The 57671-nt window shown below is 63.4% G+C and carries 46 protein-coding genes (1 of these 46 running past the window's edge); 19 read left to right on the top strand and 27 right to left on the bottom strand.

The features are described from left to right. On the bottom strand, window positions 1-455 hold the 5' portion of the coding sequence (locus ACR9Y2_RS36740; protein ID WP_435046884.1) for a peptidase domain-containing ABC transporter. The gene continues 1120 nt to the left of window position 1, outside the view; the window shows 455 of its 1575 coding nt (coding positions 1-455); the start codon lies at window positions 453-455; its stop codon lies beyond the left edge, outside the window. A gap of 169 nt (window positions 456-624) precedes the next feature. On the opposite strand from ACR9Y2_RS36740, the gene ACR9Y2_RS36735 reads away from it, so the two are divergent. Further along, entirely contained in the window at window positions 625-987 is a 363-nt protein-coding gene (locus ACR9Y2_RS36735) for an ArsR/SmtB family transcription factor (protein WP_435046883.1), read from the top strand. A 103-nt stretch (window positions 988-1090) separates the two neighbouring features. Then, on the top strand, window positions 1091-2149 hold the full coding sequence (locus ACR9Y2_RS36730) for a tetratricopeptide repeat protein (protein ID WP_435046882.1): 1059 nt from the start codon (window positions 1091-1093) through the stop codon (window positions 2147-2149). Window positions 2150-2155: 6 nt separating this feature from the next. On the opposite strand, the gene ACR9Y2_RS36725 is transcribed toward ACR9Y2_RS36730, so the two are convergent. Beyond that, the gene (locus tag ACR9Y2_RS36725) at window positions 2156-3991 is read right to left on the bottom strand and encodes a CocE/NonD family hydrolase (protein WP_435046881.1); all 1836 of its coding nucleotides are present in this window, start codon (window positions 3989-3991) and stop codon (window positions 2156-2158) included. Between the two features lie 244 nt (window positions 3992-4235). Between ACR9Y2_RS36725 and ACR9Y2_RS36720 the strand changes: the two genes are divergently transcribed. Next, entirely contained in the window at window positions 4236-5645 is a 1410-nt protein-coding gene (locus tag ACR9Y2_RS36720; RefSeq protein ID WP_435046880.1) for a tryptophanase, read from the top strand. On the opposite strand, the gene ACR9Y2_RS36715 is transcribed toward ACR9Y2_RS36720, so the two are convergent. The 9 genes from ACR9Y2_RS36715 to ACR9Y2_RS36675 all read right to left on the bottom strand — a co-directional run bounded on the left by ACR9Y2_RS36715 (window position 5582) and on the right by ACR9Y2_RS36675 (window position 17562). Continuing rightward, window positions 5582-6514 (bottom strand): VOC family protein, encoded by a 933-nt coding sequence (locus ACR9Y2_RS36715; RefSeq protein WP_435046879.1) that lies wholly within the window; start codon window positions 6512-6514, stop codon window positions 5582-5584. The genes ACR9Y2_RS36720 and ACR9Y2_RS36715 overlap by 64 nt on opposite strands. A gap of 123 nt (window positions 6515-6637) precedes the next feature. Then, on the bottom strand, window positions 6638-9283 hold the full coding sequence (locus ACR9Y2_RS36710; RefSeq protein ID WP_435046878.1) for an ADOP family duplicated permease: 2646 nt from the start codon (window positions 9281-9283) through the stop codon (window positions 6638-6640). A gap of 9 nt (window positions 9284-9292) precedes the next feature. Further along, window positions 9293-9622 (bottom strand): PadR family transcriptional regulator, encoded by a 330-nt coding sequence (locus tag ACR9Y2_RS36705; protein ID WP_435046877.1) that lies wholly within the window; start codon window positions 9620-9622, stop codon window positions 9293-9295. Window positions 9623-9729: 107 nt separating this feature from the next. Further along, window positions 9730-10332 carry a DNA-3-methyladenine glycosylase I gene (locus tag ACR9Y2_RS36700; protein ID WP_435046876.1) on the bottom strand — a complete coding sequence of 201 codons (603 nt, stop codon included), beginning with the start codon at window positions 10330-10332 and terminating at the stop codon, window positions 9730-9732. 24 nt (window positions 10333-10356) lie between these two features. Then, window positions 10357-13032, bottom strand: a complete 2676-nt coding sequence (locus ACR9Y2_RS36695) for an ADOP family duplicated permease (RefSeq protein ID WP_435046875.1) — start codon at window positions 13030-13032, stop codon at window positions 10357-10359. Continuing rightward, on the bottom strand, window positions 13032-13388 hold the full coding sequence (locus ACR9Y2_RS36690) for a PadR family transcriptional regulator (RefSeq protein WP_435046874.1): 357 nt from the start codon (window positions 13386-13388) through the stop codon (window positions 13032-13034). Before ACR9Y2_RS36690 ends, ACR9Y2_RS36695 begins: the two co-directional genes overlap by 1 nt. An 81-nt stretch (window positions 13389-13469) precedes the next feature. Continuing rightward, entirely contained in the window at window positions 13470-13856 is a 387-nt protein-coding gene (locus ACR9Y2_RS36685) for an ester cyclase (RefSeq protein WP_435046873.1), read from the bottom strand. Window positions 13857-14076: 220 nt separating this feature from the next. After that, window positions 14077-16818: a protein kinase domain-containing protein gene (locus ACR9Y2_RS36680; protein WP_435046872.1), complete on the bottom strand. Its 2742-nt coding sequence runs from the start codon at window positions 16816-16818 to the stop codon at window positions 14077-14079. Window positions 16819-16983: 165 nt separating this feature from the next. Then, on the bottom strand, window positions 16984-17562 hold the full coding sequence (locus ACR9Y2_RS36675) for a sigma-70 family RNA polymerase sigma factor (RefSeq protein ID WP_435046871.1): 579 nt from the start codon (window positions 17560-17562) through the stop codon (window positions 16984-16986). 147 nt (window positions 17563-17709) lie between these two features. On the opposite strand from ACR9Y2_RS36675, the gene ACR9Y2_RS36670 reads away from it, so the two are divergent. Next, window positions 17710-19845, top strand: coding sequence for a hypothetical protein (locus ACR9Y2_RS36670; protein ID WP_435046870.1), 2136 nt, complete (start codon window positions 17710-17712; stop codon window positions 19843-19845). A gap of 6 nt (window positions 19846-19851) precedes the next feature. Next, on the top strand, window positions 19852-20661 hold the full coding sequence (locus ACR9Y2_RS36665; RefSeq protein ID WP_435046869.1) for a tetratricopeptide repeat protein: 810 nt from the start codon (window positions 19852-19854) through the stop codon (window positions 20659-20661). Between the two features lie 46 nt (window positions 20662-20707). Here the strand turns inward: ACR9Y2_RS36665 and ACR9Y2_RS36660 are convergent, their stop codons facing one another. The 3 genes from ACR9Y2_RS36660 to ACR9Y2_RS36650 form a co-directional block, all read right to left on the bottom strand. Next, window positions 20708-21478, bottom strand: coding sequence for an SGNH/GDSL hydrolase family protein (locus ACR9Y2_RS36660; RefSeq protein ID WP_435046868.1), 771 nt, complete (start codon window positions 21476-21478; stop codon window positions 20708-20710). 105 nt (window positions 21479-21583) lie between these two features. After that, window positions 21584-22576 carry an NAD-dependent epimerase/dehydratase family protein gene (locus ACR9Y2_RS36655; protein ID WP_435046867.1) on the bottom strand — a complete coding sequence of 331 codons (993 nt, stop codon included), beginning with the start codon at window positions 22574-22576 and terminating at the stop codon, window positions 21584-21586. A gap of 21 nt (window positions 22577-22597) precedes the next feature. Beyond that, window positions 22598-23920, bottom strand: a complete 1323-nt coding sequence (locus ACR9Y2_RS36650) for an inositol-3-phosphate synthase (protein ID WP_435046910.1) — start codon at window positions 23918-23920, stop codon at window positions 22598-22600. Window positions 23921-24022: 102 nt separating this feature from the next. On the opposite strand from ACR9Y2_RS36650, the gene ACR9Y2_RS36645 reads away from it, so the two are divergent. Then, on the top strand, window positions 24023-25936 hold the full coding sequence (locus ACR9Y2_RS36645; protein WP_435046866.1) for a hypothetical protein: 1914 nt from the start codon (window positions 24023-24025) through the stop codon (window positions 25934-25936). A gap of 7 nt (window positions 25937-25943) precedes the next feature. Further along, entirely contained in the window at window positions 25944-26762 is an 819-nt protein-coding gene (locus tag ACR9Y2_RS36640) for a LytR/AlgR family response regulator transcription factor (RefSeq protein WP_435046865.1), read from the top strand. Between the two features lie 69 nt (window positions 26763-26831). On the opposite strand, the gene dgoD is transcribed toward ACR9Y2_RS36640, so the two are convergent. Further along, window positions 26832-28058 carry a galactonate dehydratase gene (dgoD, locus tag ACR9Y2_RS36635; protein WP_435046864.1) on the bottom strand — a complete coding sequence of 409 codons (1227 nt, stop codon included), beginning with the start codon at window positions 28056-28058 and terminating at the stop codon, window positions 26832-26834. A 100-nt stretch (window positions 28059-28158) separates the two neighbouring features. Here dgoD and ACR9Y2_RS36630 point away from each other — a divergent pair, with 100 nt between their 5' ends. After that, entirely contained in the window at window positions 28159-30540 is a 2382-nt protein-coding gene (locus ACR9Y2_RS36630; protein ID WP_435046863.1) for an ABC transporter permease, read from the top strand. A 146-nt stretch (window positions 30541-30686) separates the two neighbouring features. Here the strand turns inward: ACR9Y2_RS36630 and ACR9Y2_RS36625 are convergent, their stop codons facing one another. After that, window positions 30687-34214, bottom strand: coding sequence for an AAA family ATPase (locus tag ACR9Y2_RS36625; protein ID WP_435046862.1), 3528 nt, complete (start codon window positions 34212-34214; stop codon window positions 30687-30689). Continuing rightward, window positions 34211-35464, bottom strand: a complete 1254-nt coding sequence (locus ACR9Y2_RS36620; RefSeq protein WP_435046861.1) for a metallophosphoesterase family protein — start codon at window positions 35462-35464, stop codon at window positions 34211-34213. The genes ACR9Y2_RS36625 and ACR9Y2_RS36620 overlap by 4 nt, the downstream gene beginning before the upstream one ends. A gap of 105 nt (window positions 35465-35569) precedes the next feature. Here ACR9Y2_RS36620 and ACR9Y2_RS36615 point away from each other — a divergent pair, with 105 nt between their 5' ends. Next, complete coding sequence (locus tag ACR9Y2_RS36615; protein WP_435046860.1) at window positions 35570-36712, top strand: uroporphyrinogen decarboxylase family protein; 1143 nt, start codon at window positions 35570-35572, stop codon at window positions 36710-36712. 21 nt (window positions 36713-36733) lie between these two features. Here ACR9Y2_RS36615 and ACR9Y2_RS36610 read toward each other — a convergent pair whose 3' ends face one another. Both ACR9Y2_RS36610 and ACR9Y2_RS36605 read right to left on the bottom strand, forming a co-directional pair. Then, entirely contained in the window at window positions 36734-37837 is a 1104-nt protein-coding gene (locus ACR9Y2_RS36610; protein ID WP_435046859.1) for a mechanosensitive ion channel family protein, read from the bottom strand. Window positions 37838-38016: 179 nt separating this feature from the next. After that, window positions 38017-39366, bottom strand: coding sequence for a hypothetical protein (locus ACR9Y2_RS36605; protein ID WP_435046858.1), 1350 nt, complete (start codon window positions 39364-39366; stop codon window positions 38017-38019). 97 nt (window positions 39367-39463) lie between these two features. Here ACR9Y2_RS36605 and ACR9Y2_RS36600 point away from each other — a divergent pair, with 97 nt between their 5' ends. The 6 genes from ACR9Y2_RS36600 to ACR9Y2_RS36575 all read left to right on the top strand — a co-directional run bounded on the left by ACR9Y2_RS36600 (window position 39464) and on the right by ACR9Y2_RS36575 (window position 44971). Then, the gene (locus ACR9Y2_RS36600; RefSeq protein ID WP_435046857.1) at window positions 39464-39841 is read left to right on the top strand and encodes an MmcQ/YjbR family DNA-binding protein; all 378 of its coding nucleotides are present in this window, start codon (window positions 39464-39466) and stop codon (window positions 39839-39841) included. 100 nt (window positions 39842-39941) lie between these two features. Further along, window positions 39942-41561 carry a thiamine pyrophosphate-dependent enzyme gene (locus ACR9Y2_RS36595; RefSeq protein WP_435046856.1) on the top strand — a complete coding sequence of 540 codons (1620 nt, stop codon included), beginning with the start codon at window positions 39942-39944 and terminating at the stop codon, window positions 41559-41561. Then, window positions 41551-42024 carry a 2-oxoacid:acceptor oxidoreductase family protein gene (locus ACR9Y2_RS36590; RefSeq protein ID WP_435046855.1) on the top strand — a complete coding sequence of 158 codons (474 nt, stop codon included), beginning with the start codon at window positions 41551-41553 and terminating at the stop codon, window positions 42022-42024. Before ACR9Y2_RS36595 ends, ACR9Y2_RS36590 begins: the two co-directional genes overlap by 11 nt. After that, window positions 42021-43352, top strand: coding sequence for a phenylacetate--CoA ligase family protein (locus tag ACR9Y2_RS36585; RefSeq protein ID WP_435046854.1), 1332 nt, complete (start codon window positions 42021-42023; stop codon window positions 43350-43352). Before ACR9Y2_RS36590 ends, ACR9Y2_RS36585 begins: the two co-directional genes overlap by 4 nt. After that, entirely contained in the window at window positions 43349-43780 is a 432-nt protein-coding gene (locus ACR9Y2_RS36580) for an amino acid-binding protein (protein WP_435046853.1), read from the top strand. The genes ACR9Y2_RS36585 and ACR9Y2_RS36580 overlap by 4 nt, the downstream gene beginning before the upstream one ends. A gap of 9 nt (window positions 43781-43789) precedes the next feature. After that, a complete protein-coding gene (locus tag ACR9Y2_RS36575) occupies window positions 43790-44971 on the top strand; it encodes a pyridoxal phosphate-dependent aminotransferase (protein ID WP_435046852.1) in 1182 nt (393 codons plus the stop codon). Here the strand turns inward: ACR9Y2_RS36575 and ACR9Y2_RS36570 are convergent. Both ACR9Y2_RS36570 and ACR9Y2_RS36565 read right to left on the bottom strand, forming a co-directional pair. Beyond that, window positions 44968-46275, bottom strand: a complete 1308-nt coding sequence (locus tag ACR9Y2_RS36570; protein WP_435046851.1) for an alginate export family protein — start codon at window positions 46273-46275, stop codon at window positions 44968-44970. The genes ACR9Y2_RS36575 and ACR9Y2_RS36570 overlap by 4 nt on opposite strands. A gap of 194 nt (window positions 46276-46469) precedes the next feature. Beyond that, window positions 46470-47324 carry an SDR family oxidoreductase gene (locus tag ACR9Y2_RS36565; RefSeq protein ID WP_435046850.1) on the bottom strand — a complete coding sequence of 285 codons (855 nt, stop codon included), beginning with the start codon at window positions 47322-47324 and terminating at the stop codon, window positions 46470-46472. Window positions 47325-47403: 79 nt separating this feature from the next. Between ACR9Y2_RS36565 and ACR9Y2_RS36560 the strand changes: the two genes are divergently transcribed. Next, window positions 47404-48627, top strand: coding sequence for a uroporphyrinogen decarboxylase family protein (locus ACR9Y2_RS36560; protein WP_435046849.1), 1224 nt, complete (start codon window positions 47404-47406; stop codon window positions 48625-48627). On the opposite strand, the gene ACR9Y2_RS36555 is transcribed toward ACR9Y2_RS36560, so the two are convergent. The 5 genes from ACR9Y2_RS36555 to ACR9Y2_RS36535 form a co-directional block, all read right to left on the bottom strand. Then, on the bottom strand, window positions 48618-49286 hold the full coding sequence (locus ACR9Y2_RS36555) for an RraA family protein (protein WP_194452293.1): 669 nt from the start codon (window positions 49284-49286) through the stop codon (window positions 48618-48620). The genes ACR9Y2_RS36560 and ACR9Y2_RS36555 overlap by 10 nt on opposite strands. Window positions 49287-49300: 14 nt before the next feature. Beyond that, a complete protein-coding gene (locus tag ACR9Y2_RS36550) occupies window positions 49301-50926 on the bottom strand; it encodes a hypothetical protein (RefSeq protein ID WP_435046848.1) in 1626 nt (541 codons plus the stop codon). A 39-nt stretch (window positions 50927-50965) separates the two neighbouring features. After that, complete coding sequence (locus tag ACR9Y2_RS36545; protein ID WP_435046847.1) at window positions 50966-51490, bottom strand: carboxymuconolactone decarboxylase family protein; 525 nt, start codon at window positions 51488-51490, stop codon at window positions 50966-50968. A 71-nt stretch (window positions 51491-51561) separates the two neighbouring features. Further along, complete coding sequence (locus tag ACR9Y2_RS36540; RefSeq protein WP_321472073.1) at window positions 51562-52098, bottom strand: peroxiredoxin; 537 nt, start codon at window positions 52096-52098, stop codon at window positions 51562-51564. Window positions 52099-52122: 24 nt separating this feature from the next. Then, window positions 52123-52572: a Fur family transcriptional regulator gene (locus ACR9Y2_RS36535; RefSeq protein ID WP_435046846.1), complete on the bottom strand. Its 450-nt coding sequence runs from the start codon at window positions 52570-52572 to the stop codon at window positions 52123-52125. A 143-nt stretch (window positions 52573-52715) separates the two neighbouring features. Between ACR9Y2_RS36535 and ACR9Y2_RS36530 the strand changes: the two genes are divergently transcribed. Both ACR9Y2_RS36530 and ACR9Y2_RS36525 read left to right on the top strand, forming a co-directional pair. Further along, window positions 52716-53741, top strand: a complete 1026-nt coding sequence (locus ACR9Y2_RS36530; protein ID WP_435046909.1) for an alpha/beta hydrolase — start codon at window positions 52716-52718, stop codon at window positions 53739-53741. Between the two features lie 13 nt (window positions 53742-53754). Continuing rightward, entirely contained in the window at window positions 53755-54507 is a 753-nt protein-coding gene (locus ACR9Y2_RS36525) for an SDR family NAD(P)-dependent oxidoreductase (RefSeq protein WP_435046845.1), read from the top strand. Window positions 54508-54535: 28 nt separating this feature from the next. Here the strand turns inward: ACR9Y2_RS36525 and ACR9Y2_RS36520 are convergent, their stop codons facing one another. Next, window positions 54536-56389, bottom strand: coding sequence for a pyrroloquinoline quinone-dependent dehydrogenase (locus ACR9Y2_RS36520; protein ID WP_435046844.1), 1854 nt, complete (start codon window positions 56387-56389; stop codon window positions 54536-54538). 659 nt (window positions 56390-57048) lie between these two features. Here ACR9Y2_RS36520 and ACR9Y2_RS36515 point away from each other — a divergent pair. Beyond that, window positions 57049-57201, top strand: coding sequence for a hypothetical protein (locus ACR9Y2_RS36515; protein ID WP_435046843.1), 153 nt, complete (start codon window positions 57049-57051; stop codon window positions 57199-57201). The last annotated feature ends 470 nt before the right edge of the window (window positions 57202-57671 follow it).

Genomic DNA, 57671 nt, shown 5'->3' with positions numbered 1-57671 from the left:
TCAAAGGCGAGCAGCCAGGGATGATAGACCGCAAGCAGCACCATGCCGATGACGGACTGCATCAGGACGGACAGACCGTCGATGAGGAGGCTGGCGCCGGCCTTTTGTACCGTGACTACATCGAGGAAGCGGTTGACCAGTTCCGGACCGTGGTGGGTCTGGAGCGTGGCTGGAGCTACGTGGACGAGCTTGCTGGTGACCTCTCCGGCCAGGCGCACAAAGACGCGCCGTTGAATCAACTCCACCACCCACATCCTTCCGGCATGCAGCACTACCGAGAAGCAGAGGGCGGCGAAGGCCAGCAGGGTGAGCACGACCAGGGGTTGGAGCAGGGTTCCGAAGGCGACGGTGTTGACGACCGCCTGGACAGCGATAGGCACGGCGAGCGAAATCAGACCAATCGAGGCGGAGTAGACGACCGTGACCCAGAGTTCCCGGGATTCCAGGCGAAGCATGGAGCGAAGCCGCTGAAAGGGCGGGGTTGCGGTTTGCAGTTGGTGCATGGGGTTACGACAGAAAGATGCCTGTCGAAAGATCCCAGTTTCAAAATGTTTGCATGTTTGAATATATGGATCTATTGGAACTGTAGTACATCTGAAGAGGTAGCTGGAGGGACCGATCACAATGCCGGCAAGGTCGATGATCGCCAAAGAGATGGCTGAGTTCCTGGGTGTGCTGTCCCATCCACAACGTGTGCGGATCGTGGTGGAACTCCGTGAAAAGGAACTGGATGTGAACTCGCTCCAGACGATTCTGGGGACCAGCCACTCGGCCGTTTCGCAGCATCTGGCGTTGCTGAGGGCGCACCGGATCGTGAAGGAGCGCAGAGACGGGCGGCATGTGAACTACAGCCTCCAGGACCCTGACCTGGCGGCCTGGCTGCTGCAGGGGTTGCGGTTTCTGGAAGAGAGCGCCCGGGTTGGTGACGAAGTGCTGGATGCGCTGGTCTCGGCCCGGCAGAGCTGGACGGAGACGGACGAGAAATAGCCGGCCATCCGAAGCAGCTCCACCCCGGAGCGGCACGTGGTGGTGAAGGCCGGAGTCCGCGATACAATAATCTACGGTGGGGTTAAATTTCCGTTCAATCACCGTGCTCCTCGTGTGCCTGAGTGCGCTGCCCGCATGGGCTGAAACGCCGGCGCAGGTGGAATCGCTTCTGGAACTGGGCCATTTCAAGCGCGCGAAGGCCATTGTCGACGCGCAGCTGAAGGCCAATGCCAGCGACGCCCAGGCACATGCCTGGATGGCGAAGATCCTGATCAACTTCAACGACATGGAAGGCGCCCTGGCAGCGGCCGAACGGGCCGTGGCGCTGAATCCAAGGAGCGCTGCGTTCCAGGGACAACTGGCGGAAGCGTGCGCCATGATGGCCGACAAATCGAACCCGCTGAAGGGTTACGGCTATGTCCGGCGCATGAAGAAAGCGATTGAGACCTCGTTGTCGCTGGACCCGAAGAACACCGACACCATGCTGGTGGAGATGATGTTCAGCTGGAAAGCGCCGAGCATCGCGGGCGGGGACAGGAAGCTGGCGGTGCGGATTGCGGATCAGATCACGGCGATTTCACCTGTTTGGGGCTATCTTGCCCATGCCCGCCTGCTGCAGGACCAGGGCCAGGATGCGGTGACGGAAGGCTGGCTGCGCAAGGCGGTCCAGGCGGATCCGGCATTCTACCGGGCGCGTGTGTCGCTGGCACGATTCTATTGCTGCACCGCGACGAACAAGAAACTGGACTTGGCCGAAAAGGCGGCAAACGAAGCGATTGCGGTGGACGCTTCGGCGTCTGGCGCGTATGAACTGCTGGCGCATGTGTATGCCACGCAGCAGCGCTGGGCCGACCTGGAGAACGTGCTGGCGCGGGCCGAGCGGGCCGTACCGGACGATCTTGGGGCGTACGAATCCGCAGCCCGGGCGCTGATGGAGATTGGACAGGACTTCCGGCGGGCTGAGCGGTATCTCGCCAAGTACCTGAGCCAGCCGGCCGAGGGACGCCAGCCGTCGCACGCCGAGGCGCGCTGGGTGCTGGCGAACCTGTACATCAAAGAGGGCCGCAAGGCCGACGCGATCAGGGAATTGCGGGCCGCGCTCAGGATCCAGACCGATTATGAGCCGGCCAAGGCAGACCTGAAGCGCATGTTGAACTCCTAGGGGAGCTCAGCGAATCACCATCACATCCAACCCGCTGGCCATGCCTGCCTGACGGGCGATGCGCTGCGTCGCCTTGATGAAATCCTCGGCGCGTGCGTCCGGGATGCTGGGCACGAACTTCTGAGGATTGCGATCGACCAAGGGGAACCAGGAGCTCTGCACCTGGACCATGATGCGGTGGCCGCGCTTGAAGGTGTGCAGGATGTCCGGCATCACGTACTCAATCTTGACGAACTGGTTGGCGGGTAGCGCTTCGGGCTTTTCCATGGACTTGTAGAAGCGGCCGCGAAATGGCTCGCCGCGAATGAGTTGCTGGTATCCGCCCATGCGGACGTTCGTGGGATTGGGGGTAGGATCCGGAGCGTCGGCCGGGTAGACGTCGATCAACTTCACGACATAGTCGGAGTCGGTGCCGGAGGTAGAGGCGAAGAGGTGCACATCGAGCGGTCCGCCGAAGGTGATGGCCTCTTCGAGCGGTTCGGACTGATAGGTGAGCACGTCGGGACGGGCGGAAGCGTGGCGCTGGTCGTCCACCATGTAGGTTTGGGGCACGCCGGAGGCGACGAAACTGGTGAAGGGCACGGGCTTGGCGGGGTCGCTGGTGTAGGCGTCAAAGGCGGCGGAATCAGCCGGAGGTTCAAAGCCGAGTTTGCCGCCGACCTGGAAGTAGAGCGTCTTCTTCTCGGCGCCGCGGGGCGGCCAGACGTCGTAGCTGTGCCATTCGTTGCTGCCGGTGGCAAACACCCAGGCGGCCGGGGGTTTCCATTCGCCTTTGTCTTTCAGGAAGTGCTCGAAGAAGGGGAACTGGATCTTCTCGCGGAAGAACTCGCCGGTCTTGACATCGAAGCGAACGGGTCCCAGGGACGAGCCGTCGCCGCGGGCCCAGCCGCCGTGCACCCAGGGTCCCATGACGAGCGTGACGGGCGACTTGGGCTGATGGCCGGTGGCCGCACGGAATAGGCGCAGGGGGCCCTGGAGATCCTCGGCATCGAACCAGCCACCCACGGCCAGGATAGCGGGGGTGGTGTCGTGGATGTGGGGCTCGAGGCTACGCGGCTTCCAGAACTCGTCGTAGGACGTGTGTTTCAGGTTGGCGGTCCAGTAAGGGTTCTCGAAGCGGAAGTACTTCTCGTTGCTATTGGCGAGAGGCCCCAGGCCCAGGTAATAGGCATAGTGATCGGGGGTGCCGAACTGGAACCCGGCATTGCGCTCGGCCGCGGGACGCTGCGGCTGCTTGTGCTCATAGAAGAAGCGGTAGAAGCCGAAGTTGGCGGCGAGCATGAAGGCGCCGTTGTGGAAGGAGTCGTCGCCGCGGAAGAGGTCGATCATGGGGGCCTGCGGGGAGGCGGCTACCAGCGCGGGGTGGGCCCCGGGGATGGCGGCAGCGGCGTAAAAACCGGGGTAGGAGATGCCAAGAATCCCTGCCTTCCCATTATTTCCTTTGACATTTTTCAACAGCCACTCGACAGTGTCATACGTGTCGGTGCTCTCGCTGAGCGTGCCGCCGTGCGGACGCATTTCGAGGAAGACTCCTTCGCTCTCGTAACGGCCGCGCACATCCTGGCACACGAAGATGTAGCCGGACTTCACGAACTGTTCACTGGGGCCGAGGCGTTCAGGATAGTTCTCGATGCCGTAAGGAGAACAGCTATAAGGAGTTCGCTGCATCAGGAAAGGGTAAGTGCGCGAGGAGTCCTTGGGCACGTAGACCGCGGTGTGAAGACGCTTGCCATCCCGCATGGGGACCTTGAATTCGTACTTGGTGTACGACTCGCGGAGGGAGGCCGGACCCTGCGCCGAGAGGGTGAGGGCGGCGAAGAAGAGACAAATAAAGGTACGCATCGAAGACCTGAGTATTTCTCCAGTGTAGCCATTTAGGGCCGGGGGCCAACTGTAACGGATTGGAAACCAACCGTGGGGATGCGGAATCTAACCGGGTGTAGAGAGCCGGCACACCCCCCAAAAGGCGTGCTGCTCACTCGGCGGCGCGTTGGCCGGTTCTCTCGTTAGGGCGGTCGCTCCTCCTCCGACGACCGCCCTTTTTTTTGCCTTCCCTTCCGCGGCGATACACTAATTGCGGAATCGAATGCAAACCATCATCGAACCATTTCGCATCAAGAGCGTGGAACCTTTGCGGAGAACCACTCCGGAGGAACGCGCCAACTACCTGGAACAGGCCGGCTATAACCTGTTTCTATTACGTGCCGACGACATCCTCATCGACCTGTTGACGGATTCAGGCACTTCCGCCATGTCCACAGCCCAGTGGGCTGCCATGATGCGCGGCGACGAGTCGTATGCGGGCAGCGCCAGCTATTTCCGCCTGAAGAGCGCCGTGGAAGACCTGACCGGGTTCCAGCACGTGATCCCTACCCACCAGGGGCGGGCGGCGGAACGCATCCTGTTCTCGGTGTTGTGTAAGCCGGGCCACATTGTACCGAACAACACGCACTTCGACACGACGCGCGCCAACATCGAATTTACAGGCGCAGAGGCGCGTGACCTGCCGCTGCCGGCCAGTGCGGACACGCAGTCGACTGGGCCGTTCAAGGGCGGCATGGACGTGGAGGCGTTGGAGCGGCTGATTGAAGAGTACGGGCCGGACCGCATCCCGCTGATCATGTTGACCGTCACGAACAATTCGGGCGGCGGGCAACCGGTCTCGATGGCGAATATCGAAGCCGTGAGCGGCATAGCCAGGCGGCACGGCATCCGCTTCTACCTGGACGGGTGCCGGTTCGCGGAAAATGCCTGGTTCATCCGGCTGCGGGAAGAGGGGTATGCGGACTGGACTCCCAAGCAGATTGCGCAGAAGATGTTCTCGCTGGCGGACGGCTGCACATTTTCCGCGAAGAAGGATGCATTCGCCAATATCGGCGGACTGCTGTGCACCAACGATCCGGCGCTGGCGCAGCAGGAGAAAGACCTGCTGATTCTGACGGAAGGGTTCCCGACCTATGGCGGGCTGGCCGGGCGGGACCTGGACGCAATCGCAGTCGGCCTGCAGGAGATTCTGGAGCCGGACTACCTGGAGTACCGCATCGCCTCCACCGGCTATCTGGGCCGGCACATCGCCGACCACGGTGTGCCGATCGTCGAGCCGCCAGGAGGCCATGCGATCTACATTGATGCGGGACGGATGCTGCCGCATATCCCGAAGCACGAGTTTCCGGCACAGTCGCTGGCCGTGGCGTTGTACCTGCACGCCGGAATTCGAGGTGTGGAGATCGGCTCAGTCATGTTCGGCGAGCATGCACGCTATGAATTGCTGCGCCTGGCGATCCCGCGCCGGGTGTACACGCAGAGCCACATCGACTATGTCGTGGAGGCGATTCTGGAAGTCAACGAACGCAAGGACGAGCTACGCGGATACGAGATCACGCAGCAACCGGAGTTCCTGCGTCATTTCTCGTGCCGGTTCCGGCCGCTGGCTCAGGGTTGCCCGACGGGCACGGGCGCCTTCGAAGAAGGGGTGGGCTTGCCGTCGACGGTGTGAGGTTCCATGAGCTCGACGCGCGTACCGTCGGGGTCATAGAGGTTCAACTGGCGCTTGCGGTTGATGCCGGTGCGAATCTCCATGGGCCTGGCGTAGGCGGCCTTGCCTGGCATCAGTTCCAGGGCCGCCTTCGCTTTTTCGATGTCCGGCACAAACAGGCAGAGATGATGCGCGGTGCCGCGCTTGGTGGGCTCCGCGATGGGGCCGTTATAGAGCATGAACTCGACGTAGTCGTCGCCGTCGGGCACTTTGGCGTTCACCCAACTGAGGAGTTTCTCGTTGCTGCTGCCGCGCCAGATCTCCTCGAAGCCCAGAATGCGGCCATAGAAGTCCATGGCTTTGTCGAGCGAACCCACAAGGATGCCGACATGGGCGGCACGGTCCGAGATGCGGTTGGCGGGCAGTGACTTGCCGCGGGCCCGGGAACTGGCGCTGTCCGATTCATACTGGACGATCTCGACCGAGTGGCCGTCAGGATCCTGGATCATAAAATTCGAGTTGCCGGTGCGGCCCTTGGCGACACGCTGGGGCACCTTGACGCCCTTTGCAGCGAGATAGGCGCGCATCGCCTCGGCGTTGTCGACTTCGAGGGCAATGTGATTGAGCCGGTCTGTATTCGGGGCACGTTCCGGAAAGAGCTCGATGTACTGACGTTCGTTGATCTTGAAGAACGTCAGGGAGAGCGATCCGTCGGGCTGGGTCAGCCAGAAGGCCTCTTCGTAGCCCAGCAACCCGTGATAGAAGGCTCGCGACGCCTCCACATCCTTGGCAAACACGGCGATATGGGCGACTCCGGTGATCCTGGGCCGTTTCACATCCTGGCCGGAACAGACGGCGGCGAGCAGTGCGAGCAACAACGCGGATTTCATGGCATCCGCATCATATCGCGACTGGCGACGGAGGTAAGCGCCGAAGGGGTGAGGTTCGCGTCTAGAAGAGCGGCACCTACCGGCGAATCAGAGGGAGAGCCGCCCAATCGCCGTGCCCTGCCCTCACTCATGGCGCAACGCGATGAGAGGATCCACCCGCAGCGCGCGCCGCGCCGGCACATAACACGCCAACATCGTAATCGCCGCCAGGACCACAGCCACTGCCGCAAATGTGGACGGATCCACTGCGCTCACACCGAACAGCAGCTTCGTCATGAGGCGCGTCAGCCACAGCGAGGCCGCGCTGCCCAGGATGATGCCCAGGCCGGCAATCCGCGCACCTTGTGCGAATACGAGGCGCAGCACGGTCCCACGCTCGGCGCCGAGCGCCAGGCGGATTCCGATCTCTTTCGCCCGCTGCGCCATTGAGTAGGACACCACCCCATAGATGCCGATCGCCGCCAGGACTAGCGCCAACCCGCTGAACAGCCCCAACAGGGTGAGTGTTACCCGGCTTGTGGAGAGGGAGGCGTTCACCACTTCCTCCATCGTGGCGACCCCAAATATGGGCTGGTCTTTGTCGATGGAAGCCACCGCGCTGCGAATCGCCGCCACCAGTGCCGCCGGCTCCTGCTTCGTCTTTACGAGCAGAGTCATCGCATCGCTGGGTCTCTGCCGGAACGGGATATACACTTCCAGCCTGGATGGATTGGCCAGGCCATACAGCCTGGTGTCGGCCACGACGCCGACAATCGTCACCCAGTTCTGCGTACGGCCTGGCCTGGGGCGGCCGAAGGCGAACCGTTTCCCCACAGGGTCCACACCGGGGTAAAGGCGCTCCGCCACACTCGCATTCACCATCGCCACACGTTGCGCATTCTCCCGGTCCTGGTCAGCTAAGGCGCGGCCCCGCAGCAGGCGGATGCCGAGCGTCCTGACATAAGCGGGGCTAACGAGGTGCATGTCCGGATGGGGAAAGCTGCCGGGCTCCGGCAAGGGCATGCCTTCAACGGTGATATCTGCGCGCCAATGGTCTTCGGTGAGAGGAACCGCCGTCCCCAGCGCAGCTGATTCCACGCCAGGCAGTTCGCCTACACGGTCGATCACCTGCTGCCAGAAGGCGATCAGTGCCGGGTCCTTCTGATACCGCTCCGTGCGCAGATTGATCTCGAACTTGACGACATGCTCCCCGCGGAAGCCGGAATCCACGGAGAGAAGCCGGTAGAGGCTCTTCATCATCAGGCCCGCGCCGACCAGCAGGACCAGTGCCAGCGCTACCTCACTGGCCGCCAAAAGACCGCGCCACCGGTTCCGCCCGGCGGATCCCGCCGTCCTGCCACCTTCTTTCAACTCCGATTGGACATCGCCCCTGGTCGAACTCAACGCCGGAGCCAGTCCGAAGACAAACATCGACAGCACGACCAGGCCAAACGAGAACAGAAGCACCGCTCCATTCATTTCCACGTTGGCGCCAGCCAAGGTCTCCGGCGGAATCAGCCGCAAGATCGCAGGAATCCCGGCCGTGGCCAGACTGACACCCGCCAGCCCACCCAGCACGGCAACCAGAACGCTTTCGGTCAGCATCTGGCGCACAATCCGGCCGCTGCTGGCGCCGATCGCAATCCGCAGCGCCATCTCCCGGGCGCGCACCGCCCCCCGCATCAGGAACAGGTTCGCCACATTCGCGCAGGCCACCAACAGCACAAAGAGCGCCGCACCGAGCAGCAGCATCATCGAAGGCCGCGCGTCGCCGGAAAATACCTCGCGCAGCGGCTGGAGCCGGACCCCGAACCGGGCGTTTACCTCCGGATATGCGCGCTCCAGCCGCGCGGCCAACCCTGTCATCTCCGCCCGCGCCTGTATGGGGCTGACGCCATCGGCCAGACGGCCCAACGCCACCATCTCACCGCGCTCGCCGCGTTCGGTGACGCTGTCGTTGTTGGTGGCCCAGACGCCCGCCGGCTCCAACACATCGCAGGTCTCGGACCAGCGGAATTCGGGCGGCAGGACGCCAATGATCGTATAGGCCCGGCTATCGAGCCGGATCGTGCGGCCCACCGCGCCCAGGTCCGCGCCGAAATGCGACTGCCACAAGGAGTAGCTCAGCAGCAGGACCGGCGCCGTGCCTGCCTTTTCTTCTTCAGGCCTGAAATCTCGTCCAGCCAGGGGGCGGACACCCAGCATGGAAAGAAAGTTGGTGGAAACCGCCAGCCCGGAGATGTTCTCCGGCTGGCCGCTGCCGCTCATGTTGAAGTGAACTCCGGCCACCTGCGACATTGCAGCGAAGCTGCGGCTCTGTGCGCGCCAATCCTGAAAGTTCGGATACGAGACGCTCACATCGCCGACGCGTGGCGTAGTCTCGTTCATCAAGATGAGGCGGGCCGGGTCGCGGAACGGCAAGGGGCGCAGGACTACGCCATAGACAACCGAAAAGATGGAGGTGTTTGCCCCGATTCCCAGGGCGAGGGTGAACAACGCCGCAGCAGTGAAGCCGGGTGATCTCCGCAGGGTCCGCCAGCCATAGCGCAGATCCTGCCCCAGGGTCTCTACCAGCGCCACGCCACGCGCGTCCCGGCACTCCTCGCGCACCTGTTCCCATCCACCAAACTCAAGCCGGACCCGCCGCAAGGCCGCCTCGCGTTCCATGCCCGACTGCAGATACTTCTCCAACTGCCGGTCCATGTGAAATCGAAGCTCGTCATCCATCTCGGATTCGACAGTCTTCCGGCGGAAGAGAGAGAAAAATCGAAGGCGTAGGTCAGCCCACATAGTAGTCTCCTAGGCCGGCCCCAGCACTTGCGCCACCGCGGCCGTCAGGCGCTGCCACGACTCGGTTTCAGCCGCCAACTGCTGCCGCCCGCTCTTGCTGAGTTCGTAATACTTGGCCTTGCGATTGTTTTCCGAGGTGCCCCAGTGCGCCTTGATCCACCCGCGCCGCTCCAACCGGTGCAGCGCCGGATACAACGACCCCTGTTGAATCCGCAGCACGTCGCTGGACATCTGCTGCACGCGCTCAGAGATCCCCCAGCCGTGCTGCGGGCCAAGCTCCAGAGTCCGGAGGATCAGCAGGTCCAGAGTGCCCTGCGGCAGGTCAATGCGATCGTTCATGGGTTCTCCCTTTGCGCTTCTACAGGGAACATAGCAGACGTCCCTGTAGAAGCGCAAGAGGAAAGCCCAAAAGTTGACTAACTGGATGGCCGCCCACGGGACTTTTGCTAAGCGCCGGGCTTCACTTTGCGGCGGGCGCTTTCGCAGAGTTTCCTGGCATGGCAGCCCTCCAGGTGGTCGTTGACCAGCCCCATGGCCTGCATGAACGCGTAGACGGTGGTGGGCCCAACGAAACTCCAGCCGCGCTTTTTCAGATCCTTGGACATGGCGATGGATTCGGGTGAGGTGGGCAGGATCGACTCCGGCACGCGGCGTTTGGGTTCGTATTTCCAGACATAGCTGGCAATCGAGCCAAACTCGTCGACCAATTCGCAGGCACGGGCGGCGTTGTTGATGGTGGACTCGATCTTGCCGCGATGGCGCACGATGCCCGCATCGGCCAGGAGCCTTTCGACGTCTGGCGGCCCGAAGCGCGCCACCTTGCGGAAATCGAAGCCTGCGAAGCCCTTGCGGAAGGCTTCGCGCTTGCGCAGGATGGTGAGCCAGCTCAAGCCGGACTGGAAGCCTTCGAGGCAGAGTTTTTCGAACAGCCGGTGATCGTCGAGCATCGGCATGCCCCATTCGTTGTCGTGATAGGCGACATATTCCGAGGTGGAGCAGCACCACCAGCAGCGCTGTTTCTGATCTTCTCCGAGTGTGAGTCCAGGCACTCTTTCAAGCTAACATTGCGCGGCTCAATCGGCCCTGAGCGCGACCACCGGATCGATGCGGGCGGCCCGGCGCGAGGGGAGGTAGCCGGCCAGGGCGGAGACGGCCAGCAACAGGCCGATAATGCCGCCGTAGGTGGCTGCGTCGGCGGGCTTCACCTCGTAGAGCAGGGCGGCAAAGAGGCGAGTGAGGATGAGCGCTGCGGAGACGCCCACCAGGAGTCCCCCGGCGGTGAGGGACAGGGCTTCGCGCAGGACGTTCCATTGCACATGGGCAGGCTGCGCACCCAGGGCCATGCGGATGCCAATCTCGATGCCGCGCTGGGAAACGCCATACGAAATGACGCCGTAGATACCCAGCGAAGCGAGGATGAGGGCCAGGCCGGCGAAGGCGCCGAGCAGCAGCAGTAGGAACCGGCGCGGTGAGGCTGCGCGGGCCACCAGATCGTCCATCAGGCGGAACTCACCCAGTGGCTGGGTGGAGTCGACTGTCCAGACAGCCTGGCGTATGGCCGCAGAGGCAGCGGCTGGAGGCAGCGAGGTGCGCACCACCACATCCAGCGAGGTGAGCGACCGCTGATTTGCGACGAGGTAGAACTCCCCGCCTGCCTCTTCTTCCAGCGAAGTGTGGCGGACGTCCTTGACGACGCCTACGACACGCGTGCCCGTTGGGGGGCCCATAGCGATCATTTGCCCCACCGCGTCGCCCTTGCCGAAGAGCGTGCGCGCCAGAGATTGATTCAGGATGATGACCGGCTCGCGGCCTCGAATGTCACCGCCATTGAACCGGCGGCCTGCGATCAAGGGGATACGCATCGCCTCGAAGTACCCGGGGCTGACCATACGGACGAAACCGCCGGGCATCTCACCGGGGCCGTAGCTTTTGCCCAGGGCACCGAGGTTCCAACTGCGATCCCGGTCGAAGGGCAGGGCGTCTGTGAGGCCGATTGCTTCGATGCCCGGCGCCGCGGCGATTTTCTCCCGGACGCTGAGAAAGAAAGCGTCCAGCTTTTCCGGCGCGGGGTAACGCCCTCCCGGATCCACCCGCACCGCGAGGACATGCTCCGACTGGAATCCGCGATCCGCTTCCATGAGTTTGACGAAGCTCCGCATGAGAAGACCTGCTCCGATGAGGAGCACGGAAGCCAATGCCACTTCGGTCGCGACCAGCCCTTTGCGGGTCCACTGCCGATTGTTCCCATCCGTCCCGCGGCCCGCCTGTTTCAGGGTTTCGAAGAGCGAACCGTTAAACAGGCTGAGCGCCGGCGCGAGGCCAAACAGAATACCGGAGAATACTCCAACCACGGCACTGAAGAGTAGAGCCCAAAGGTTCACTTCCACCTGGCTCAGCAGGGGAACACGGGTTCCCTGCAGCCGGGCAACCATGGCGGTCGCGCCGACAGCCAGCGGCAGGCTCAACAGTACACCGGCGGCCGAGAGCAGCAGACTCTCCGTCAGCAATTGGCGGACGACACGCAGCCGGCCGGCCCCCAGGGCTACTCGCACCGACATCTCCCGCTGGCGGGACATGGTGCGGGCCAGCATCAGATTGGCGAGGTTCACGCACATCAGCAGCAACAATAGTCCGACCGCCGCGGACATCACGGCCAACGGCCGCTTGACCTCTCCTGAGACATGCTCACGCAAGGTTGACAGAGATCCCTGATAGGTACTGCCCCGATCAGGATGAAGCTGCTTGATCGTCTTTGTGGCTTGGTCGATCTCGGCTTGCGCGGCAGAGAGCGATACCCCGGGCTTTAGGCGTCCGACGATTGCCAGAATATTTCCATAATTGCGATCGATGGTGTCGTTCATGGGAAACGGCTCCCACATGTCGACCTTCGAACCCGGGGTAAATGTGGAAGCAAAGTCGAACGAGGCAGGCATCACCCCCGCTACGACAACGGGTGCGTCGTTGATCGATACCGTGGCGCCAATCACCGCTGGATTGGCCGCGAACAACCGCCGCCAAAGCCCATCACTGAGGAGGACAGCCTTGCGGCCGTTGGCGACATACTCCTCTGTCGTGAACAGCCGCCCCAGAACTGGTTGGACACCCAGCGTTTCAAAGAAGCTGTCGGTGACGCCCATGCCGTTCAGGCGCTCCGGGGTGCCACCCGAGCGAGAGAAGTTGTAGGTGAAGTAGCCGAAGAATGCGTTGTAACCCGCCAGCTTTTCGAAGGAGGTGGTGGTTTCGCGCCAGGACATGAGCGTGCCGATGCGGCTGGTGATCGAACTTGGGTCTGAGGCGTCCCGGCCTTTCCCGGCATTGGCGATCCAGACCAGGCGGTCGGGCTCATGGAACGGCAGCGGCCTGATCACCAAGGCATGGACGATGGTGAAAACCGTGGTGCTGGCGGCGATGCCCAAGGCGAGGATCAAGACGGCCACGGCCGTAAAGCCCACGTCGCTCCTGAGTCGCCGCGCGGCATACCGGAGATCCTGCATCCAGCCAGCGAAGTACTCCCTGCGATCCATGCGGTGCTCCCTTTGTGTGCGTTGTTGCCGGCACATGCGGCGGAATTCCTTCAGGTCTCCGAACTGGCGGACAGCCTCGGCGCGGGCTGCATCGCGCGGCAGGCCCTGCTGCATGAGCTCGCTGGTCTTTTCCTCAAGGTGGAAGCGCAGCTCGTCATCCACATCGGCTGTGGGGTTGGCGCCGAAAAACCGCAGATAGCGGCGCCACATGGGCTCGTCGCGCATCAGTGGCCCACCGCCTGCGCACCTCGGGTGGCGCCCAGGATCTTGGCGATGGCGGCGGCGTAGTGTTCCCAGGTCCGTGTTTCGCTCGCCAGCCGTTCGTGGCCGGCCGGGGTGAGGCGGTAGTACTTGGCGCGGCGATTGTTCTCGGACAGCCCCCACTCAGCTTCGATCCAGCCTTTGTCCTCCATCCGGTAAAGGGCCGGATACAGGGCACCCTCCTCGACCAGGATGGCTTCGTCCGTCTGCTGGCGGATCCACTGCGCAATGGCGTAGCCGTGCAAGGCGCCCCAGCTCAATGTTTTCAGTATGATGACGTCCAGCGTGCCACGCACGACGTCGAGCGATTGCTTCTGCATGCTTCCCTTAAGAACCTAAGGGGAGTATGGCGTCAAGATCCCTCAGGTTTCAAGGGGAGCCAAAGTAAACTTATTCGTGAACTAGGCTACGCCGAGTTGCTTCATCATGGAGGCGGAGTCGCGCGCGCCCCAGTGCGCCGCGATCTTCCCGTCACGCAAATGGAACCATTCGATGGCCACCAGGGTATAGGATTTGCCGGTAGGCTGAAGCCCGCGAAAGGGCCGGGTAAACGTCCCCTGCTCATTCAGTCGAACCGCCACGATGGAGCCCTCACCCACCATATCCTCCACATCCAGTTGGAGGTTGTAGGCCTCATGCAATTCGCGCCAGATACTGGCGGCGGCCGCAAACCCGGCCTGCCCGGGAACCCCCTGGATCTTGACATCCTCGGTGCAGAGCTTCCCGACCGCTTCAAAGTCTCCACGATTGAACGCGTCGACGAAGGCTCGCACGGTCGCTTTGTTCATACGGGTGCTCATCACAACAGGGTCTCCACGTTGTCATCTTAGCGACTGGCCCGAGCATTTCAGAGCGCTGGAATCGAAAGACAACCAGTCTTCGGCGGGAGCGATTGAGATGGATCAGAAGCCTGCTCCGAGGCACCCTCCTGGCTCGGGCCGTCCGTTTGTAACCACCTGAATTGGGTAGAGTTCCCTTATCCACCTGGGACGGGAAGAAGAGTCTGTTTTAGGGGCGGCCGGTGGCCAGCGAGGCGCCGACCCTGGCTTCCGTCATCGCCGATTCCAACTCAGGGAAATGAATGCCTGCGCGATTCAGATCTTCCCAGGCCTGGATGGTCTGCTGGAACCAGGAGCGTGCCTCTTCCGGGCGCCCCAGGATCCGGCAGACCGCTCCCATTTCCAACAATGACAAAGGAACCTCGCGCCGGGTGAAGGATTGACCGCTGGTGGCCTGGGCCGCGACCACGCGGGCGCGGTCGACCACATCGGAAGCCAGCGCGAGCGCCTCGGCCGCCTGCCCCTGCGCGGCCAGTTGTTTCGCCGTGGCGCGCTGCACTTTGAAGAGCTCCAGCAGGTTGGTGGTGTTCTTGGGATCGCGGGCTACCAGCCTGCGCATGCGTTCCAGCCCTAGCCGCATGTACTGCAAGCCTTCCGCGCGCCGTCCGTGGTCGCCGAGACGCTCGCCCAGCGACGCTTCGGACAAGGCCATGTAGAGCTGATCGACGCCGTTATCCGGGGTCCGCTTCAGCCTGGCTTGAAAGATATCCATGGCACGCCGCAGGTAGGACACGGATTCCGCCCATTGCCCGGGCGCCGAGAGTTCTTCTCCGGCGGTGCTGAGATATTGCCCCAGGTTGAGCTCCGATGTCGAGTCGCCCGAATCCTGCGCGGCGAGCCGTTCGCCGATTTGCACAGCAGCCCGGAGATGAGCGGCCGACTCGGCCACGCGGCCCGTGGTGCTGCGCAGCATATCCCCCACGATCTGGTGCGAACGGGCCAGTTTGCGCTGGCCTACGACGCTGCCGGGATTGGCGGCGGCGCTTTTCTCGGCGTCGGCCAGGATGCCCTGGTACATCTCCAGGCTCAGCTGCCAACGGCCCTGACGGCGGAAGATGGCAGCCAGGCCGTTCCGGACGCCCGTTTCGATCTCATCCAATTCCTGGTTGGCGACACCGCGCGCCCGCAGCGACTGACAACCATTGAGCGCCAGTTGGGCGTGCTTCTCAGCGTCGGCCAGGCGGTATTCGGTTCGATAGAGCTGCGCCAGGCGCCACTGCACGAGGGCGTTCACCTGTTCGGCCTCGGGATTCGGCCTCCGGCCGTCAATGAGCCGTTGAGTGAGTCCGGCGGCCGCCAGCAGCTGCTCCTGAACCTGGGCCGGGTTGCCCAGCTCCCCTTCGACGCCGGCAATGCGTTCGTGGAGGCGGGCGAGCAGCACGGCATCCTCCGGCTGCGGACCGCCGCCTCCGCCCTTGCGTTCCAGCAGCCGGCGGCCGTTCTCGAAGTCGGACAATGCCTTGGCGCTGGATTCGGCAATCTCGCCCAGGCGCAGGTAGGTGGTCGCAAACTCGTTGGCCAGCGAAGCGTCATCCGTGGCGCCCTGGGCCACAAGCTTCCGCAGGTAGTTTTCGACATGCGCGATGATGGCGCGGCGTGCCGGAGCGGTTCCGGGGATGTCGCGCAACTGGCTATGGAGGTCTACCAGCACGGTGCGCGCGAATCCGCGCAACTCTGAGAACCGCTGTTCTGCCCGGCGCGCCTGGCGCACCGCGACCACCGTCCCCGTGATGAGCGAAGCAGCTACGAGCAGGCCGGCCGTCACCGACCAGCGGTTGCGCGAAAGGAACTTACCCAGACTGTAGAGCGGCGTATCGGCGCGAGCCCGCACGGGCTGGCCTTCCATGTGGCGGCGCAGGTCCTCGCTGAACTGTTCGACCGAGCCATAGCGGCGATCGGCATGCTTCCGCATCGCCATTTGAACGATGTTGTCGAGGTCACCGGAGAGCCGGCGGCGGAGACGGGGTGAAAGGCTGGGCAGTTCGCTGAGCTTGCGCGGCTCTGTCTGGCAGACGACTCGCTCAGCTTCACGCAGCCCCGAGCCGGTCACCCTGTAGGGCCGTTCGCCGGCCAGAAGCTCGAACAGCACGACACCCAGCGAGTAAACATCGCTGGCGGTGGTGACCGCGGCGCCCTGAATCTGTTCCGGGCTGGCGTAGTCCGGCGTCATCATGTGCGAGGAGGTCTGGACCAGGTCCGTTTCGGACGGCGCGATCATCTTGGCTACACCGAAGTCCAGCAGTTTGACGCTGCCATCCGGGGTGACGAGGATGTTGGCGGGCTTGAGGTCGCGGTGGACCACCAGTTTCTGATGCGCTGACTGTACGGCCGCGCAGACGCTGCGCATCAGGCGCAGGCGATCCGGCACGGACAGATTGCGCTCCCTGACGTATTGGGTAATGGGTACGCCTTCGACGAACTCCATCACCAGGAAGGGAACGCCATCACTGGTGCCGCCATCCAGCAGGCGGGCGATGTTGGGGTGGTCGAGGTCGGCGAGGATCTGGCGTTCCGAGCGGAAGCGGCTGACCGCCTCAGGCCCGGCCAGCATGCGCGGGATCACCTTGATGGCGACTTCCTTGTGGTACTGGTCGTCGTCGCGGACGGCCCGGTAGACCACGCCCATGCCACCTCGCCCGATGAGCGAGATGACACGGTAGGCGCCCAGTAGAGAACCAACCAGCGGATCCTGATCCGCCTCCGCCGCCATCGAATCCGAAGTACTCTCGATGACATCCCGGATCAGGTCCAGAGTTGAGGCGGCGAGCATCTCCTCCACCTCGCGCCTCAACTCCTGATCATCGCCACAAGCCTCTTTCAGATAGACCGGCCGCCGCTCCTCCGGCAGGTCAGCCGCAGTCTGAAAGACCTCCTCCAGCTTGTTCCAGCGCTCTGGGAGCATGCTTGCCATTCTAACGGCGTAGCCATCCTCCCTCAGTTCTCAATCAGTCCAATCCAGGCAACCGGATTGCCCTCCGGTGCCGCCTCCGATTTTGGGGCATCTGTGGATACAAGCGGCAAACCAGCCGCGGATCGATCACACCCGCTACGTATTTTTTCCATCTGGCAGGGAAATTCAGGCGCCGGGCGGAGTGGAGGTCATCTGACGCTGCAGCCAGGCCTCGGCCATGCGCTGTTCCCGCCCGATGGTGGCGGTGGAAACGCCCAGGACCTCGGCCGTCTCCTCCACGCTGAGTCCCCCGAAATAGCGGAGCTCCACCACGCGTCCTTTGCGGGGGTCCAGCTTCTCCAATTCGCTGAGGGCGTCATCCAGCGCGGTGAGCGATGCAGGCCGGGCGGCACTGGCGGAGACGGCTTCATTCCACTCCACGCGCTGCGCCTCGCCGCCGCGTTTCAACCTGGCCTTGGAACGAGCGTAGTCCACCAGGATGAGGCGCATGAGGTGGGCCGCGACCCCATAGAAGTGGGCACGGCTTTTCCAGTCTTTGTCGCGTTGATCCACCAGGCGCAGGTAGGCTTCGTGCAACAGCGCCGTGGGTTGCAGGGTGTGGCCTTCGCGCTCACGGCGCAGGAACCCGGAAGCGATGCGCCGCAGTTCGTGATAGACGAGCGGAGTGAGTTCCTCCAGGGCATTGGCTTCCCCGCTCTGCCATTGGCGCAACAGACGCGTGACGGCCGCGGTGTCGGGGGTCATGAGCGATCCCCCACCAGCCGTCCGTCCATCCGCCGGTCGCAGGGCGTAACCATGAAGGAATCAATAGCTTAGCGTGAACCGGAGGCAGCCCGCAACGGCGTGGTCCGCACGGCCTGGAAAGGCGCGCCCCGCAGCGCGGATCGCCCTATGATCCCTCCCTGCGGATTCCCGCGCGTTCAGGGTATGGGCCTTCACGTCAAATCCCGCTTCCTGCCGGCCGCTGTCATTCTCCTCTCGACATGCGACCTGTCCGCACAGATCTTTGGACCCGCGGGTAATGTAAAGGCATGGGAAGGCACCATCCGGGTGCGAGGCACCACATCGGGGTCCAATGCCCATGCTGTGATGGGCCAGGATGACTGGAACGTCACCTATACCGGAGACCTGAATGTGCGCCTGGACCAGAAGTCGCCTTACGGACCGTTGTGGAGCGGCACCGTGTCGGGCACGGCGACGATCGACGCGACACAGTCGCACACCCTGGTGGGCTGCACCACCACCAACACGCTGAAAGGATCGGGCCAGCCGACCGTTCCTTACGTGAAACAGCCGGTGCAGCTGCAGCTGACCTCGACCGGAGAGTACCGCCTCATGCTGGGCGCCGACGTAATCCAGGCGCATTGGTCGGAACGGACCCAGTGCGCGATCCTGCCCAAACCGCCGCAGGATTCCGATGACCTCTACGGCTACTTCTCGGATGACACCCAGATGCAGGGGCCGCTGCCCACTTCCGAGCCGATCCTGCGGGGCAGTGCGGTGTTCACGAGAAACACGCCCTTCGAACGGCCATCATTCATGGAAGCGGAGCCGCCGGTCGAGATGCATGTCGACTGGGAACTGCGGCCGGTGGGCACCGCCGTCGAGGACGAAGTGATCATCGTGCTGACGGAGGAGTACAAGCAGTTCAGGCCCGAGGCTGCCGATGGAGGCGGAGCGGGCAGCGGGCTGCGGCTGACGGCGCGGCTGCAGAAGAAGGGCGGCGGCGCGCCCTCGGCGAAGGCGACGCTGTTCGAGTGGAACTTCAGCCAATGCTCGCGCGAGCCCGGCTTTTCCCTGAATGCGCCGCTGCGGGACGCCGATGTGGATCCCGACCTTCGCTTCGAGGCGGCTGCGAACTTCCTCGTGCCGGACCAGGATGGCCAAAAGGGGTACACCCCTCCGGGGCAGTGGGAGACATCGACAGCGGCGATTTCAGCGCACGACTGGGGCGCCTGGGGCAGCATTCAGGTGGCAGCGATCCTGCCGGACGGGCGTCGAATCCTGGGCCACCTGGAAGGAGACCCCGGCCAGACGGATGTGCGGCTGCCGAAGCGAGCCGACGGAGACCTGATCGCCGAGATTTGGCGTGCGCAGAAAGGTGTTGGAGGGGTCTCCGACACCAGCGATGACGAAGCCGATCCGGTGGGCGATGGGACGGCGGGGGACGGCTTGACGCTCTATGAGGAGTACCGGGGCTTCACCGAAAACGGCCGCCACATCGAAGGCAATCCGTTCAGGAAAGACTATTTCATTCACAACCGTGCCGGCGGCGTTTATCTCGCCGGTATCCGCCTCTTCCGGCGGTTGAGCGGCCTGGAGGTCCACTTCGACATGACGGCGGATGAACTCAGCATGGGGCGTGTGGTGAACTTCAACCGCACGATGGGTCCGCACCGGGTGGACCAGCACGGGGTGGTGATCTTCCTGTTCGCCAACAACCCGGGCTACGCCATCGCGTCGGGCGGCCCGGGCAATCCGGTGAAGATCACGGGGGTCTTCGTACCCGCTTTGACGCCGCCGGTGAAGCCGGGCACTGCGTCCTACTTCAATTCGACCCTGGCCCACGAGCTGTTCCACGCCTGCAATGTCTACCATCACGGAGACGGCGGAGACCGGGATGTGACCTGGCGCCGCATACCCGGCAGCGACACGGTCCTGGAGAAGGCGGGCGGCCGGGAGCAGCAGATCTCGATTCTGCGCGAGGACGGCACGCTGATCAACTCGCTGATGCCGGAAACTCCGCTGGAAGTGACGCTGGGCATGAAGGACGGCCCGCATTGCGGCGAGGACGATTGCGTGATGAGGTATGACGTCTCGGGCGGCTACATCGCGGACACCGATGCCAGCCTGCGCTACCGCGTGAAGGAAGCGGCGGGCATGAAGCTCTGCTCGTCCACGGCGGGCACGGGGGTAAACGATGCCAACCGCACTCCGCAAGCGAGATACGGCCCCGCCGCCGCCGGACGCGGCACTTGCAGTAGCCAGATTCTTGTCAATGATGCCGTGAAGGCCCCTGAAAGGTAGACGGACATGAGGATCCTGATTTTGTTCGCGGCCCTGGCGGCCAGCGCACTGGCCCAGCCCGCTGCACGCCCGGTTATCGGGCTGACGGTGAATGGAGGCGCGCAGGCGCGCATCGAGCCGGGCTGGCCAGTGGTGGTTTCGATCTCCATCGCCGCTGGAGATGACCCGGCCAGGCTGGCCTTGAAGGAGGGATCGTGGCAGGATGCGGTGAGTATTACGCTGGATGCGCCCGATGGGCATTCGCCTGAATGGACGCGATCACCGCGAATTCAGCCGGACAGCGTGGAGCTGAAGGACCTGGACATGGTCACTGTCGAGTTCGTGCTCAGCCCGGAGCAGACCAGCCAGATGGCGCTGGGTTCCTATCGCGTGCGCGCTGCCTTCGACCCGCAGGGGCAACAGGCCGAGGGCGCCTGGGCCGAGAGGATCTCCGCCACTGCAGCCCGGCTGGAGATCAGCCAGGAACCGCCACAGGACAAGGCAGCGCACCAGGCTTCGCGCCTGCTGGTTCTCTCGAATTGGAGCGAGATCCTGGGCGACACGGCACAGGCGATGGCCTGGGTGGAGGAACTGCTCAGCGCCCAGCCGTCGCACTATACGGCGAAAGTGAGGAAGGCGGAACTACTGGAGGCGGCCGGCCGACTCACGGAAGCCCTCAATCTGCTCGACGAGGTCGAGGTTCAACTGCGCGCGGACTTCCCGGCCTTCCCCCAGCCGCCGACCCTGATCCGGAAACGCCAGGCTGACCTGCTGGAAAAGATCCTGGGTGGAGAGAACCAGCCGGAACGGGTCAAGCCCGCAGCCGCCAGGAACTAGGAACAGCGCTCCCATTTTCGTGCATGCGAGATGTGGCGGTTCCGGCTTACTTGAGAGCCGCCTGGATGCCGGCCTCAGCCAGCGGCGCCATCATGTCGTAGCCATTCTGATTGGGGTGCAGGCCGTCGCCAGAGATGCCATCCTTCAGCCACCCTTTTTCGTCCACCAGCGCCGCGAAGTAGTCGACGTAGGTGAGTCCTTCAGCAGCAGCATACTGCTTCATCCAGGCGTTCAGCTTCATGACATCGGCCGGCGGCCGTCTGTCCGTCTGCTTGCGCTGCGTATAGTCGCTGACGGGCATGACAGAACAGAGAATCACTTTGATCCCGCTGGCCTTGGCGAGCACGGTCATCGCGCGGAGATTGTCGGTGATCATGCCCAGGGTGACGGGACCGGTGTTGCGCGCGATGTCGTTTGTGCCTGCCAGCACGATCATCGCAGCTGGCTTCAGGGCGATCACATCGGGATACATCCTGACCAGCATCTGCTGTGTCGTCTGTCCGCTGATGCCGCGGTTCACGTAGGGTTTGCCGGGGAACTGCTGCTGTAGTTTCCAGCCGTCCGTGATGGAATCGCCCATGAAGACAACGCGTCCGGATTCGGGCGCCAGCGCCTTCAGCCGCTCGTTGTCCGCGTAGTAGCGCCCAAGCTGATTCCAATCCTGGAGCTGGTCGGCCAGTGCCTGGGCGGTGAACTGCAGGCAGCAGCCGGCTTTGGGCGGATTGTACTGGTCCACAATTTGTGCGGACGCAACCGGGGAACCGAATAAAGACGCGGCCAGGACGCCAGCGGCGAGGGAGACGAAACGCAGATTCATAGCTGTCTGCGATCTTATCAGGCAGCCGAAGCACACCGGCGGCCTGACGCGAAACAGCCCATCCGGCGGGGATGGGCTGCTACGGACATTCGAACTGGAAAGCTTTCAGCTCGCCAGTTGGGCGCGTTCCTTGGCCAGTAACTGGTTTTCGAAAGTGTAGTCGATGCCTTTCTTGGCGTGGTGGCGCAGGTACCACTTGTAGGTTTCCTGCAGGCCTTCCTGGAACGAGGTCGGCTTGAAGCCGAGCACGCGTTGGGCCTTGCTGATCACCATGGTCACCGGAGGCAGATCGAAATACATACCGAAGTAGAGATTCGGCCCCAGCGGATGTCCGCCGGCCCTGGCGATCCGTTCCCGGGGTACGCGGATGACCGGAGTATCTTTGCCGGCAGCGGCAAACAAAGCATCCAGAACCTCAGCCTGGGTCAGCGGGCGCGCGTTGGCGATGTTGAAGGCATGGCCAACAACATTGGGCGCGTCCATGGCCCGCAGACAGGACCAGACCACGTCCTTGACGTAGGCAAACTGCATCAGGCGGCGGCCGTCGCCGGGCAGGATGATGGGCCGCTTATCCCGTACACGGTCCCAGAAGAACTGTTCCCGGTAGAACGGATTGCAGGCGCCATAGACGCAGGGAGGACGCAAGGTGACCACCGGCGTGCCATGCCGCTGGTGCAGGCGGAACAAGGCGCGTTCGCTTTGCGCCTTGCAACGAACATAGCGGTCCCGATGATCGTCCGGAGCCAGGGCGTCGCCTTCGTGGTGATTCAGGCCGTCGCCGTACGCCGAGACGCTGGACATGAAGATGTAACGCCCCACATGCCCGGTCAGCAGCTTGGCGGTCTCCTCCACCACGGTCGGCGGAGTGCCTTTTTCCCAGTCGTAGACCATATCGAACACAACGTCGTAGGATTGTCCGCACAGCACGGATTTCACCTGCGTGATGTCGTTGCGATCGGCCTGTAAGTTAATAATCTTCTTGCCCAGTTCATGCGTGGGCTTGCGGTGCAGGATCGCTACCTCGTGGCCCTCTTTGCAGAGTGCGGCTACCAGGTGCTTGCCGATAAATTGGGTACCACCGATGACTAAGACTCTCATCGTTCTTGCCAGATCCCCGTCCTAGTCGTAATACTCGAGGCCGAGGTGCGTGATGAGGTCTTCTCCGCGCATCCACCTAAGTGTGTTTTTCAGCTTCATCAGCTGGATGAATATGTCGTGCTCCGGATAGAGCCCGGGCGCGTGCATGGGCGCCTTGAAATAGAAGGAAAGCCATTCCTGGATGCCGCGCATGCCGGCGCGCTGGGCCAGATCGAGGAACAGTACCAGGTCGAGAACCAGCGGAGCGGCCAGGATGGAGTCGCGGCAGAGGAAATCCACCTTGATCTGCATCGGATAACCGAGCCAGCCGAAGATGTCGATGTTGTCCCAGCCTTCCTTGGAGTCACCTCGCGGCGGGTAGTAGTTGATGCGAACCGCGTGGTACAGATCCTTGTAGAGGATCGGGTAAAGCTCGGGCTGCAGGATGTGATCCAGCACGCTCAGCTTCGTCTCTTCTTTCGTCTTGAAGCTGCCGGGATCGTGCAGCACTTCACCGTCGCGGTTGCCCAGGATGTTCGTCGAGAACCAGCCGGAGATACCCAGCATTCTAGCCTTGAAGCCCGGCGCCAGCAGCGTCTTCAGGAAGGTCTGGCCGGTCTTGAAGTCCTTGCCGCAGACGGGCAGGTTGCGTTCCTTCGCCAGGTCAAGAAGTGCGGGAATGTCGTGGGTAAGGTTCGGGGCGCCATTGGCGAACGGCACGCCGCTCATCAGGGCAGCGTAGGCATAGATCTGGGAGGGTGCGATCTCGGGATCGTTGTTCTTCATCCCCTCTTCAAACGAAGCCAGCGTCTCGTGTACTGCCGAGGGCCTGTGGAAAACTTCGGTCGAGCCGCACCAGATCATGACGGTGCGCGACACGTTGTTGTCCTTTTGAAAGTTCCTGATGTCGTCCATCAGGGCTAAAGCTTTGTCGTACTTGGTGCCGCCCGTCTTGACGTTGGGCCCGTGGATCAGCTTGACGTATTCCTGTTCGAATACGGCCTTCATCGGCTTGATCGCCTGCAGCGGCTCCTTCACCTGTTCCAGCAGCGAGGATTCCAATACTTTAGCGTTAGAGGCGGCTTCGTACGCTGTGTCTTCGTAGATGTCCCAGCCGCCGAACACGAGGTCGTCCAGACTTGCCAGAGGTACAAAGTCCTTGATGTACGGCGAACGGCCTTCCGTCCGCTTACCCAACCGAACCGTAGCCATCTGCGTGAGCGAACCAATGGGATGTCCCAGACCGCGCTTGACGGCTTCCACACCTGCAATGAAGGTTGTAGAAACCGCGCCAATACCGGGGATGAGGACACCGAGCTTACCCTCTGCCGGCGCGATCTTGACACTTTCATTAATTGACAACAGAGTACACTCCTTGCTGGAACCGCTTGAGAAAAGCGTATCTATCCACTTGCTATAGTAACAGCCGTAGATGCGTTTGCGCCTCATCGGCCCGCCTCAGAACCCATGTCCTGGATCCTTCTCACGGCCTCATTGCTGCTTGCATTTCTTGTCGCGGTGTGGGCCGCCCGACATTTCGCCAGCGATTTCACACCGCGATTTTTCGTTTTTGCGGTAGTATTCGGCGCGCAACCCGGACTCATCGCGCAAGTGCTTTCAACGGGAGCCTGGATCACGCCCTGGGCATGGCTCGGCGTGCAATTGGCGCTTTGCGCGGCGCTATTCTACTGGTTGACCCCGGACCTCCCAAACTGGCCCAGGCCTAAGCTGGAGTTCCGCACAGCAAACCGGGCGGTGCTGGCCGCGGCGGTCCTGATGGCCGTCCTGGTCGTTTCGAATCTCTGTCTTACCGCCTTGGCGCCCATCCACACGTGGGACGAGAAGATGTACCACGCGTCGAGGGCAGCTTACTGGCTGCAGCACCATTCGCTCGCCTTCTGGGAGACGCAGAACGAGCGCCAGACCGCCTTGAGCTTCGAGGGCGAACTGTTCTTCTTCTGGCCGCTGCTCTTCACCCGTTTGGAAGCACCAGGCCGGGTGCTCTTCGGCCTGGGCTTCCCCCTGGCGATCGGTGCAGTCTGGCTGCTGGCACTGCGGCTGAAAACGCCGCCCGCGCTCGCGGCAGCAGGAGCGGCGCTCTATGCCGCCGCCCCTGTCGGATTATTTCTGGCTCGATACCTGAAGGCGGATCACTGGGCCGTGCTCTTCGCCTGTTCCGCGGCCTACTGGCTGGTGGAGGCGCAAGAGGAGCCGGAGGATGGCAGTCCCGCAGCCGCATATTTCTGGACCGGCGTATCGCTGGCGCTGTGCATTCATGCGCGGCTGTATGCCCTGGCGATGGTCCCAGCCGTGCTGGTTCTCGCAAGGAAGCGACTGCTGGCAACCGCCGGAGGGTTCCTCTCCGGAGCGGCGGCCTGCGGGCTCCTGTTCCTCTTTCTGTCCAACTGGAGTTGGTATGGTTCCGCCCTGGGCCCCGCGGACATGCGCGGCTTCTACGGCAGTCAACCACGGGAATGGACCACGATCCTCAAGCGCGCCCCGGGCATCGTTATGGACTTCCCAGGTTCGGCCGGGGTGTCCAAGGCCTGGGTTCGTTCGACAGGCGCCGCCCAACCGCTACGCAGCGAAACGGCGGAGGTCCGCTGGCCGGCACTGTATCAACCGCCACCCACCTGGCCTCCGTCTCGCTTCGCCATGGCGGGCTTGCTGGCTGTGGCCGGACTGCTGCTCGCCTGGCGTGGAGCGGGGAAACCGGCCTGGCTATGCGGAGCCATGCTGCTGGCCGGACCCGTCCTGACGCTGCGCTGGGTGACGGCCGACCAGATCCCTGACCGGTTCCTGCTGCCGGGCGTGGCGCTGCTGCTGGCGGCGGGGTTGACGCATTGCCGGAAGTGGATGGCGTGGCCCATGCTCGCCCTGGCGGTCTTCAGCGCCTGGTATCCCTGGCGGGAAACGGCCATGTTCGTACGGATGTGGTGGCTGATGCCGCCCGCCATGAGCATCGACAACGCTCCCTTTCAAGAGGTCTGCCAGAAGCTGCCGGACGATGCCACCGTGCTGCTGATCGGCACTCAAATCACGCCCGATTACCCGCTGTTCGGAACGCAGTCCGGATTCCGTAGGAAAGTCTACAGTTGGGGCCGGGCGCCCTGGGACGCCACGCGATTTCATCAACTTGCGGCCGTTCACGGCATCACCCACATCTTGCTGGAAGACGATCTGGAACTCGCCTTTCACTGGTCGCCGCCGGTGGATGCCCGGCCCATCGCGGCCGGACTCGACGGCGAGCGCGCACTGCAACGGATCCCCTTGAAAACAGGCCGTCAACGGCTCTACATCTGGCGGTCGCAGGCGCCTGTAGAAGCTGAAAGCCGCAACCCGGTGACCACGGCCCGCGCGGCGTGTTCAAATTGTCAGTAGGAGACTCATGGCCGGTCCTGTCCCAATCAAGCCGCCTGCCGGACGATCCGGGCCGGCGATCCCCACCGTCCTGGCGGACGACGAAGCGCTCGCCCTGGACGAACTGGCGTTCCTGCTGCGCGAATTCCCCGACATCGAGATCGTCGGCACGGCCCGCAACGGCATTGAGGCGGTTCAGTGCATCGAGGAGTGCGAACCTGACCTGGTCTTCCTCGACGTCCAGATGCCGGGCCTGGACGGGCTGGGCGTCATCCACAAGCTGAAGGCGGACAAGGCGCCCATGCCGGCCTTTGTGCTGTGTACGGCTTACGAGCAATATGCGCTGGAAGCCTTCCGCCTGGAGGCTCTGGATTACCTGCTGAAACCAGTCGACCGCGACCGCCTGGCCCAGACCGTCGAGCGCGTCAAACGCAGCCTGCTGGAGCCGGAACAGGGGCCAGCGCCCACCACGGCCAACGCCGGAACAGCCTCTGGCCCGGGACCGGTGGCGCGCGCCAAACTGCTTGTCAAGAGCAGCGGCCGGAACCTCATCGTGGACGCTTCGGACCTGATTTACGCCACCATCGAGGATGGCCTGATCACCGTAGTCACCACCGCCGTCGAAGGCCAGACGAACTACAAGACGATTGAGGAACTGCAATCCAGCCTCGATCCGGCTACCTTCTGGCGCGCCCATCGCGGCTATGTGGTGAACATCAACCACATCCGCGAGGTCATCCCCTGGTTCAAGTCGAGCTATCAGCTCCGCATGAATGACAAAAAAGGCACGGAGATCCCGGTGAGCCGGGTCCAAACCAAGCGTCTTCGCGAACTCTTCAAGCTGTAGCGAACCCAAAAAGAAAAGCCCCCAGGCGCCGCAACAGGCACCCAGGGGCGTAGTTTCAGAAGCAGAGCGCTACCAGTCGACGACACTGCCGTCGTCGGCGTCATACGCTTCCTGATTCTTCCAGTCGTGGCCCAGTTTGTCGGCCAGCGCGTTTTCATCCAGTTCGACACCGAGGCCCGGAGCCGTGGGCAGATCCAGATAGCCGGCCCGCACCTTGAAGGGTGTCTTAATGTACCCCTCTCCGAGCGACACCTGTTCCTGGATGAGGAAGTTCGGAATGGACGCAGCAATCTGCACCCCAGCCGCCAGGGAGATAGGGCCCAGCGGGTTATGCGGAGCGATGGAGGCGTAATAAGCCTCCGCCATACCTGCAATGAGGCGAACTTCGGTGATGCCGCCGGCGTGGCAAAGATCCGGCTGCAGGACGGTAGCCGCCTTCTTTTCCAGCACTTCGCGGAAGCCCCACTTGGTAAAGACGCGCTCGCCCGTGGCGATGGGCAGGTGCGTGGAACGGGCGATCTCGGCCATCACGTCGTGGTTCTGGGCCTGGCAGGGCTCCTCAATGAACATCGGATTATACGGCTCCAGCGCCTTGATCAGCATCTTGGCGTGCGCCGGACTCACCGCGCCGTGGAAATCGACCCCGATGTCGACGTCCTCGCCGACCAGCTTGCGGAACTCCGCGAAGCGCTCGGCCGCGTAATGGACCTCAGAGGGGGTCTCGATGTAGCGTGGGAAGTTGCGGCGGCGGGGTGGTCCCGTCTTGAAGGCGGTGAATCCCTGGGCCAGCGCTTCTTTCACACGGGCCGGATTGGCGATGCTGGCGTGGGCATAGACCCGCACCCGGTTCCGGGTGGGCCCGCCGAGCAGTTCGTAAACCGGCACGCCCAGGGCCTTGCCCTTGATGTCCCACAACGCCTGGTCGATGCCGCTGAGGGCGGAGGTGAGAATCGGTCCGCCGCGGTAGAAAGCGTGGCGGTAGATTGCCTGCCAGTGCTGCACGACGGCGCGCGGATCCTTACCAATCAGGTAAGGTTCAATCTCCTTCACTGCCTCCTGGCAGGTGAGCGCACGGCCTTCAGTGATAGGTTCGCCCAAACCGGTGATGCCGGCATTGGTGTGGATCTTCAGGAAAAGCCAGCGCGGCTTGACCAGGAAGGTCTCAAGTTTCGTAATCTTGATCGGGTCTTTGGCCTGAATGGGGGCGGCCTTCAGGACTTCCGCGCTCAGGGCGGTGCCGAAGATCGCGCCCAGTGCGCCCCGGCGGGAGAATGCGGTGTTCTGCTCGGAACTCATGCTGAAATATTGTATTCCTTTCCCCGTCCGGGCGGATCGGAGCCCCTCCTCTCAATTTTGTGGAAACTCCGGCAGGACTTATTCGTAGAGAATATACAGAATGATCTCCACTGACCTCAAACAGGCTATCCGCTGGCTGCGCAAGAGCCCCGGGTTCACGCTGGTGGCGGTTGCCACCCTGGGCGCGGGCATCGGACTCAATACAGCGATCTTCAGCGTCGTCCACGGAGTCCTGCTGGCCCCGCTGACCTTCCCGGATGAGCAGCGCATCGTCAGCATCTCCACGCTCTCGCTGGAGTCGGGCCGCGAGACGCCGCGCATGACCGGCGGCGATCTGGAGGATGTGCGGAAACAGGCCGGTTCGTTTGAGGCGCTCAGCCGCTACTTCGGCGGCGAAATGGGAGTTCAGGTGAGCGGCCGGGCGGAGTTCACCGGCGTCGCGTTTGTGGAGGAAGGGTTTTACCGCGTGTTTGGCACGCCGCCCGTCGCTGGACATGCTCCGGCGGAAGGACAGGTGGCGGTGAGCGAGTCGTTTGCGCAGCGCAACTTCGGGCGGGCTGGGGACGCCCTGGGGCGGGCGGTCAGCGTGGAGGGCAAGTCGTACGAGATCGCGGCGGTCATGCCGTATACCTACCAGTTCCCCAGCAAGTCGAATCTGTGGCTCACCGTGCCGGCCCGGCCTGAAAACCTCAACCGCACCGCCTACAACTACCGCGTGGCCGCGAAGCTGAAACCGGCGGTGGGCGTGGAACAGGCGCGGGCCGACCTCGGCGCGATCGGAGCCCGGCTGGCGGCAGCCTATCCCGAGAATAAGAAAAAGACCTTCACCACGGCGCCGATGCGCGATCAATTAGTGGGCCCTGTGCGTACGATGTTGCTGGTGCTGATGGGCGCCGTCGCCCTGGTGCTCCTCATCGCCTGCGCGAACGTGGCCAATCTGCTGCTGGCGCGCGCCACGACGCGCGTCCGGGAGATGGCGGTGCGGGCGGCGCTGGGCGCGGGCCGCGGCCGCATCATCCGCCAGTTGCTCACAGAGAGCCTCGTGTTGGGCCTGTTGGGCGGACTCGCCGGCTGCGCCCTGGCCTATCTGGGCACCGAGGCGATGCTACGCCTGGCCCCGGAGAATCTGCCGCGCTTGAACGAGGTGCATGTCGACACCACCACCCTGGTCTTCGCCACCCTGATCTCAATGTTCTCGGCGGTCCTGTTCAGCCTGGCCCCGGCCTGGCAGGCGTCGCGCGTGGATCTCAATGAAGCCTTGAAACGAAGCGGTGGACGGGGCGTCGGCAATCGCGGCTCCCACCGCCTGCGCGGAGCGCTCGCTTCGGCGGAAATCGCGCTCGCGTTCGTCCTGGCGCTGGGCGCCGGACTGCTCATGAAGAGCTTCCTCGGGCTCACCTCCGCTGATCTCGGCTTCCGTCCCGACGGAGTCCTGGTGATGTACGCCCACGTCCCGGCCAACGAAGAGGCCGAGTACAAGCGCGCCACCGGCACCTTTGAGAAGATCCTGCGGGAAGTCAGCGTGCTGCCGGGCGTGAAATCCGCCTCGGCCGCCATGGGCATGCCAGCCGGGCAGTATGGCTCCAATGGATCGTACGCCGTGGAAGGCAAACACGTCTTCGCGCCGGGCGCCAAAATGCCGCAGGCCGGTTTCCGCCTGGCCAGCCCCGGCTACTTTGCCACGCTCGGCATCCCGCTGCTGCGTGGCCGCGACTTCAGCGAACGGGATCAATACAGTGCGCCCGTGGTGGCCATCATCAGCCAGGCCCTGGCGCGCGAAACGTTCCCCAACGAAGATCCCCTCGGGAAACGCATCAAGTGCGGATTGGATCGCGACGAGTGGATGACCGTCGTCGGTGTGGTAGGCGACATCCGCAGCGAATCTCCAGCCGCCAAAATGGCTCCGGAACTCTATATGGCGTTCCAGCAGCATCCCTATTTCGCCAACGAGCTCCAGGTGGCGATCCGCACCGCGATTGCGCCTGCCTCGCTCACTGAGGCCGTCCGTTCCACCGTGTCACGCACCAATCCCGGCATTGCCATGAAGTTCACCACATTGCGGGAAATGGTCTCCGAGTCGATCTCCGCACCCCGCTTCCGGACGTTCCTGGTTGGGATCTTTGCGGCCTTGGCGCTGCTGCTGGCCATGGCGGGGATTCACGGAGTGATGTCCTACGCGGTGGCCCAGCGGACCCCGGAACTCGGCCTGCGCATGGCCCTGGGCGCCCCGGTGTCCAGCGTCGCGGGTCTGGTGCTGGGCAAAGCGCTCCTGCTGGCCGCGGCCGGCTTAGCGGTGGGCATCGCGCTCTCGCTGGCATCGGGCAAGGTTATGCAGAGCCTGCTGGTGGGGGTGAAGCCCGCGGATGCATTCACCTATGCGGCGGCCGTCGGCGGGGTGATCCTGGCTGTGCTCACCGCCACTGCGGTGCCCGTTTGGCGCGCCACGCGCATCGATCCGATGGTCGCACTGCGGGACGAGTAACTCGCTCCCGCCTGGCGGCGCTACGTCCTCGACTGCTACGAGGCTGCCGCAGCGGGCCACTTCGTCCCTGTGGCGTGTGCTGGCCCTGAAGCAGGCAGCCGGATTCCGCGAGGAGGCAGTAGGGACGCTACGCTCACTGCTGTTGGTCAACCCGCCGCTTGCAGCCTCTCCAACCGGTAAGTGACGAACTCCGCCGGCCCCAGGCGCTGCCCGGCCAGTTCGACCATATGCCGGTGATGCGTAAACAACAGCACCTGCGTGTGCCGGGCAAGATCAGCGAGTGCGCCCAGCGCGGCGGCGGCGCGCGCATCATCGAAATTCACCAGAATGTCGTCGGCGATCAAGGGAATGGCCGGATGCTTCTCGAAATAGACCTCCAGGCTGGCGATGCGCAGGGCCAGATAAAGCTGATCGCGGGTGCCTTCGCTCATCCCGTCCACAGTCACCGTGCGCCTGTCAGGCCGCACTCCCACAAGAATCACACTCCCCCTGGCGTCCGAACCATACTCCAGCTTCAGGCCCTCGAACGAGTTCAGGGTCAGGGCCGCGAAGATCTGAGACGAGCGCTCCAGCAGCTTACCCGTCGACTTCCGGCGGAACTCGTCAATCGCGCTCCGCAGCACCTGTTCGGCCAACCGGAGGCGCACATAATTCTCCGACTCTTCCAACAACGCCGCCCGCGTACCCTGCAGGTCGGCCGCGGCATCCCGTGCATCCGTGCGCCCTTCGAAACCAGCCAGTTTCTGGCTGAGGGCGGAATCCTCGCGAATCAGCTCGTCTCGCTCCTGCTCGAGCCCGCCACGCGCCTGTTCCACACTCTCCAGGCGGCCTGGAATCTCGTCCGTCTCGACACCGCGCGCCTCCTCTTCCAGGGCTTCCAAGGTGCGGCCGGCGGCGATCGCGGCCAGGGACTGCTGAATCTGCCCCAACCTCGCCTGGGCTGCCTGCTTCGCGCTCCATTCCGCCATCCGCGTGGGTATCTCCGCGTCGGCTGCGCAGCCGGCTTCCTCGACCATGGACTTCAGTACAGCCTGCGACTGCACCAGTTCGTTGTCCAGATCGTCCAACTTCGCCGTCTCCGCCGCTAGATCCCCATGCTTGGAAACCGCCAGGTCGCGGGCCTTGCGATGAGCCGCCAACTGCTGGTACATGTGGCGCACCGCATCCATCGCGCCCATGCCCAGCGTGTCCGGCGCTGCAAGCTCCACCACCACGAGCCGGGCGTCGGATTCGAACTTGGCGCTGTCCCGCAGGATGCCGTCAATGCGCGTCCTGGTGATGACGTACTCGTTGTGCCTGGCCGTGACTTGGCTCCGCAATTGCAGCAATTCCTGAACCGCCGCGGGCTCGGCGTCCTGGTGCAACTTCAGCCGTTCGACGAGTTGGTTCCAGCGCTCGTGCCATGCTGCCAGATCCTCCCGGGCTGCACTCTCTTTCCGCTGGACTACGGCCAAACGCCTCCGGGCGGCCGCTAGCTGCTCTTCCAGATTCTGGCGAGCGGTAGCCAGCTTCTTCTGCTCCTCCAGCAGGGCAGTCGCCTGACTTCGCAGTGCGGCCAGCGTCGAGCCAGGCTCTGGCGTAACGCCCAAAACCAGCCCAATCGCCTGGCGCAGTTCACTGGTTGCCACCTCCTCCTCCACGGCGGCTTGCGCCAGCTCTGACCGCAATACGTCCAATTCACGGACGCGATCTGCCAGCAGGGCCCGGCGGCGCAGCCATTCCGCCATCTGGGACGGCTCGGAGGCCGGCACGCCCCACGGCAGCCACAGCCCCGACCACTCCTCCTGCAGCGCCAGCGTCACCGCGTCCTTTCGAGCGAGCTCTTCTGAACAGGCGGCCACCTTCTCCCTTGCAAACCCCACTTCCTGCTCGGCCTGCGCCATGAGGGCGACATCGTCCGCATTCACGCGCAGTTCATCCGCTACCGCATCAGCCTTAGCCACGGTGCCTTCATAAGCTTGGGCCAGCAGCGCCGGATCCACGTCGGCCTCCGGCAGGAACTCCCTCGCGGCCTGCGAGGAGCCTTCCAGCCAGGATTGCCGCACCGCCTGCCATCCCTGCTGCCTGCGATCCCGGCTCATAGTCAAATCGTTCAGAGTCGCGATCACCCGGCGTCCCTGCAGCCTGCGCAGATTCGTCCCGTGTCGAGCCAGCTCCCGGTCCGCTTCCTCGTGTGCCTTCTCCGCCTCGCGCCTGTCCAGGGCAGCCGCTTCGAGACGACGCCGCCACTCGGTCACTGTCGCCTCCGCTGGCAAGGCCGCGCGCAGCAGTTCATCGACGGAGCCCGGCCACGGCAACAGCCGCGCCTCCTCCGCAATGCGGCCCTCCAGTGCCGTCACTTTCGCGGCCTGGTCGCGCCGCTTGGCCTCCGGCTGCGTTTCGATCCGCAGTGCCTGCTCCAGGCCCCCCACCGGCCTCAGCGGAGCCAGCGCCGCCAGCCGCGCCGCATCGAGATCCACGTCCACCGCAAGCTCGCCGGCCTGCGTGCTCGCGTTCCTCAGATTCGCACTCAATGCGGCCTGCGCTGTCGCCAGGCTGGCCGCCAGCTTCGCCTCCGCCGGAGGCACCTGCAAGCGGGCCAGGTCGTCCAGGCTCGGCGGCTCGCCCAGATTGGCCAGCAGCGCCAACAACTCCGCCTCCATGGCGCTCGCGTTGCCCCGCAGCTTTGGCAGATCCGCCTGCGCCTTCTGCTCCGCCCCCAGCCGCTGGTAGAGCGCTTCAATCGACGCCTCGTGAGCCAACAGCGGCTTGGAGTACTCGATCCCCGCGAGCTCCGCCTGCAGGCGCGCCACCCTCTGCAGCAAACCCTGTCGTCCTGCCTCGTTCATCGTCAGGGCCTGGCGGATGGCTGCATACTCAGCCGCGAATCGCTCGCGGAGGGGCGCTACTGAGGCCAGCGGCTCCAACTGGCTCAGCACCAGCCGCCGCTCGTCCAGCAAGCCGACGGAAGACCGGATGCGGCTCAGGCGTTCTTTCTCCACGGACAGTCTCGAGAGGCTGCCGCGCACCTCGCCGAGCTTCCGCAAAACCTGTTCTTTCCGTTCGCGCAATTCGTCCAACTCACGGGGCGTCACTTGCGCGTCGCGCATCCGTATCCGCTGCCCGTTATAGTCGGCCAGCAGCCTGGGTATCTTCGCCGTGGTGCTCCGCGGCTTGAACAGATCCGACGCTTCTCCATCCAACCCGGAGAGAATCGAGTGCAAGCCCTCAATACCAGCCGCGGCGGAGAAGAGAAGCTGCCCGAATTCCCCATGCCCGGCAAGCAGTTCGTCTCCACCCCGCTTCAGCCGTTCCGCGTCGAGCCCGAACATCACCTCGAACACCTGCTGGCTCGCAATGGGCGCCACCGCCAGCAGGTCATCCTCGGTCACCAACTCCGAATCAGCTTCGTCGCGCAGGGTATTCTTGTTGCCCTTGCGGCGCAGGCAGCTCAACATCCGGCCCTCATGCTCGATCGTCGCGCCAACACGCAGCTCGCCGTACGGATGCAGGAAGTCGTCCGTAGTGCTGCGGCCGAAACCGAACAGCAGGGTCGAGATCGCCCGTAGCAGGGACGACTTCCCTGCCTCGTTGGCCCCATAGATGATCTCCAGCCTGCCTGCGCCGGTGGAGAGATCGAGATATTTGCCCGTGAACGGACCAAAGGCCGGGATATTCAGCGCCTGGAATCTCATTGACCGCCTCCCTGCCCAGTCAGCTTCAACAGCAGCATCGACTCCACCTCAGCCAGCAGGCTGCGATACCGCGCTCCAGTGGGATCCAACCAGGCCGAAACCTCGTTTCGAACTTCGTCAGGCAGCTTCTGCAGCAGCGGCTGCAATTCGGCTTTGGCCGCGATCTCCTCATCCGCCGCTGCCCGCCGCAGCGCCTCAGCCAACTCCGCCATGGGTCCTGTGGGTTCCGCCGGCCTTGCCTCCGGGGCTAGGTCCAATTCGATCTTTTCCAGCCAGATCCGACCGGCGCCCACATCCGTAGTCAACGCTCGCAGATCGTTCTTCCAGTCGGACTGCCCGGGTAACATCGCATACAGCGTCGTGGCGCCTGTGAATCGCACACGAACAATCACCTGCTGATCGTCGGCCCCGGACTCCACCACCGCACGCAGGCACGCCTCGAATCGACGATGCAGCTCCGCGAGGTCGCCACATCCGGCCAGGCCCACCTCCAAACGCTGCCATTGGAACGAACCCAAGGGGACGAACGCGCACTCTTCCACACGAAGCGCATCATCGACACTCACCAGATAGGCGCCCTTGGCACCGGTCTCCCGGATGTTGCGGCCCTGCAGATTGCCTGGATACACGACATACGGGTCGCGGCACAGGATCTGCGTGTTGTGTACGTGGCCCAGTGCCCAGTAGTCGTACCCTTTCGCCGCCAGGTCATCCAGCGAGCAGGGAGCATAGGGCGCGTGCCCTTCAAAGCCTGAAAGCGAAGTATGGAGCACCCCAATGTTGAACCGGCCGTCCACCCGCGGCGGATACTGCGCCGCCAGATTGGCCTCAGTTGCGCGGGTGACAAAGCTCTGCCCGTGTACGGCTGCCGGCACACCAGGCACTTCCATACTGCCCGCCTTCCGGCCGGAAAAGGCGTACACATTGTCAGGCAATCGGATGGATTTGGCCATCACACTTTCCGCATCGTGGTTGCCCTGGATCAGGTAGACGGGAATGCCATCCTGGCGCAACCGGGCCATCTGCCCTGCAAAAAACAGCCCCGTCGCCGCATCGCGCCACGACCCGTCGTAGATGTCTCCAGAGAGGATCACGAACTGGACACGCCGCGCCACCGCACAATCCACCAGCCGCACCAGCGCCTGCCGCGAAGCGTTCCGGATCGCCTCCGCCGGCAATCCCTCATAGCGGGCCAGCCCGGTGAGCGGACTATCCAGGTGCAAATCGGCGGCATGCAGAAATAGAAACATACGAACTCCCCTACCAGAGCGATTGTAGATAATCGGGCCCCGCCGGGTCTGCCATAACCCACCTTACGCCCGCCTCTGCAATACTCTCCACAGAGGAATTACCGCATGACCCCGCGAGAGCGACTGCTCGCCACGCTGCACGGCGAAACCGCTGACCGTGTCCCCGTCTCCCCCTTCATTCAAGAGCAATACCTGTCCTGGTATTATCCGGACCGCCCCACAGTGGACCGCGTCACCGATGCCGTGGAATTGGCCAATGAGCTGGATTTCGACCTGATGGCCAAGCACAATCGGTTTCAACGTCCGCACTTTCTTCGCAGAAGCTATCCGAACTGGCAGCTCGCCAGCAGCAGAGAATTCGATGGGCGCATCATCCGCTACCGCACCACGATCGCCACGCCCCACCGGACCCTGGTTCAGGAAGAGGCCGTGGAGGAGATCGGTGCGGCCACCATCGGCGCCATGCGCGTGACGACGAAACACCTTCTCGAAACGAGGGAAGACGTCGAGGCATTCCTCGAATACCTGCCGCCCCTGGACGACGAAGAGCGCAGGGTGATGCGCCAGACCGTCGCCGGTTGGCAGGCGTTGCTGGGCGATCGCGGAGTCCTGGCGCCCTGGGGCTTTGCCGGAGTCTTCAACTTCGCCGCCGACCTGCGCGGCAGCGAGACCCTCTTCATGGAACCAATCGAAGATGAGACCAGCTATCGCGGCCTGATGGACCGCATGGCGGACGCCCAGTCCGAATACTGCCAGGCGCTCGTCGAGGCTGGTGCCGACTGCGTTGGCATCCAGGGCCACATCGCCAATGCCGGCACCGTCAGCTCGGCCTTCTTCCGTGAGTACATCCAGGAATACGAAAAGCGCCTGATCGACGCCATCCACTCCGCCGGAGCCTTCACCGTCTTCCACAACTGCGGCCGCGCCAGGCGGCTCTATCCGAACTACCGCGAGCTCGGCATGACCCTTTGGGAGACCATCTCGGAACCGCCAGCCGGCGACAACAACCTGGCGCAGGCCAAGGCGGAACTGGGGGACACAATCTGCCTGCTCGGCAACCTTGACCAGATCCACTTTCTGAAGACCGCCACGCCCACGGAGGTCGCCGATCGCACTCGCCAGGTCATGTCGATCGGTAAACCAGGCGGCCGGTACATCTTTGCCGCGTCGGACTTTCTGGAACCCGGCACGCCGCGCGAGAACGTCGTAGCCATGCTCGAAGCCGCGCGCGACTCGGGCGGTTATTGAAACTGCCCGCCCTCCCTCGGATTACGCAGAAGCAGCGTTGCGGTGGGAATTCACCCCCTGCGTGGGCAGGACCGGCTCCCGTTCCTGCATGTACAAGGTACGCGTTGGGAAGGGGATGAGAATCCCATCGCGGCGAAAGCGCCGGAAGATCCGCTTGCGCAGTTCGTGCTGGACGAAGTATTGGTCGACAAACTCTGCAACCTGGCAGATCAGGGTAAAGTCCAGGGACGAAGGTCCGAACCCAGGAATGAAGCGCACGAATGGCGAGGGCTCCGCCAGCAAACCGGGAATCTCCCCGGCCGCTGCCTTGGCTTCCTCCACCAGCAACTGCTCGATCACATCGGGGTCGGAGTCGTAGCTGACGCTCACCGGGATCGACAGCGACATCCGCGTCTCCGGCAAATGATAGTTCGTAAGGATAGCCCGCGCCAGGTGGGCGTTGGGCACCACGATGTAGTTGTTGGCCAGTGCCCGCAACGTCGTGCTCCGCCAATCCATATCGGCCACGTAGCCCTCCTCGCCCGAGCTGAGCTTGATGTAGTCGCCAGCGCGCACCTGCCCGGCGATGCTGAGGTAGAACCCCGCGAAGAGATTCGAGAGCGTATCCTGCAATGCCAGGGCAACCGCCAGGCCGCCGACACCCAGGGCCGTCAGGATCGGGGTAATGGAGATCCCCAGGGTATTCAGCAGGATCAATGCGCCGCAACTGATCACGAACAGGCGCGCCAGCGTCTGCGTCAGCGTAGTCACCGGCAGGGCGCCGTACAGCTTGCTGCCCTTGTGTTTGATCACCAGCACAACCAGCCGCGAGCACACGATGGTCAACGACAGGATCCATAGGATCAGGAAGATCTTCGCCAGCAGCGCGGAGGCTTTCGGCGGCACCTCAGCGGACTGTGTGGCCAGGTGCAATCCAAGAATCGCAATCCAGAAGAGGAATGGCCCGTGTAGCGACTGCAGGGTAGTGTCATCGAGATGGCTGTTCGTGCGTCCGGCCCAGGCATGCAACCGGTTGAAGATCAACCGCCGGACGAAGATGCCGGCCGCCATCACCACGCCAAAAACAGCGGTGGGCACCACCAGCAATTGCCAGTTCTCGATCAGGTAGCGGGTAATCTCCTTCATAGTCTCCTTTCTTCAGATCCGGCAGCCGCGACGACGTGGTGTTCGCCGGATCAGCTCCGTGAAAATACGGTGGAGCCATGAAACAGGGAAGGACTTGCGCCCCGCCCATGCAATATTCTGCGCCCGGCTCGTGTTGTGGGGGAATCCCTGGAACAGGTGACGGCGCTGCTGAAAAGTGATTACGGCAGCGAGGGCGATGCAATCCCAGGCCGGCGGGTGGCCAGAATCCGCTCGAAGCACCGGCACAGCAGGCAGGCCACAAACGCAACTCCGCAAGCAGGCAAAATCGACTGTTGCGGACAGAATTCATATCGGAAGCCCACAAACCAGTAGGGAAGATACCAGGGAGAAGCCAGTCCGGCGGCCACTGCCAGACAGCCAGCCCAGTCGAACCTGCACTCAGTCGCGTTCCTCCAGCGGCGCATTAGCAGGTCGGCGGTGAGAACGACAGCGGTCACCGCCAGGATGTGCGAAGGCGCCGTCCTGAGCCGGTCAACTTGATCGGTCCACACGTACAGGGTCAGCCCCGTGATCAGCAGCATGGAGCCCGCGGTCATCAGCCACTTCATACGCACGTTGCGGCTACCGATCGCCGTCATGTCCGCGAGCCCCCGGATGCAGAATCGCAGGGCGCCAAACACGGTCACGGACGCAATCAGGACGCGGACTGTCACACCGGACCGGGCGCTCTTCGCCCAGAGTGCCATCGCGACGTTCGGCTGCAGGCTGGGCTGGTAAAACTCGGAACTGCCAACCGCCACGTTGGTCAAACCAATCAGCAGCAGCGCGACGAACAGCGGCAACATCCAGCCCAAGGCGGCCGTATAGACAACCTGTTTGCGTCCTGCGCTTCGGCCGCCCCATGCGGCGGCAACCAGTGCGAGCGGAGCCAAATAGGCGACCAGCTGCGCGAAGCCGCGCCACAGCACGCTTCCGCCCCAGTACTCTCCCTGGTTGACAAACCCATGCTGAATCGCCGGCCACCCGTCGCGCACCCGAAACAGCGCGGCGAGCAGAATCGCCAGGCCCAATTTCGTAGACAGAAAGGCCATCCGACCGCTGATCAACGGACTCTGCCATGCAGTCAGGAAGAGAAAACCGAGCACACCCACTGCCAGACAACCGAGACCCCACTGCGAATCTATCAGCTCTCTTCCGTAGTTCACTAGGTAGAGCGCGAGGCCCAGAAGCTCCGCAATCCACAAGACCAGCATCCCGACGCAGCAGACACGTATCCCCATCGCAGGAACGGTTCCAACAGACAACGCCACCGCCTCAGTCAGGGACTTACCGCTAGCCTGAACCGCCAGCGCCGGCCCCAGGAAGAAGACCGCCGTCATCAGGGCAGTGCACAGCGCGAGAATCAGCGCATACTGCGGCAGCGGCCACATCATCCACAACTCGCCGCCCGGGAATTCCCAGAACGGCAGACAGAAGAAAAGCGTCGACAGCATCCACGCCTGCAGCTTCCAATTGAGCGGCAACCCAGGATCTTCCAACACCGGACTGGACACGCGAATCCTGATCACGCTGCATTCGACACCAGTCCCGCTCGCCGGGTTCCACCCTGCCCCTGCCCGACCCCGGTTTCGCGCGACAATCACCTCAGAGGGGCCCACTCATCGCATGCCGAAATCCGTTAAACCCATCGACTCGGAAGCCCACCTGCAGCGCGTCCGCCGCATCTGCCTGGGCCTGCCCGGCACCATGGAGAAGCTCTCTCACGGCGAACCCACCTTCTTCGTCAACAAGAAGGTCTTCACCATGTTCTCCAACAACCATCACAACGATGGCCACATCGCGGTCTGCATTCCGGTACCACCCGGCGCCCAGGCCACCATGCTCGCCACCTGGCCCGAGACCTTCTACTACCCGCCCTACGTCGGTGTCAGCGGCTGGGTCGGCGTGGAACTCGATCGCATCAGCGACGACGACCTCGCGCAGCACATACTCGAAGCATGGCGTCTCCGCGCACCGGCCAAGCTCCTCAAGTCGAAACTCTGATCGCCCCACTCTCCACCGCCCCCCAGCCGCCCGTTTGCTCCCCGCGTCATATTTAACATAAACTTCTCTTTTACTCCTCTTTGTGCGAGGCCAGCTCGTTTTGAACCATCCAACCGCACCATCCCGGCGCATCCTCAGCGGTGATGAAGCAGTGGCGCTTGCCGCCTTCCATGCGCAGCTCACCCTGGGCACCGGCTATCCCGGCACCCCGTCCACTGAAATCCTGGAATCCCTCCACACTCTCGGCGGACGCGCCCAGTGGTCGCCCAACGAGAAGGTCGCCCTCGAGGTCGGCATCGGTGTCGCCTTCGGGGGAGGACGCGCGCTCGTCACCATGAAGCACGTGGGCCTCAACGTGGCCGCCGACCCGCTCTTCACGGTGGCCTACACCGGAGTCCGCGGAGCCCTCGTCATCGTCTCCGCCGACGATCCCGGCATGGCCTCCAGCCAGAACGAGCAGGACAACCGCCGCTACGCCGTGGCCGCCGGACTCCCCATGCTCGAGCCCGCCGACTCGCAGGACGCCTACAACTTCACCCTCCTCGCCATCGAAATATCCGAGCGCTGGAGCATCCCCGTCCTGCTCCGCATGACCACCCGCGTCTGCCACTCGAAAACCATCGTCGAGACTCCGGGGCATGCCCTGCCGCCCGCCCCATCCGCCGGCTATGTGCGCGACGTCCCGGCACGCGTAATGATCCCGGCTTACGCCCGGCCCGCTCACCACAAACTACGCGCCAAGCTGGCGGAGATGGCCCAGTGGAACGAGAAGGAAGGCCCGCTGGCGATGGTTCCAGGCGACGAGGCCCTGGGCGTCATCACCTCCGGAGTCTCCTTCCAGTACGTCCGCGAAGCCCTGCCGCAGGCCAGTGTCCTCAAGCTCGGCATGACTTACCCGCTGCCTCTGGAATTGATGAGGACCTTTGCCGCCTCCCACACGCGCACTCTCGTCATTGAGGAAGGCGACCCCTATCTCGCCGACGCAGCCCGCGCCGCCGGCATCCGCGTCCAGACCAATGCGGAGGCCTTCCGCTTTGGAGAGTTGAACGTGGCGCGTGTCCGTCGTCTGGAAGCCGGCGATACCTCACCTGAACCGAAACCGGTGCCCGGCAAGCCCCCGGAACTGTGTCACGGTTGCCCGCACCGCACCGTCTTCACCGCGTTGAGGGACCTCGGCTGCATCGTCTCCGGCGATATCGGCTGCTACTCTCTCGGAGTCCTGCCACCCTTCCTCGCCATGGACACCCTGGTCTGCATGGGCGCGTCCATCGGCGTCGGACTCGGGCTTCGCCATACCCTGCCCGCTGAAGAAGCCCGCCGCGTCGTCAGCGTTATCGGCGATAGCACCTTCGTTCACAGCGGCATCACGGGCCTGGTCGAGATGGTGTACAACCCGCCGCCCACCGGCCACCTGCTGCTCATCCTCGACAACGGCACCACCGCCATGACCGGGCTGCAGGAGCACCCCGGCACCGGCCGCACGCTCGACCACGCCAGCACCGGCAAGTTCATCTTCGAAAATGTGATTCGCGCCATGGGTATCCCCGATGTACATGTGGTCGACCCCACCCGCGATCCCGCCGCCTTCACCGAACTTGTGAAGAGCAGCCTCGACTCCGGCCAGCTGTCCGTCATCATCGCGCGCCGCAACTGCCTGCTGGCCGCCGGAGCCATCAAACAGTACGAGAAGTGCCCGGAGGGCAGCACCCATGAGCAGTAACGTCAGGAATATCGTCATCGCCGGCCTGGGCGGACAAGGGGTCCTCAAAGCGTCTGACATAGTCGCCGACGTCGCGTTCGCCGCGGGCCTCGACGTCAAAAAGAGCGAGATCCACGGCATGAGCCAGCGCGGCGGCTCTGTCTCCAGTGATGTGCGCTTCGGCTCGCGTGTCTTCAGCCCCATGGTCCCGGACGGCGAGGCGGATTTCCTGGTCGTCCTCGATCCCACTCAAATCGAGGTCAACCGGGCTGTCCTGAAGCCGGCTGGCATCCTGATTGATCCTTCCCTCCTGGCCGGCCACAAGCTGAAAAGTGACAAGAGCATCAACGTCGCCCTGCTGGGCGTGCTCAGCCGCCACCTCGACTTTCCGGAATCCGCCTGGCTCACCGCCATCACCGGCCACCTCGCCCCCAAATTGCACTCAATGAACTTCGCTGCCTTCGAAACCGGGAGGAATGCATGATCGCTGTCAAAGAAGCCTGCGTGGCGTTCCATCCGGACAGCGCGCAGGATTACGTCCCCTCCGCCCTGCTGGCGGAACTGCAGTTCAGCCGCCTGAGGAACATCGTCACACGCGCCTTCGACCGCGTACCGCTGTTCCGCTCGCGCATGAATGACCGGGCGCTCACCCCTGAGTCCATTGCCTCGCTCTCCGACATCGCCCTGCTGCCTTTCACCACAAAGACCGACCTCCGCGACACCTACCCCTTCGGTTTGTTTGCCAGCCCGATGGAGGAGATTGTGCGCCTGCACGCCTCCAGCGGCACCACCGGCAAACCCATCGTCGTCGCCTACACCCAGCAGGATGTCGATGTCTGGACCTCCGTCATGATGCGCAGCTTTGCCGCCTGCGGCCTGCACCATGGAGACATCATCCAGAACGCCTACGGCTACGGGCTCTTCACGGGCGGCCTCGGAGCCCACTACGGAGCCGAAGGCCTGGGCGCCACCGTCATCCCCATCTCCGGCGGCAATACCGACCGGCAGATCATGGTCATGAAGGATTTCGGCGTCACCGCCATCTGCTGCACGCCCAGCTATTTCCTCCACATGATCGAGCGCGCCGCTGAGATGGACATCGACATCCGCGACCTCCCCCTCCGCGTGGGCGTCTTCGGAGCCGAGCCCTGGACCCCCTCCATGCGAAAACGCATCGAAACGCTCTCCGGCGTGCGCGCCATCGACATCTACGGCCTCTCCGAAATCATCGGGCCCGGCGTCGCCATCGAGTGCCCTGAGCAGAACGGCCTCCATATTTTTGAGGATCACTTCTACCCGGAGATCATCGACCCCGAAACCGGCGCCGTGCTGCCCGAAGGCGAGGAAGGCGAACTCGTCCTCACCACCCTCAGCAAACAGGCGATGCCGATGATCCGCTACCGCACCCGCGACATCACCGCCCTGCTGCCCGGCCCCTGCCCCTGTGGACGCTCTCTCCGCCGCATGCGCCGCATCGGCCGCCGCAGTGACGACATGCTGATCATCCGCGGCGTCAATGTATTTCCCTCCCAGGTGGAAGCGGCGCTGCTCGATGTCGAAGGCACGCTGCCGCACTACCAGATCGTCCTCACCCGCATGCATGGCCTCGATCAGATGGAAGTCCTGGTGGAAGTCACACCCGAGACCTTCAGCGACAGGATCGGCGCCCTCGAAGAACTCAGCACGAAGATCGCCGACGCGCTGGAACACGTGCTCGGCTTGCGCGTCCAGGTCCGCCTCGTCGAACCCCACACCATCCAGCGCAGTGAAGGAAAGGCCAAACGCGTCATTGATAGGCGGCTGCCGTCATGAAGATTCAACAGCTCTCCATCTTTTCGGAAAATAAACCAGGCCACCTCATCGCCCCGTGCCGCCTGCTGGCGCGCGAAGGCATCAACATGCAGGCCATGTCCCTGGCCGATTCGCAACGATTCGGCATCCTCCGCGTCGTCGTCTCCGACTGGCAGCGCGCCAAAAGCCTGCTGGAAGCGGAAGGCTTCGTCGTCCGCGTCACGGAAGTGGTCGCTGTCGAAGTGCCCGATCGCCCGGGCGGCCTGTCCTCCGTGCTGGACCTCTTTGAAGGCTCCACCATCAACATCGAGTACATGTACGCCTTCCCCTTCGTTCATGCAGGTAAGGCCGCGCTCATCTTCCGCTTCGACCACCCGGATGCCGCCATCGAGAAGCTCCGCGCCGGGGGCATGAATGTGCTCGACTCCGCTGCCCTCAATGACAGGTAACCGGCCCGCATGAACATCTCGCAAGCCATCACCACGCAACTGGCAAACTCCTCCTGGATCCGGCGCATGTTCGAGGAAGGCGCGCGCATGAAGCAGGAACGAGGCGCGGAAAACGTGTATGACTTTACCCTGGGCAATCCTGACGTCGAGCCGCCGGCCCAGGTCCTGCAGGCGCTCCAGCGCGTCGTGGCCGCCGGCCTCCCAAACGCCCATGGCTACATGCCGAATCCCGGCTTCCCGCTGGTCCGCCAGGCCGTGGCCCGGCAGTTGCGCCGCGAAACCGGCCTGCCCTTCGATGCCGAAGACATCTTCATGACCGTCGGCTCTGCCGGCGCCTGCAACGTCATCCTGAAGTCGATCCTCGATCCTGGTGACGAAGTCATCGTGCTGATGCCGTGCTTCTCGGAGTACCGCTTCTACATCAGCAATCATGCCGGCCGCATGGTGCCCGTCGAAACCGGCGCGGACTTCCTCCCCGACATCGACCGCATCGCCGCGGCCATTACTCCGCGCACCCGGGCCATCATCCTCAACACGCCCAACAACCCCACCGGCCGCGTCTACCCGGCCTCCGTCCTGCGCGATCTCAACTCGCTGCTGGCCGGTTGCGACCACGAGATCCTGGTCATCAGCGACGAGCCCTACAAGCACCTCGTCTTCGATGGCAAGTCACAGCCCGAAGTAGCGTCGCTCATCGCCAATACGGCCATCTGCAACTCGTGGTCGAAGTCGCAGGCCCTGCCCGGCGAACGCATCGGCTACCTGGCGCTCTCGCCCCTGGTCAGGGATCGCACCGCCCTGCGCGCCGCCTGCGCTTTCACCAACCGCATCCTCGGGTTCATCAATGCGCCCGCCCTCTGGCAACTGGTGGAACTCCAGGCCATGGAGAGCACCGTGGACGTCTCCGGCTACGAACGCAAACGCGACCTGCTCTGCGACTCGCTCACCGCAGCCGGCTATGACGTTCGCAAGCCGGAAGGTACGTTCTACGTCTTCATGAAGACGCCCATCGCGGACGACATCGCCTTCGTCCGGCTACTCGCGAAAGAGGGTGTGCTGGGCGTACCTGGCGCCGGCTTCGGCCGTGCGGGCTACCTCCGCCTCTCCCTCACCGTCCCGGAAGAGATGATCCGCAAGTCGATCCCGGGCTTCGCCGCCGCCCTCCAGGCAGTCGCCGCCGCATCCGTCTAGAACGGCACCTGGCCCGTAAACAGGTAAGACACTTCCATTCGGAAGAAGTAGCCCGGATCCTTGCCCGCATAGAAAGAGCCCGGCACATGGCCTTCATAGAGGACATGCCCGCGCCAGTTCTTGTTCACCGTCAGGTCCGCCCGCAACTGGTACTCCTCCCCTCGGCCCGTGCCGTTCGAGTACAGCGCCTTGCTGCCCGGATACGGATGGTAGGCCCGCATTTCGTAGAACGTTCCTCGCAGGCTCAACGGCTTCCAGGGGACGTAGACACCCTCGCCCTGCCACATCCCTGTATTCGTCCAATACGCCACGCCGTTCTCTTTGAATTGCGTGTAGATGTAGCCCTCACTCCACTTCGGCCAGCGGGAGAACAGCGGATCCCAGTTGCCAATCGTGCCGGGGTTCGCCGGATCGCTGCCCGACATGCCCCAATATCCAAAACTCGCTGAGTGGCGCTGCTTCGCGCCAAATGTCCGCTTCAGGTAGCCATATCCGCCCCAGGCGCGGATGTCCCTGTTCGGACGCTGATGCCCCCATTGCCACGCAAACTCGCCCGTCAGGCTGAAGGAATTCGGCAGCTTCCGAACCGTACGTCCGCCGGCCGTGTACACATACCGGTCGGCCTGAAACTGCAGGTTCGACGCCGGTCGCGGATCACCAAATTCCCGTTTATAGAAGTAGTACGCCTCCACCGAGGTCTTCTTCCAGCGCGTGTCCGTGTAGTACGCTCCCAGCGCCGATTCATTCCACTCCACCAACTGACGGGTCTTGTCGTTGAATCTGGGCAGGAACCTGTCCGTCCGTGGATCGAAGATCCCAATCAACTCGATCTTCGCCTTGCCGTGCTCGTAACCCAGCACAGCCGCATTGTGATAGATCGACCGCGACCCGTCCCACGGATTCCCTTCCAGAATCAGCAACCCCTCGCCCTTCATCAGATTCTGCCGGCCGAAGCGCAAGGTCAGCCCCTTGACGAAGAGCTTCTTCACGTCGACATAAGCAGTCTCGAAGATCCCTTCGTCCATGTGCGTCGCCGCGTGCAACTGGAAGATCTGGTTTGTCTCCTGCGCCAGCCCCAGGCTGATCTCGATATTCGACGTCACCGGAGCCTTCAACCACAGCCGCGTCCGGTAGCGCACCTGCCCCCGCTCATCATCGCTGGCGTCGTTGAAGTCGAAGATGTTGTTCCAGTTCTCGTTCCTGACCCGCTGTTCAAACCCATACTCGAGGTGCCGTTCGGACTTCTGCCCGGCCAGCGGCAAAACGGTGGCCAGCAAAGCCAGTGTTGTGGAGTATCGGCGCACAGGCGGCCCTCGCTTCCGTGTCGGAACTTCGACCGGGACGTCTTGGTCCAAACCAGCGCGCCACCCTTCGGCAGGCAGCAGGGGAGCGCCGGAACGATCCCCACAATTGTACTGGGGTTGTTTCGGATTTGTAAGACCTGAAACTCCGATTTGACGAAAGACAGGCCCCACCTGTCCGTTTCGAGCACACCCCGTTAGGCGGCGAACATTTCGCGGGCAAAGTCCTCAAAGGACCGCGGCGCCCGTCCCAGCAACCCGGCCAGCGTCGACACCTCCGCCTGCGTCGCGCGCAGCCCGTGCCGCAGGAAATGGTCGTACATCATCTTCAGGTCCAGCACCAGCCAGGGCGGCATCGTGCGTGCCGCGGCCGCTGCCCACGCCTCCAGGTCGCCGCCGGTATATTGAATAGGGCGTCCCAGCACTTCTGAATAGATCTCCGCTGTCCGTTCGCCCGTCATCGCATCAGCACCCACCAGTGCGTAGGTCTGCCCCGCATGACCAGGCGTCGTCAGGCTGAAGGCCACCGCCTCCGCGATATCCCGGACATCCACACGGCTCACACCCAGTTCACTCAAGGGCTGCGGATACACTCCGTATTGGGTGATCACATCCTTGAACCAGTAGTCGTTCTGAAAGAAGTTGTTGGGCCGGATCAGGGTCCATTCGATACCGGAATTCTTCACCGCATATTCGATGGGGAACTTGGTGGCGAAATGGGGAATATGGGCACCTGTCTCCAGTTTGTGGATGCTCAGGTACACGAGATACCGGATGCCGGCCAGCCTCGCGGCCTCGACTGCGGCCAACCCCTGGTTGATCTCATCTGGCGCCACGGGGGTCACCAGGAAAAGCGCTTCTGCGCCGGCCATTGCCGCGGGCAGTGTCTCCGGAGCGGCCATGTCGCCTACAACAACCTCCACACCCTCGGGCAGCGATGCGGCCTTCTCCGCTGAACGCGTCATCACCCGGACGCCGGCGCCGCGCTGCAACAACTCCTTTACCACCAGGCTGCCGACCGTCCCAGTACCGCCGATAATTAGTGTCTTCACACCGCCAGCATAGAGTTCATGCCGCTGCACCGCAACCCGCCGCCATCAACGGGTTTTCAGACCTGTATAGTAGAATCCGATGACCTCGCGTGAACGCGTCCTGACCGCCTTCCAGCACCGCCCGCCGGATCGCATCCCCGTCGACTTCTCCGGCCACCGTTCCTCCGGCGTTGCGGCCCGCGCCTATCCAGCCCTGCGTGCTGCTCTTGGACTGCCGCCCCGGCCCGCGTACGTGTATGACCCCATCCAGCAACTGGCCATCGTTCACGACGACGTGCTCGACCGTTTCCATGTCGACACCATCGAACTCGGGCGCGGCTTCTGCGAAGACGAGCGCTGGTGGGCCGACTGGACCCTGCCCGGCGGCGAGCCCTGCAAAATGCCGTCCTGGGCATTACCCGAACGTCATGGCGTTGAATGGGTGATCCGCGCCCCTTCCGGCCGGATCATCGCCCGCATGCCCGAAGGCTCAGAACACTTCGACCAGACCTGGTGGCCGTTCCTTGATGGCCCCGAAGACCTCAGCCGCATTGAGGAACTCTATGCCGAACACATGTGGACCGGCATCGCCTCACCGCCCGGCCCTTCCGTCCAGTCCCCCGCGGAACTGGCCGCCGGCGCCGCCCGTCTCCGCGCCTCCACCCCGCGCGCCATCATCGGCCTGTTCGGCGGCAACCTGCTGGAGATGGGCCAGTTCTACTACCGCATGGACCAGTTCCTCATGATGCTCGCCGAGGACCCGGCCCGCGTCCACCGCTTCCTTGACGCCCTAGTCGAAATCCACCTGCGGAACCTGGAGCGCTTCCTCGGCGCCGTCGGGCCCCACATCGACATCGTCAGCTTCGGCGACGACCTCGGCGCCCAGAACGGCCCGCAGATCTCGCCCCGCATGTACAAGGAGTTCTTCCAGCCCCGTCACCAGCTCATGTGGGCACGCGCCCGCCAACTCGCACCGGTGAAGGTGATGCTGCACTGCTGTGGTGGCGTGAAGCCTCTGCTACCCCTCCTCATCGAGGCCGGGCTCGACGCCATCAATCCCGTGCAGATCAGCGCCCGCGGCATGGAAGCCGAGTCGCTCAAACGCGAGTTCGGCCGCGACCTCGTCTTCTGGGGCGGAGGCTGCGATACTCAGCGCATGCTGCCGTTGGGGACGCCCGAGGAAATCCACGCCCATGTCCACCAGCAGTGCCAGGCGCTGGAGCCGGACGGCGGCTTCGTCTTCCAGCAGGTGCACAACATCCTGGGCAACGTGCCGCCGGCCAGTATCATCGCCATGTATGACGCCGTGGCGTCCTATTCGTAGATCTTGCCTTCAAAGCCGTCGATCGTGAAGTTCGGACCGCGCACGTAGTCCATGATCTTGCGTTCGCGATCGCGCACCGAATCCACGGCCGCCTTGATCCGCGCCGGATCCACAAACGGCACCGTGATCAGGCCGTTCTCATCGCCGTGCAGCAGTTCGCCTTGCGTCACCGGCATGCCGCAGACCGTCACCGGCATACCGCAGCGCACGATCCGGAAATTGGCATGCGACGCGCACACCCCTCGCGCGAAGTAGTGGAACCGCATGGCCCGCACTTCGGGAATGTCGCGCACCGCCGAGTCCGATACCAGCCCCACGGCCCCCAGCTTTGTGAAGAAGGTCGCCATCACCTCGCCGCAGTGCGCGGCATAGTCGGGGAACCCACCGATCTCCTGCAGCACGATCACTGCCGGTTTCGGCATCTGTTCCAGTTGGCGGTAGAGCTCGATGTGCCCCTCCGGTCCGCCCGGGCCGGTCTGCGTCACCGTCTCCACCTGCGCCGTCACGGCGTAGCCCACCATCCGGCCAAACTCCGGAAACAGGCAGCGCATCTGCAGCGGCGTGAATCCCTGCGCCCGCGGCCGTACGTCCAGAACCTCAATCGCATTCGAGAGCGTGGGCGTATCCACGGTCTTCAGATACTCAATCCAATCCTGCATGTGCCTCTTTCCTCTTATTCAGAATACCCGCGGATCGTCCAGTCGCCGGCGCTCAGCTCGATGCCCGCGATCATTTCGGAGCCCAGACGGACCAACTGCGCGCCGCCGCCCGCAGGAACCAGTGTATACAGCCGGTTCTCGTCCACTGTGAACCACTCCGGGAACTCGTTCAGCCGGACATAGTTCTTCTGGAAATTGAGGACTCGCCGGTGCCGCGCGAAGTCGAACTCCACCCGTGCCGGCTTGCTCAGGTACAGGCACAGGACCCCGTCGCTTTCCGCCGCGCCCACCAGCAGGCCCGCTGTCCACTGCGACGCCCGGACACCCTTCGACTTCATCAGCGCATGAAGCAGGGCCGTACGGTTGAAGTTCCCCTCCCCATACCAATCCTCCACATGCCCGTCCGGCCGCTGCATCGCCAGCATCACCTTGATCTCCGAATCGATCCACTCCAGCGCCGCCGGCACCGGCTCGCGATTCACCAGGTAGATGGCGCTTTCGATGCTGTCCGCATACCCGTCAAACGAGCCCAGCTTCGCGTCCTTCGCCACGCCCGACGGCTCCCAGCACCAGTTGCGGTACTTGCCCAGGTTCGACAGTACGCGCCGCACGGCCTCGCGGTACTTCACTTCACCGGTGATCTGGTAGTAGTCGTACACCGCGCCGTACACATAGCCCCAGTTGTCGCTCAGCTTGCGGTCAGTCGGCTCCAGCGTCTGCGTGTCGATGGCGTTGTACAGCAGGCCGTCTTCGTTCGCCGAAGCCAGCACGCGATCCAGCATCCGGGCCAGCACCGGCTGGTAGCGCCCAGCGCGGGGCGAGCCCAACTGCGTCTCCAGCGCGAACTGCAGCAGCAGGCCCACGATCATCTCGTTGCCGTGGTCCCGCAGCTTCAGCTTGCTGTCGCCGCTGTGCTTCTGGAAGTTCCAGTCCATGCTCGGCAAACCGTGGTTGCCTGGGAGCACCTCGTGGATATAGGCATCGGCGATGCGCCGCCCCCACTCCAGAAACCGGGCATCGCCGGTCATTAGATAGAGGCGCGGCATCACCTGCAGATAGTCGCCGTTCAGTTCACTGTCGGAGGCCGGCAGCAGCCCAAAATCCGAAGCCACGGCCGCCTGCGCCATCGCGTCGGCCACCAGGTCGATCATGCGGTCGGTCCAAGGCGTTCGCCCCAGATACTCCGTTACCGTGATCAGCCCGTCCTTCGCATACTCCCCGGCCCCGAACAGGCTGGGAGCGCCCAACTTCCCGGTATTCAGATCCAGGTTGCCTGGCACGCCCGCCCTGGCGTTCGTGAAGCGGACCTCATTGCGCAGCATCTCCATCATCCGGCCCTTGTAGAGGGCGGGATCGGTCAGCCGCGCAGTCAGGATGAGATAAGGATATAGATCGGCGCCCGAGTTGTGCGGAGTGTACACCCGCTCGGGCCGGTTGATGCGATCGGGCAGCAGCAGCGTCTTCGAGTCGGCGTTTTTGAGCCAGGCGTGCAGCAGGCGCTGGGCGGCGGCCAGGTCCGCGTCGTAGTGGACGGCGTTGCCGCGCGCCTGGCGCCTCAACTCAGACAGGTCTTTGCCCGCATCCTCACCAAATACCAAGCCCGGCAAAGCCAGCAACAGCAGACCACCCGCGTACCGCATAGCCTAAAGGCATATCACACTGGCGGAGCGGTCACACACCTAGGAAGCGGGCGCTTCGATGACGGACGCCGCGGCATGCAGCGTGGAGGCGATCCGCACGCTGGCCACGACAGCTTCGGCCGCAATGCCCTTTTCCCGGACCACTGCTTCGTGCGACCGTACACAGGCTTCGCAGCCGTTGATGGTCGACACGGCCAGGCAAGCGAGCTCAAAGTCCACCGGATCGCCGCCATGCGTCCGGATCGACTGCATCCGCAGCCGCGCCGGGATGTTGGCGTAATCGTCCTTGCCTACCATGTGGCGGAAGCGATAGAAGATGTTGTTCATCTGCATGATCGCGAAGGCCGCCTTGGCGGAGTTCAATTGGGCGGGCGAGAGCTTCGCCGCTGCTTCGGCCAGTATGGCCTTGCTCAGCGTCTCGTTGCGGCTGGCCAGCGCGCAAGCCACGGCGGTGGTCCAGGTCTGCTGTTCCGTCAGCTCCGACTGGGCCAGCACGCTCTGCACATTCAACTTGATATCCCGGGCATAATCCGGGAAGGCGTCGAGAATTTCGGTGATTGTCATAGGGGAGTTTTCAGCGGGCAGCCGCCAGCGATCAGCCCGGAGGCTGAAAGCTGGCAGCGGATAGCTTCTGCTTAGACGTGAATCGTTTCCTGGCCCTTGTTCCAGTTGCAGGGGCACAGCTCGTCGGTCTGCAGCGCATCCAGGACACGCAGGACTTCACTGCTGTTGCGGCCCACGGACAGGTCGGTCACCATCACGAAGCGGATCACGTTCTCCGGATCGACGATGTAAACCGCGCGCTGGCTGACACCGGCGCCGGGGTCGATGATGCCGAGCGCGGAGCTGAGTTCGCGCTTCACATCGGCCAGCATCGGGATGGGCAGATCCTTGAGATCAGCATGGTTCTGGCGCCAGGCCAGGTGCACGAACTCGCTGTCGATGCTCGCGCCCATCAGGACGGCGTCACGATCGGCGAAGTCCTTGTTCAGCTTGCCAAAGGCCACAATCTCCGTCGGGCAAACGAAGGTGAAATCCTTCGGCCAGAAGAAGAGGACCTTCCACTTGCCAGGATGAGAATCGCTGCCGATCTCCTGGAAGGCGGTCTTGATGTCGTTGCTGACCGTGGCGGTCACTTTATATTCGGGGAACTTCTGTCCAACTCCAAGCATGAGCTATGGTCTCCTTTTGAGATATTAAGGCGTTTTGATGTCGGAAACGCAATCGGGACACAACCCCTGGAACTCCACGCTGTAGCGCAGCACCCGGAAGCCCGACGGCAGTTCCCGTTTCAAATGCACCGGTTCGATGTCGGTCTCCGCCAGGTCCACGATTGCCTTGCAGCGCGTGCAGACCAAATGATGGTGATCGATGAGATTCGCTTCCAGCCGCAGCGACCCGTGATGCGGGCTTACCTCGCGCAGCAAGCCTGCTTCGAGGAAGGTGCGGATGTTCTTATAGACCGTCGCCAGCGAGATCGAAGGGATCTGCCGGCGCACCTCGTCGTAGATCGATTCCGGCGAAGGATGCCCCTTCGAGGCTGTCACCGCCAGGAAGATCACTTCCCTCTGGTGCGTCAACGACAGACCCGCGGCCCGGCATTGCTGCCGAAACTCGCTGAGTGTGTGTTCCTGACCGGACTGCATTTGATAATAACTATTAAACGAGAATCATTATCCAAATGTCAACCGTCTGAGTGGCATGGTCAGGAAGTTTCTCACCAGATCGGGTGATCTGCCGCCAGTGAGGGATTGGGGTAGCCCGCCGATGCCCTACCCGACCACAATTGCTGTGTACCAACCCCGCCACCTTGGCGGACTCGAAACCCATAGGAGCTGAATCCGTAATGCCAGGAACCAAGATGAAGCGCGCACTCGAACCAGGCACTCAGCAGTTTATCGACGCCGTTGCGGCCCAAGGCGGCCCGCCGCTGTATACCCTCACCAAGGAAGATGCTCGCCAGGTGTTGGAAGATGCGCAGGCCATTCCGGTTACCAAACTTGACGCGGACGTCGAAGACCTCATCCTGCCGACTGGCCCTTCCGGCCAGGTGGCGGTCCGCATCTACCGGCCGGTTGGCGCGAAGGGTCCGCTGCCGGTGGTGATGTACTTCCACGGCGGCGGCTGGGTTCTGGGCAGCAGGAACACGCATGACCGCCTGCTGCGGGACATGGTGAACCTGACTCCGGCGGCCTTCGTTTTCGTCAGCTACATGCCCTCGCCGGAGGCGCAGTATCCGGTGCCCGTCGAGGAGTGCTATGCGGCGGCCCGCTACATCGCCGAGCATGGGCCCGACTTCAACATCGACTCGACCCGTCTGGCGGTGATGGGCGACAGCGTCGGCGGCCAGCTCACCGCGGCCGTTACCCTGCTCGCGAAGGAGCGCGGCGCGCCCAGCATCACCCATCAGGTGCTGTGCTACCCCGTGACGGATTCCGACTTCTCGCGCGAGTCCTACCTGACCTTCGCCGAGGGACCGTGGCTGACACGGCCGGCCATGCAGTGGTTCTGGGACAACTTCGCCCCCAACCAACAGGACCGGAAGAAGATCACGGCTTCACCGGCCAAGGCGACGAAGGCGGAGTTGGCCGGCCTGCCCCCGGCTCTGGTGATCGTCGATGAGAACGACGTCCTGCGCGACGAAGGGGAGGAGTACGCCATGAAGCTCAGCGAAGCGGGCGTGGAGGTGGTCGCGGTCCGCTACCTGGCCACGGTGCACGACTTCATGATGCTGAACGGCCTGGCTACGACGCCCGCGACGCGCAGCGCCATCGAGCTTGCAGCGAGCACCCTCCGGAAAGCCCTCGGACTGTAAAGGACTAGACAACATGAACAAACTAAAAGGCAAAGTCGCGGTCGTCACCGGAGCCTCCAAAGGCATTGGAGCCTCCATCGCGGAACACCTGGCCGCGGAGGGCGCCTCGGTCGTCGTCAACTACTCCAGTAGTAAGACGGGCGCCGACGCCGTTGTGGAGCGCATCCAAAAGGCTGGCGGCACGGCGGTGGCCGTGCAAGCCAATGTCTCGAAAGAAGCCGGCGTCCAGCACCTGTTCGAGGAGACGAAAAAGGCATTCCAGAAACTTGACCTACTGGTCAATAATGCTGGCATTTACGAATTTGCCCCTTTGGACTCCATTACGCCTGAGCACTTCCACCAGCAGTTCGACTTGAACGTGCTGGGCCTGCTGCTGGCGACCAGGGAGGCGGTGAAACTGATGGGTCCGGAGGGCGGCTCCGTGATCAACATCAGTTCCATCGTTGCTCCGATGCCGGTGCCCACCGCGGCGGTTTACTCGGCCACGAAAGCGGCGGTGGACGCGATCACCGTGGCGCTCTCGCTGGAACTGGGTCCGCGCAAGATCCGGGTGAATTCGGTGAACCCGGGCATGGTGGAGACGGAAGGCCTGCACTCCACCGGCATTGCGGAGAGCGATTTCCGCAAGCAACTGGAGGCCTCGACGCCGCTGGGCCGAATCGCCCAACCGGACGATATCGCCAAGGTGGTGACCTTCTTTGCAACGGACGATGCGGGTTGGGTCACTGGCCAAACCCTGCTGGTGACCGGCGGCCAGCGTCAGTAGGTTTGGGGGGCTCGCGCCCCCCTTCGCTTTACTTCGGCAGGGCGAAGGCGACGTAGCTGCCCTGGATGGGTTTCTGCGTGCCCGGTGTGAGGCCTTCCTGGGCCGCGGCGCAGAAGACCACGTATTCGCGGCCTTCGGCTTCATAGACGGCGGCCATTCCCTCCAGCGCCGCTCCGACTTCCGCTTCCCAGAGAATCTTGCCGTTGTCCACGTCCAGGGCATGCACCTTTTTGTCCCGGGTACCGGCGAAGATGAGGCCCCCGGCGGTGACTACCGGGCCGACTTTGGGGTAGTGGGAGCCGGTGTCGTGGATGCCTTTGGCGGCGAGTTCGGGTACTTCGCCCAGTGGAATCTTCCACTTGATGGTCCCCTCGTTCAGGTCGTAGGCGGTGAGTGACGACCATGGCGGTTTGATGGGCGAGAGGCCCTGGCTGTCGAGCATGAAGCCAAAGCCGCTGTAGTAGCGGACCATCTCCGCCTCGGGATTGGGGGCTTTGCGGGGCTCGCCTTTGGGCTCGAGCTTGAGCATGGCGGGCAGGTCCTTGGAGACGACGTAGAGGAGGCCTTGCGAGGGGTTGACGGCGGCTCCGCTCCAGTTGGCTCCGCCGTTGTTGCCGGGCATCTGGACGGTATTGCGTTTGCCGGGCGGGGTGAACAGTCCTTCATTGCGGGCGCTGAGGATTTCGTCCTTGAACTTAGCGCGGTCTTCGGGGGTGAGGTAGGGGCTGAGGTCGTCGACGGTGAACTTCTGGCGGGAGAAGGGCGGCGGCTTGGTGGGGAACGGCTGGGTGGGCCAGGTGGTTTCGCCGTCCATATCGGTCTGGGGTACGGGGCGTTCCTCGATGGGCCAGATGGGTTCGCCGGTGACGCGATTGAAGACCCAGACGAAGCCCTGTTTGGTCACCTGAGCCACGATGTCGACGATTTTGCTGTTGTGGTGGATGGTGAGGAGCTTGGGGGCGGTGGCGTCGTCGTAATCCCAGATGTCGTGATGGACCATCTGGAAGTGCCAGAGGCGTTTGCCGGTGCGGGCGTCGAGGGCAAGCAAGGAGTCACTGAAGAGGTTGGCTCCGGCGCGGTCGGCTCCATAGAAATTGTATTTGGCACTGGCGGTGGGGGCGTAGAGGATGCCGCGTTTGACGTCGAGGGACATCTCGCCCCAGACATTGGCGCCGCCGACATTCTTCCAGGCCTCTTTGGGCCACGTTTCGTAACCGGCCTCACCGGGATGGGGGATGGTGTGGAAGGTCCAGACGAGCTTGCCGGAGCGGACATCGAAGGCGCGGATGTCTCCGGGGGCGGAGCCATAGCCCTGGTTGGTGGCGGAGCCGAGGATGAGGAGATCCTCGAAGACGCGGCCGGGGGTGGTGGACTGGACGAGGGAGAGGGTTTCCGGATCGCGGCCGAGTCCTTGTTTCAGGTCGACGCTGCCGTTTGTGCCGAAGGTGTCGATGGGCTGGCCGGTGCGGGCATCGATGGCGCGCAGGCGGTGATTGCTGGCGAAAAGGAGGCGGCGGTCGGAGCGGTCCTTACTCTCCCAGTAGTTGAGGCCGCGGTTGGTGATGATTTTAGTGTCGGGTTCGGGGGTGTAGGTCCAGAGTTCGGCGCCGTTGACGGGGTCGAGGGCGACGATGCAGTTCTTCCTGGCCATGACGTACATGCGGCCGTCGGCGATGAGGGGATTGAAGAAGTACTTGCTGCCGTCGCCCGTCTTATAAGTCCAGGCGGGCTTCAACCTGGCGACATTGGAACGGTCGATCTGCTTGAGATCGGAGTACTGCGCCGCGTCGGGGGCACCGCCGTAATCGCGCCAGGTGCCATGGGTTTGCGCGAGCAGGGGCAGCGACAGGAGCAGGACTCCGCGAAGGGAATTGGATAGCAACAGCAGGTCTCCAGTGTGGGATGGCCGGCAGGACCGGAGCCGCCGGGTGTATGGGGCTATCTTATCGTGGACGGGATGGGTGCCAGCTGGGTGTGGAGCGAATGGGTTTGATCGCTCAAATTTCTCGAATGGGCTGGATTTGGGACCGAGGCGGCAGGCCCCGGGTTGCGCCTGACGGCTGGCTGGAGTGGCGGGTTGTGGGGTGGCAGCAGGTTGCTCGAATGGGTTTGTTCCCTCAAATTGCTGGTATGGGTTGGCCTTGGGATAGCGGAGGCAGGTCGCGGGTTGCGCCTGAAGGCTGGCTGGAGCGGCTGGTTGCGGGGTGGCAGCGGGTTGCTTGAATGGGTTTGTTCCCTCAAATTTCTTGAATTGGTTAGTGGCGCCGCCTGGCCGCATTGGCCCTTGTGCCAAGCGCGCTAGCTGGTTCAGCGACCTTTCCACACTCTGCCATCGCATATTCGTGAAACTCCTTCGTGCCCAGGAGCGTGAGGGTTGACCGCAGGAACCGGCTCGACTTCAGGGGATAAGTTACTGAATTGATGGGAGAAGATATTTCCCGGCGAGGCGTGACCGGTTTGCGGCACTGCCCGGAAAGGGACCTGATCTTTCTGTGCGGATTGGCATAAGGACGAGTTTCGTTTCTCCTGATCCAAGCTAGCGTGATGGATGGCAGAGGGTTATGGGCGGTGATCGGCAAGCTGCGGGCGAGGCGCGGTGGATGGGCCTGGCGAATCGCCACGGTGGTGGACTGTCAGGGCGGCGAGTGCCTGGGCGACCTGATTGAGGCGGCGGACGGCTGTTCGACAGCCTGAGTGAAGATGTCTTCTATCTGGCGCCAGCGGTCGGCCGTCATGACTGAGTGTGGCGCGGAGTTGGTTCCCGCGCGTGGCTGCATCCCCTCGAGCGGCCGTCCTGAGGGACGGCTTAATGGAGGTATCGTAGCACGGGGATTTTGGGTTGGGGGTGAAGGGGGTGGGCGGACATGAGGGGGACGGGTAGCCCGTCATTGACGTTCCGGGACTGGTTCTGGGGGCGCTGGGCAGCGCGGATGGAGCGGCGGCAGGACCTTCTCGTGATGGGCGCGATGGGGCGCGGTTGCGAGGCTCCGTTTGACTTCGTTGGTAGTCCTGGGGCGAGTGAGGTTCGGCGTTGGGGAAGCTGGCCAGGGCGGACGGCTGTGCCGGAAAGACGGGGCTGCCTGCACGGGTGACCTCACCGCCTGACGAGTCCTCGCGGCTTTTCGATCAGCGCGCCGATGAGAACTGCCGCGTCCTCTCGGTCG

It is taken from the genome of Paludibaculum fermentans (assembly GCF_051172195.1).
In the GTDB taxonomy this organism is placed as follows: domain Bacteria; phylum Acidobacteriota; class Terriglobia; order Bryobacterales; family Bryobacteraceae; genus Paludibaculum; species Paludibaculum fermentans_A.
Note: the sequence above shows the minus strand (reverse complement) of the source record. Positions and strands in the feature narration are given on the sequence as shown.

Bases quoted from the DNA above. Each gene is read 5' to 3' on its own strand.
- ACR9Y2_RS36715 (WP_435046879.1), bottom strand. From the start codon at position 6,514: ATGAAATCCGCGTTGTTGCTCGCACTGCTCGCCGCCGTCTGTTCCGGC.
- ACR9Y2_RS36525 (WP_435046845.1), top strand. From the start codon at position 53,755: ATGAACAAACTAAAAGGCAAAGTCGCGGTCGTCACCGGAGCCTCCAAA.
- ACR9Y2_RS36585 (WP_435046854.1), top strand. From the start codon at position 42,021: ATGATCGCTGTCAAAGAAGCCTGCGTGGCGTTCCATCCGGACAGCGCG.
- ACR9Y2_RS36720 (WP_435046880.1), top strand. From the start codon at position 4,236: ATGCAAACCATCATCGAACCATTTCGCATCAAGAGCGTGGAACCTTTG.
- ACR9Y2_RS36670 (WP_435046870.1), top strand. From the start codon at position 17,710: ATGATCCCTCCCTGCGGATTCCCGCGCGTTCAGGGTATGGGCCTTCAC.
- ACR9Y2_RS36640 (WP_435046865.1), top strand. From the start codon at position 25,944: ATGGCCGGTCCTGTCCCAATCAAGCCGCCTGCCGGACGATCCGGGCCG.
- ACR9Y2_RS36690 (WP_435046874.1), bottom strand. From the start codon at position 13,388: ATGCAGAAGCAATCGCTCGACGTCGTGCGTGGCACGCTGGACGTCATC.
- ACR9Y2_RS36580 (WP_435046853.1), top strand. From the start codon at position 43,349: ATGAAGATTCAACAGCTCTCCATCTTTTCGGAAAATAAACCAGGCCAC.
- ACR9Y2_RS36705 (WP_435046877.1), bottom strand. From the start codon at position 9,622: ATGAACGATCGCATTGACCTGCCGCAGGGCACTCTGGACCTGCTGATC.
- ACR9Y2_RS36735 (WP_435046883.1), top strand. From the start codon at position 625: ATGCCGGCAAGGTCGATGATCGCCAAAGAGATGGCTGAGTTCCTGGGT.
- ACR9Y2_RS36560 (WP_435046849.1), top strand. From the start codon at position 47,404: ATGACCTCGCGTGAACGCGTCCTGACCGCCTTCCAGCACCGCCCGCCG.
- ACR9Y2_RS36620 (WP_435046861.1), bottom strand. From the start codon at position 35,464: ATGTTTCTATTTCTGCATGCCGCCGATTTGCACCTGGATAGTCCGCTC.
- ACR9Y2_RS36685 (WP_435046873.1), bottom strand. From the start codon at position 13,856: ATGAACAAAGCGACCGTGCGAGCCTTCGTCGACGCGTTCAATCGTGGA.
- ACR9Y2_RS36625 (WP_435046862.1), bottom strand. From the start codon at position 34,214: ATGAGATTCCAGGCGCTGAATATCCCGGCCTTTGGTCCGTTCACGGGC.
- ACR9Y2_RS36655 (WP_435046867.1), bottom strand. From the start codon at position 22,576: ATGAGAGTCTTAGTCATCGGTGGTACCCAATTTATCGGCAAGCACCTG.
- ACR9Y2_RS36575 (WP_435046852.1), top strand. From the start codon at position 43,790: ATGAACATCTCGCAAGCCATCACCACGCAACTGGCAAACTCCTCCTGG.
- ACR9Y2_RS36630 (WP_435046863.1), top strand. From the start codon at position 28,159: ATGATCTCCACTGACCTCAAACAGGCTATCCGCTGGCTGCGCAAGAGC.
- ACR9Y2_RS36675 (WP_435046871.1), bottom strand. From the start codon at position 17,562: ATGACCCCCGACACCGCGGCCGTCACGCGTCTGTTGCGCCAATGGCAG.
- ACR9Y2_RS36610 (WP_435046859.1), bottom strand. From the start codon at position 37,837: ATGAAGGAGATTACCCGCTACCTGATCGAGAACTGGCAATTGCTGGTG.
- ACR9Y2_RS36545 (WP_435046847.1), bottom strand. From the start codon at position 51,490: ATGACAATCACCGAAATTCTCGACGCCTTCCCGGATTATGCCCGGGAT.
- ACR9Y2_RS36535 (WP_435046846.1), bottom strand. From the start codon at position 52,572: ATGCAGTCCGGTCAGGAACACACACTCAGCGAGTTTCGGCAGCAATGC.
- ACR9Y2_RS36695 (WP_435046875.1), bottom strand. From the start codon at position 13,032: ATGCGCGACGAGCCCATGTGGCGCCGCTATCTGCGGTTTTTCGGCGCC.
- ACR9Y2_RS36660 (WP_435046868.1), bottom strand. From the start codon at position 21,478: ATGAATCTGCGTTTCGTCTCCCTCGCCGCTGGCGTCCTGGCCGCGTCT.
- ACR9Y2_RS36600 (WP_435046857.1), top strand. From the start codon at position 39,464: ATGCCGAAATCCGTTAAACCCATCGACTCGGAAGCCCACCTGCAGCGC.
- ACR9Y2_RS36645 (WP_435046866.1), top strand. From the start codon at position 24,023: ATGTCCTGGATCCTTCTCACGGCCTCATTGCTGCTTGCATTTCTTGTC.
- ACR9Y2_RS36550 (WP_435046848.1), bottom strand. From the start codon at position 50,926: ATGCGGTACGCGGGTGGTCTGCTGTTGCTGGCTTTGCCGGGCTTGGTA.
- ACR9Y2_RS36665 (WP_435046869.1), top strand. From the start codon at position 19,852: ATGAGGATCCTGATTTTGTTCGCGGCCCTGGCGGCCAGCGCACTGGCC.
- ACR9Y2_RS36540 (WP_321472073.1), bottom strand. From the start codon at position 52,098: ATGCTTGGAGTTGGACAGAAGTTCCCCGAATATAAAGTGACCGCCACG.
- ACR9Y2_RS36680 (WP_435046872.1), bottom strand. From the start codon at position 16,818: ATGGCAAGCATGCTCCCAGAGCGCTGGAACAAGCTGGAGGAGGTCTTT.
- ACR9Y2_RS36555 (WP_194452293.1), bottom strand. From the start codon at position 49,286: ATGCAGGATTGGATTGAGTATCTGAAGACCGTGGATACGCCCACGCTC.
- ACR9Y2_RS36725 (WP_435046881.1), bottom strand. From the start codon at position 3,991: ATGCGTACCTTTATTTGTCTCTTCTTCGCCGCCCTCACCCTCTCGGCG.
- ACR9Y2_RS36710 (WP_435046878.1), bottom strand. From the start codon at position 9,283: ATGTGGGCTGACCTACGCCTTCGATTTTTCTCTCTCTTCCGCCGGAAG.
- ACR9Y2_RS36615 (WP_435046860.1), top strand. From the start codon at position 35,570: ATGACCCCGCGAGAGCGACTGCTCGCCACGCTGCACGGCGAAACCGCT.
- dgoD (WP_435046864.1), bottom strand. From the start codon at position 28,058: ATGAGTTCCGAGCAGAACACCGCATTCTCCCGCCGGGGCGCACTGGGC.
- ACR9Y2_RS36590 (WP_435046855.1), top strand. From the start codon at position 41,551: ATGAGCAGTAACGTCAGGAATATCGTCATCGCCGGCCTGGGCGGACAA.